The organism is Reyranella aquatilis (assembly GCF_020880995.1).
In the GTDB taxonomy this organism is placed as follows: domain Bacteria; phylum Pseudomonadota; class Alphaproteobacteria; order Reyranellales; family Reyranellaceae; genus Reyranella; species Reyranella aquatilis.
This window is the reverse complement of the sequence record NZ_JAJISD010000018.1, coordinates 1-54,635: the sequence shown is the minus strand read 5'-3', so window position 1 is coordinate 54,635 and position 54,635 is coordinate 1. Positions and strand designations below refer to the sequence as shown.

Here is a 54,635-nt window from a genome sequence, read left to right as displayed (position 1 = left end):
ATCGAGCGCCTGGACCGGCAGGTTGCGCGGCTTGTCGAGCGAGCCCTGCGTGGCGGCCAGGCCGGTGACGTTCTGCACGATCGAATCGAAGCCACGGCGCTGTGACCACGGGCCTTCGTGGCCGTAGGCGCAGAGGCTGACGCAGACGATGCCGGGCCGCAGCGCCGCCACCTGCTCGGGCGAGAAGCCGCGCGCGGCCAGCGTGCCGGGTCGATAGCCTTGCGTGAAAATGTCGGCGTCCTTCAGCAGCGCCTTCATCGTCTCGACGCCGGCGGGTTCGCGCAGGTCGATCCAGGCGCAGCGCTTGCCGTGGCCGGTGTCCATCAGCAGCTCGGCCTGATAGGGCAGGTGCGGCGCCGCGACGTGCAGCACGTCGGCGCCGTTCTCCGCCAGCACGCGGCCGCTTGTGGGACCGGCCAGCACGCGCGTGAGGTCGAAGGCGCGAATGCCCGAAAGAGGGCGGTCGCCCGTCGGCAATTGCTCGGCCGGCGCGTCGCCGATCTTCACGATGTCGATCAGCGGCAGCTTCGCGACAGCGACGCCATGCGGATGGGCGTTCCACTCCTCGCGGCTGCGCGTCAGGCCGCCGACGCAGCCGCCCGCGGCAATCGCCTCCTCGATCGCCAGTCCGTCCCACTTGGCGACCGCGGCGGCCAGCGCCTCGCGCGTGTCGCCCTCGGCGCCGGCGATGCGCAGTGCGCCGGCGCGATGGTGCGGATGGTTGGTGTGGATGAACATATGCCGCCCGTCGCGCGTCGGATAGTGGCCGGACAGCGGATCCCACGAGACCGGCCTCTCGCCGTTGCGCAGGACGTAGGTGTTGGAGCGCAGCGAGGCGGTCGCGGCGGCGAGGTCGACGGCGACCGACTGCGGTTTGCCGGTCCTGAGCCGCCACAGGTCTGAGACGGCGAGGCCGACGGCGCCCAGCGCCGCGGCACCGGCCGTGCCGACGCGCCATGGCGTCTGGAAGACCGGATCGCCGTCGCCGGTGATCGTGAGCCGGTCGTCCGCGCGCTTGGCACGGCCGAGTTGGCCCAGGATCGAGTAGACCAGGTCGTCGTTCACTTCCCGCCCGCCATGATCCTGGTCAGGAGAGCCATGAACTCCTTGGGGCAGGTGATGTGCGGGTTGTGGCTGCTGTCGAGCTCGTAGCAGGTCCAGCCGGCTTCGCTGCGGGCGCGATCGGCGAACTGGCGGAACACGTCGCCCGGACCGTTGCGCGTCGCATAGATGTAGTCGCGCGGCGGCAGCGGCTCCCTGGACTCGAGCTTGATGCGCTGCTCGAAGGTCTTGATCGGCTGCGGCCGGCGGCGCGGGCTGGCCCAGGCCACATCCTCCGGCGCCGTGTCCGGCGGCATCGGGTTGATCGGCAGTTTCCAGCCCTCGCCATCCTTCTCGGCGCCCTTGCGCATGTTGCCCTCGGCCTTCGGTCCGACGAGGTCGAACAGGCTCTGGCCGTCGCGCGGGGCGAAGGCGTCGATGTACACGATGCGTGCGAGACGGCTGCCGACGCGGTCGGCGACACCCGTCGCGACCATACCGCCATAGGAATGGCCCAGAAGGACCACGTCGTTCAGGTCCTCGAACTCGATCTCGGCTACGACATCCTCGATGTGGGTCGAGAGGTCGATGTTGGGGTTGGCGAGGTGGGCGCGGGCGCCGAGGCCGGTGTAGGTCGGGGCAAAGAATTGATGGCCGGCATCGCGCAACAAAGGTCGCATTTTCTTCCAAGCCCAGGCGGCCGACCATGCGCCATGCGCCAGAACGATATTCGCCATGCCCTTACCTCCCGCTGGCAAGCCAACAATTTCGATGCTACTACGAATTACTCTCAATGAGCAGCCAATCAACCATAGCACTTGGCAAGGCCCGCGTGGGCTTCCGCGGCCGCATACAGGCCATCGTCGCGGGACGCGTCGCCGCGGGCATGCCGGCACCCGAACTGGAACGTCGCCTGATCGAGCTCGGCTTCGTCGAAGGGGCCGATGTCGAGGTCCTGCACGAGGGCCTGTTCGGCAGGGATCCCATCGCCGTGCGCGTCGCGCATACGACGATCGGGCTCCGCCGCCGCGAGGCGATGGCCGTCCTCGTCGAGGCGGGATCCTGACGTGACCGCTTCGTCCCCGACCGCCGTGCCCGTCGTCGCGCTGGTCGGCAATCCCAATTGCGGCAAGACCGCGCTGTTCAATTCCCTGACAGGCAGCCGGCAGAAGGTCGCCAACTATCCCGGCGTCACGGTCGAGAAGAAGGTGGGCCCGTTGACCACGCCGGCCGGCCGCGCCGTACGCATCGTCGACCTGCCGGGCACCTATTCGCTGCGTGCGCGTTCGCCCGACGAGGAGGTGACGCGCGACGTCGTCCTGGGGCGGACCCAGAACGACGTGATCCCCGACCTCATCGTGTGCGTCGCCGACGCCTCGAACCTGCGCCTGGCGCTTCGGCTCGTCCTCGAACTCAAGCAGGTCGGGCGGCCGGTCATGCTGTCGCTCAACATGATGGACATCGCGCGCCGACGCGGCATCGAGATCGACACCGACAAGCTGGCCGAGCAGCTGGGCCTGCCGGTGGTGACATCCGTCGCCGTGCGCCGCGGCGGCACGGATGCGCTGCTGGCTGAGGTCGATCGTCGCCTCGTCGCCGCGGAAGGCGCCACCCGGACTGTCTGGACCGCGCCCGACGCAGCCGCGCTGCGCAGCGCCCAGCGCGAGGCCGATCGCATCCTCGCCGCCGTCGTGAAGGGCCAGGGCGGCCGCGACAGCCTCACCGCGCGGGCCGATGCCGTGCTGCTGCACCCGGTCGCCGGCTTGGTCATCCTGCTCGCCATCCTGTTCGTGATGTTCCAGGCGGTCTTCGCCTGGGCGCAGCCAGGCATGGATGCGATCGAGGCCTGCTTCCATTTCCTCGGCGGTCTCGTCGAGCGGCTGCCGCTCCCCGATCTCCTGAAGAGCTTTCTCAAGGACGGGCTGATCGGCGGCGTCGGCAGCGTGATCGTGTTCCTGCCGCAGATCGTCATCCTGTTCTTCTTCATCCTCCTGCTGGAGGATCTGGGCTACATGGCGCGCGCGGCGTTCCTGATGGATCGCATCATGGGCGGCGCGGGGCTGCACGGCCGCGCCTTCATCCCACTGCTTTCGTCCTTCGCCTGCGCCATCCCGGGCATCATGTCGACGCGCGTGATCGACGACCGGCGCGACCGGCTCACCACCATCCTGGTGGCGCCGCTGATGACCTGCTCGGCGCGTATCCCGGTCTATACGCTGATCATCGGCGCTTTCATTCCCGACCGCGAGGTCTGGGGCTTCGTCGGCCTGCAGGGGCTGGTGATGTTCGGCCTCTATACGGTGGGCATCGCGAGCGCACTCGCCGTGTCGTTCGTGGTCAAGCGGCTGATCTGGCGCGGCCAGCCCGGCGAGCCGTTCATGCTCGAACTGCCCGACTACAAGCTGCCGCAGCCGAAGAGCCTGGCCATCGGCCTGTGGACGCGCGCCACGATCTTCCTGAAGCGCGCCGGCACCACGATCCTGTCGATGATGATCCTGATCTGGGCGCTGGCCTCGTTCCCGCAGCCGCCCGAGGGCGCGACAGAGCCGGCGATCAACTACAGCCTCGCCGCCCGGATCGGCACCGCCATCCAGCCGCTGACCGAGCCGCTGGGCTTCAACTGGCAGATCAACGTCGCGCTGATCCCCGGCATGGCGGCCCGCGAAGTCGCGGTCGGGTCGCTGGGGACGATCTACGCGATCAGCGGCGGCGAGGAAGCGACCGACAAGATCGCCCAGGCCCTGAGTTCCCAATGGAGCCTCGCCACGGCGCTGGCCTTCCTTGCCTGGTACGTGTTCGCGCCGCAGTGCGCGTCGACCCTCGCCGTCATCCGCCGCGAGACCGGCGGCTGGCGTTGGCTCTGGGTCACGTTCTTCTACATGTTGGCGCTGGCGTACGTGGCGGCCTTCCTCACGTACCGGATCGCCGTGGCGTTCGGGGGAGGGTAGCGATGTCCGAGGGTCCGAAACCGCAGCGGCGCACCTTCCGCTACTGGCTGCAGCAGCTCCATCTCTGGGTCGGTCTCATCCTCCTTCTGCCGCTGGTGATGATGGGGATCACGGGTGCAGTGCTGGTCTACGCCCACGACATCGAGCACCTGCTGGGGCAGGGCGAACCGGAAGTGAAGACGGCCGGCGCATGGCAGTCGGCCGGTAAACTCATCGAGGCCGCGAAGGCTGCGAACGCCGAGCCCGGCCGTGTCCCGATTGCGGTGCGGTGGCCCATCGAGGTCGGCGAGCCGGCAGCCGTACGACTGTCACGGCCCGGCATGGCGGGCGAGCGGCCCCAGTTCCGCGGTGGCGGCCAAGGCAGTCAAGGTGGCCAGGTGGCAGCACCCGGGGCCGCGCCGCAGCCGGGCCCCTCCGGTTCACCGGCCCAAGGCCGAGTGCCGACGCAGAGCCCGTTCGCCGGCAGCCTCCAGATCCTGATCGATCCCGTGTCGCTGCAAGTCCTCCAGACGCAGCAGGCGATGACCGGCTGGGTGCGCTTCTTCCACGACCTGCACGGCCATATCTTCATCCCGGGCGGCGTCGGCCGCGAGATCGTCGGCTGGCTCGGCGTGGCGATGCTCGTGCTGGGTTGCTCCGGCCTCTATCTCTGGTGGCCCAGGGCCGGCCAGTGGAAAGCGGCCTTCATGGTGCGCCGCAAGGCCAAGGGCCTGCGCCTGAACCGCGAGCTGCATGGCGCGGTTGGCATCTGGAGCCTCGTGATCTTCATGTTGGTGAACTTCACCGGCGTCTATCTCGCCTTCCCGCAGCAGATTTCGGCAGCGGTGAACACGGTCTGGCCGGGTCGCGACATGCGCGCGGCGATGTTCCAGGCACGCGTCGAGCCGATGCGCGGGGCCACTCCGATGGAAGTCGACGAAGCCATCGAACTCGCGCGGTCGCGCGTTCCCGGCACTCGCTTCCTCAACGCCTTCCTGTCGGTCCGTCCCGACCAGGCGATGCGTGTCGGTCTCATCCGGCCCGGCCACGAGGAGGGTGCGCCGGTGATCACGGTGATCATCGATCCCTACCGCCGGACCGTGGTCGACGTGTTCGATCCGCAGGCCATGTCGACCGGCGAGAAGATCATCGCGTGGCAGCGCGCGCTGCACTACGGCATCGGTCTGGGGGGCGTGTACAAGTTCCTGGTGTTCGTATCCGGCGTGATTATTCCGGTCTTTGCCGTCACCGGGTTCCTGATGTGGTGGATCAAGCGCCGCAACCGCCGCGCCGGCGAGCGGGCCAAGCAGGCAATCCTGCAGAGAGCCGGCCAGCCGGCCGAGTAGATCAGCGACTGCCGGGCGCGAGATCGTAGAGTGCGATCGCGCGACGCGGCTCGGCTTGCAGGGAGCGCCACAGTGCCGGATCGACGGCCGTTCCGCGCCCTCGCACCCAGGCATCGAAGTCAGCCGGCCGGCGTCCCGGCCACAGCAGAACGTATCGTACCTCACCGCGCTTCACCCGCTCGGCGAAGGCATCGAGGCTCATGATCGGGTCGTTGCCCAGATAGCCGCCGAAGGGCAGCACGGGCTGGCCGCTGTGGATGATGAGCGGAGAGGCCAGCAGCGCATTGGATGTGGCGGCCAGGAACTTCGCGGTGCCGCGCTGGGCTTCGAGGAATGATCGCAGCTTGGGATCATGGGCCTGCGAGCGGTGCGTGCGGGACAGGATGGGACCGCGCCCGTCGTCCAAGCCCAGCCAGCGCGGCAGACTGGCCGAGGGCAGCGTGAGATTGCCGGGCGAGAAGACCGGGCTGAGCGCCCAGGCCGTCGGCAGGACGATGAGCGCGACCACCCCGATCAGCGCCGTCAGCCGACGGTCGCGCCACGCCGCCGCCGCCGCCGCGAGCAGCGCGACCGCGGGGAAACCGATCCAGGTCGCGGTCCAGCCGAGCGTCGTCCCCGTGAGGTAGGCTTGCCAGAGAGCCGTCGCGGCTACGCCGAGGGCGAGGGCAGCCGCGCCGCGCCGCCAGAGTTCGACGCCGCCGATGGCTGCCAGCGCGGCCAGGGGCGGGGCGAGCGTCGCGAGATAGTAGATGTGGAAGATACCGCCGGCGGCGCTGTAGACGATGCCGTAGGTCAGGGCCCATCCGGCCCACAGCGCGACAGGGGCGCGACGCCGCCGCCAGGCCAGAACGGCGCCGAGCAGCGCGAAGGGCAGCGCCCAGGCGAACTGTGCCGCCAGCATCGGCGTGGCGAGACGCAACGGCCCGACGGGCACGGCGTCGTAGGCCATCGGGCCGGAGGTCTGCTGCGGTGTCTGCGCCGGGGGCGCTGTCCGCGCGGGCTGTCGATCGCGTACGAAGCGCTCGATTCCGTTGTGTCCGACGATCAGCTCGAGCATCGAGCCGCTCCTGCTGCTGCCGGCCTGCGGTCGCAGCCGTTCCGGAGTCAGGTCGAACACGACCGCCCATGACAGGGCGACGATCGCCAGCGCCAGTCCGGCAATGAACATCCACCCGAGGCGGCGAGGCCAGTCGAGCGGGCTGGAAAGCCACCAGCCCGCCAGCAGTGCCGGCCCGCAGACAAGGGCGGCCAGCATCTTGACGTTGAAGGCGAAGCCCAGGGCCACCATCGCGAACACCAGTGACAGGCCACGTCCCCTGAGCGCGAGCCAGGCCGCGATCAGCAGGAACAGGACCAGCCAGGCATCGGTGTTGTTGGAGCGGTCGACCGCGACGGCGATGGGCGACAAGGCCAGCAGGAAAGCCGCGATCGACGCCACTGTCCGGCCGAACGGCTTGCGCAGCAGGAAGTAAAGCAGGGCCACCGAGGTCGTGCCGGCCAACGCCTGCGGCAGGTGGATCGACCAGCCGCTGTAGCCCAGCACGGCCGCGAAGGCCGTCTGGATCCAGAAGGCGAGCGGTGGTTTGTCGAGCGAGACCAGCCCGGCCGGATCGAATGCATTGTAGAAGAATAGACCGGGCCCCTGCAGCATGCTGCGCACGCCGGCGGCGTAGTATTCGTTGCCGAAGCCGTTGGCGGAAAGATCCCAGAGGCGCAGCCCGGACGCGAGGACGAGGACTGCTGCGAGCAGCCCGAATTCCAGTCGTCGTCCGGGTCGGATCTGGTTCAGTCGTCGTTCTCCCTGAAGAGGCTACGCAGCGACGCGCCGTTCCATCCCGCCGCAGGACCCTGATTTCACCAGGAAGGCAGCGGACCCTTGAAGATGAAGAAGGCGCCGCCGCAGATCAGGGCGAAGCCGACCAGATGGTTCGAGGTGATGCGTTCGCCGAGGTAAAGCACCGAGAAGGCGGCGAAGACGGTGAGCGTGATCACCTCCTGCATGGTCTTGAGTTCCGCGGCTGAGTAGATCGCATGGCCGTACCGGTTGGCCGGGACGGCGAAGCAGTATTCGACGAAGGCGATGCCCCAGCTCGCCACCACCACCAGCCACAACGGCTTGTCGGTGAACTTCAGGTGCCCGTACCAGGCGAATGTCATGAAGACGTTCGAGATCAGCAACAGTACGATCGGCGTGACGGCGGCGGGCATGAAGGACATCGAACGGGTTACTCCGGTTTGATCTGCAGCTTCTTGATGAGGGGGACGACCATCTTGTCCTCGGCGTCGAACATCGCCGCGGTTTCCTGCGGCGTGGTCGGATAGGCCTCGGCGGTGAGTTCGGCGAAGCGCGCGACGACGGCGGGATCCTTGAGCACCTTGACCATCGCCTCGTTGAGTTTCGCCACGATCTCCGGCGGCATCTTGGCCGGGCCGAACAGGCCGGTGAAGGTCGCGAAGGTGAAGTTCTCGAGGCCCTTAACACCGCTTTCCTTGAAGGTCGGAACGTCGGGAAGCTGCGGCACGCGCTTGTCTGAGGTGATGGCGATGGCGCGCAGCTTGCCCGACTTTATGTTGCCGATGGCGGCGTTAAGCTGGTCGACCTGGGCCGGCACCTGGCCCGCCATGACGTCGATCATGGCCGCGCCCGATCCCTTGTAGTGGACCAGGGTGTACTTGGTGCCGGTGGCCTCGCCGATCAGTTCGATGGCGAGATGGTTGGTGGTGCCGACGCCGGAATCGGCGACGGCGAACTTGCCGTCCTTGCCCAGGGCGATGAAGTCGGCCAGCGTCTTGATCGGCGAGCTGGGCGGCACGACGAGGACGGCCGGTACGCGCTGGATGTGCGTGATAGGCGTGAAGGCGGTGCGCCAGTCGTAGGGCGCGTTGCCGTAGATGGCGGGCACCGCGACCAGCGAGTTGGCCGAGACCAGCAGGCTGGTCCCGTCGGGCGCCGAGCGGGCGACGATGTCGCTGCCGATCATGCCGCTGGCACCGGCCTTGTTCTCGACGATGACGGTGGTGCCCGTCACCTCTCGCAGCTTGTCGGCAATGATGCGGGCGGTGACGTCGATGTTCCCGCCCGGCGCATAGGGCGCCATGATCTTGATGGGCTTGTCGAAGGCCGGGGCCTGCGCCTGGCCTGTTCCCGCCCCTAGGGCAATGCCCAAAAGGGCGCCGGCAATCGCTATCGGACGCATGAGGTTCCTCCCGTTTGATTTGCCGCGAGCCTAGAAGAACGGCCATTGCGGCGCAAAGGCTCGGTGAATACGATGCGTGCAAATTCCAAGGGGGAGGGATAACCGATGGTGAAGACGGGAATTGCGGCTGCCCTGGCCGCAGCACTGATGATGGTCGCCGGTACAGGCGTGCAGGCGCAGGATCTGCCCAAGCAGAGCTTCAAGGTCGTTGGCAGCTTCGGCAATCTCAGCAACTGGATCAAGGTCGAGAAGCCCTTCTGGTCCGAGCAGGTCGTCAAGGATTCGAAGGGACAGATCACCGCCACGGCGCAGTCGACCACGGAGCTCAATCTCAAGGGCACCGAGGTGATGCGGCTGCTGAAGCTCGGCCTGTTCGACTTCGCGCACGCGCTGCCGATTTACGTCGCCGAGGACGCCATGCTCGAGGGAGTGGATATCGCGGGTGTCGCCAAGGACATGGCGACGGCGCGCAAGATCACCGAGGTCTGGGGACCGCAAATCGACAAGATTATGGGCCCGAAATACGGCGCCAAGATCCTGAACTGGTACACCTTCCCGACGCAGATGATCTGGTGCGCCCCGCAGATCAAGAGCGTCGCCGACCTCAAGGGCAAGAAGATCCGCGTGCAGGGCGTCAGTCAGGGCGACCTGGTGGAAGGGCTCGGCGCCACCGCCGTCACCATCCCGTTCGGCGAGGTCGTGCCGGCGTTGCAGCGTGGCACCGTCGATTGCGGCATTACCGGCACGATGCCGGCCTACAAGGCGGGCTGGCACGAGGTCGTCACCAGCGTGCTCGAGATGCCGGTCGGCTTCACCATCATCTACACCGCGGTAAGCGAAGCCTCGTGGAACAAGATGAGCGCGCCCACCAAGGAGTTCTTCACCAAGGAGATGAAGGCCTTCGAGGACGGCGCTTGGAAGACCATCGGCGACGAGGTCGAGATGGGTCTGATCTGCGTCAGCGGCGAGGGCGGTACCTGCAGCGAGGGCAAGCCTGGCAAGGTCGTGCGCATCAAGCCCAGCGATGCCGACGTGAAGGCGCGTGAGGCGGCGCTCAACGACGTGGCGCTGAAGCGCTGGGCCAAGCGCTGCGGCGCGGAATGCGCCAAGACGTGGACGGATACGGTCGGCAAGATGACCGGCCTGGTCGCGGCGCCGTAGACCGTACTCCGCGTGTTCAATCCCGTCGCGGCGGTCACGCCGCTCGCACGATCGGCCGCGATCATCTGCGGCTGGATCCTGATGGCGATCTCGTTCCTCACGGTGTTCGAGATCGTCGCCCGCCGCTGGTTTGGCTTCTCGCTGCGCGGCGTCGACGAGATCAGCGGCTATGTGCTGGCTATCACCAGCGCCGGCGGCTTTTGCTGGGCCTTCGTGACGCGCTCGCACATGCGCATCACGCTGCTCTTTCCCTACGTGCCGCCGCTGGCGCGGACGCTCCTCAACCTGCTGGCCATGCTGACGCTCGCCAGCATGGCGCTGTTCTGCGCGTGGCGCGGCTGGAGCGAACTCGCCGCGAACTTCGAGAGCGGCAAGCCGGCCAACACGCCGCTGCAGACGCCGCTCTGGATTCCGCAGGCCTTCTGGTTCGCGGGGCTGGCGCTGTTCGCGCTGACGACGGGCATCGCCGCGGCGCACGCTGTCGGTCTGCTGTTCCGTGACCGCGGCCTGCTCGACCAGCTCTACGGGCCCGCCTCGCTCGAGGAGGAGGTGCGCACGGAGGTGAGTCAGCTCGAGACACGTCTTTCCGAAGAAGGACCGGAGGTCCGGCCATGATGGACGCGGGCGGCGTTGCCCTGGGCTTCATCCTGATGCTGGGCCTGATGGCGCTCGGGCTGCACATCGCCACGGTGATGTTCGCCGTGGGGGCGATCGGCGCCGGGCTCTATTTCGGCATGCCGGCCATCAATGCGCTGGGCGTCGTCTACTTCGAATCGATGAACGATTCGCTGCTGCTGGCGCTGCCGCTGTTCATCCTGCTGGGCGAGATCCTGGTGCGCTGCGGTTCCACCGACCAAATGTACCGCTCCCTGTCGGACTGGCTCAATCCGCTGCCGGGCGGCCTGCTGCACACCAATGTCGCCTCCTCGGCGCTGTTCTCGGCCGTGTCGGGCTCCTCGGTTGCGACCGCAGCGACTATCGCCACCGTGGCGCTGCCGTCGTTCAAGACGCGCAAGTACAGCACGCCGATGGTACTGGGATCGATCGCCGCCGGCGGGTCGCTCGGCAACCTGATCCCGCCCGGCATCGGCTTCATCATCTACGGCGTGCTGACCAATACCTCGGTCGCCCGGCTCTATGCCGCCGGCGTGGTGCCCGGCGCGATCCTCACTCTGATGTTCATGCTGTGCATCGTCGTGCTGGCGATCCGCAATCCCGCGATCGCGCCGCGTGAGCCGGTCGTCGACCCACTCCCGGTCCGCCTCGCGCGGCTGAGCGGCCTCGTCGCACCGTCGCTGATCTTCATCGTCATCATGGGTTCGATCTATCTCGGCTGGGCGACACCGACGGAGGCGGCAGCCCTGGCCGTGGTAGCGGCCCTGCCGATCGCCGCATTCTACCGCCGGCTGACGATCAGGATGCTGCACGACGCCTTCCTCTCGACGGTGAACCTGACCGCGCTCTCGATGCTGATCCTGGCCGGTGCTTTCGCCATGAATTTCGTGCTGGGCCTGCTCGGCGCAACCGGAGCCCTGACGACCTATGTGGCGGGGATGAAGCTCGATGCCATCACCCTGATCTGGGTACTGTTCGCCTTCTACGTCATCCTCGGCACCTTCTTCGAGACGCTGCCGATGATGGTCGGTACGCTGCCGCTAGTGTTCCCCCTGATCAAGGCGGCCGGCATCGATCCGGTCTGGTTCGGCGTGTTTCTCGTGCTGATGTGCGAGATCAGCCTGATCAGCCCGCCCGTTGGCATGACGCTCTACGTCATCCAAGCGGTGCGCGGCGAGGGCTCGATCGCCGAGGTGTTCCGCGGCACCGTGCCCTTCTTCATCACCATGCTGCTGATGACCGTCCTGCTGATCTACTGGCAGGACATGGCGCTGTGGTTGCCGCGGCTCGCCTTCGACTGATCAGGCCGCTGGCGGGCGATGTTGCGCCCACGGACGTGCGCCTTCGAGCAGGGCGCCCATGCGCAGCACGTCGGTCTCCGCTCCCCACTTGCCGACGACCTGTACCGAAGTCGGCAGCCCGTCCGTGCCGAAGCCGGACGGGTAGGCGCAGGCGGGGTGGCCGGTCAGGTTGAAGGGATACTGGTAGGAGGTCCATCCCTGCCGGGTGATGCCGCACTTCACGCCGTCGATCATGACCTCGTCGTTGGCCGCGTCGTGCGTCACGTCGAGCGCGGTGCGGGCGTTGGTCGGCATCACCAGGAAGTCGTAACGATCGAACAGCGACTGGATCTTGCGGAACAAGGCCGTGCGGGCGAACTGCGCATTGCGGAAGTCCGCCAGTGTGAATTTGGCGCCACGCTCCATGAAGGCGAGCGTCACCGGGTCCATCTGGTTCTGCCACTTTGGCAGATACTGCGCGCAGAAGACGGCGAAGTTCGCCTGGTAGAGCACCCGGCCTTCGTATTCGATCCAGTCGATCTTCTCGGTGACCTCCTCGATCTCGACGCCCATCGCCTCCCAGGCCGCGAGCGAGGCGCGGGTGTTGTCGCGCACGTCGGCGGCCACGCGGGGGTTGGCCGTGCGCTCGATGTAGCCGATGCGGACGCCGGCCAGGTCGCTGCCCGCCAGCTTCGGGGAGAGCGGCTTCTGTGAAGGACCCGACAGGGTCCACGGATCCTTGTCGCTGGGGCCGACCAGCACCGAATGCATGATCGCGGCGTCGGTGACGGAGCGCGCCAGGGGGCCGGCATAGATGTTGTTGCCGTAGGCGTCGCGCGTCGTGTCGTAGGGCACTGCGCCCAGGGTCGGCTTGAGGCCGACCAGGCCCGAGCAGGAGGCGGGGCCGCGTACCGAGCCCGCACCGTCGGTGCCGAGCGACAGGGGGCCGAGGCCCGCGGCCACCGCCGCCGCGCCGCCGCCGCTGGATCCGCCCGGCGTACGTTCGAGGTTCCACGGGTTGCGGGTCACGCCGAACGGGCCGTCGGTCAGGCCCTTGACGCCGAACTCAGGCGTGGTCGCCTTGGCGAAGATGACCGCGCCGGCGGCCCGCAGGCGCTGCACCAGCAGATCGTCAGCGGCGGCCGGGCCGTTGCCTTCGAAGATCGCCGAGCCGTGGCGGGTCGGCGCGCCTTCGACATCGACCAGATCCTTCACGCTGATCGGGATTCCGTGCAGCGGCCCTAGGCGTTCACCGCGTGTGACGGCCTCCTCCGCCTTCTTCGCGTCGCGTCGCGCCCGGTCGACCATGACCTCGCGGAAGCAGTTGATGCGAGGATTGGCCCGCTCGGCGGCTTTCAGCACAGCATCGAGATATTCGACGGGCGAAAGCTTCTTACGGCGTATGAGGGCGGCGGCCTGCACGGCCGGGGTGAAGAGAAGATCTGTGTCGGTCATGGCCGGCACCCTAGCCCATCCTCGACACGGTCTGCACGCTGCGCTACGCCCACTGCCGATGTTCTCGCTTCCCGTCCTGGCGGCGCTCGCGGTCGTTGCCGTCGTGACCTCGTTCGTCTCCGGCATCTTCGGCATGGCGGGCGGGATGCTTCTGATCGGCTTCCTGCTGCTCCTGCTGCCGGTGCCGGTCGCCATGGTGTTCCATGGCGTCATCCAGATCGCGGCCAACGGCTGGCGCGCCTGGCTGTGGCGCCATCACGTCAACTGGAACGTCGTGCTGCAGTTCGGCGCCGGCGCCATGGCCTCGCTGGTCGTGTTCTCCTTCTTCGATTTCGTACCCGACAAGGCGCTGGTGTTGATGGCGGTCGGCGCGACGCCGTTCATTGCGCTCGCGGTGCCGCAGCGCATCGCCCCCAACATCGAGCGCGGCGGCCAGGCCTTTCTCGCGGGCGCGATCGGGGGAGCCATCCAGCTTGTCTCGGGCGTGACCGGCCCGCTGCTCGATATCTTCTACGTCCGGACGGGCATGACGCGGCAGGTCAACGTGGCCACCAAGGCCGCTGCGCAGGTGCTGGGCCATCTCACGAAGGTGCTCTACTTCGCCATGGTGATCGAAGGACCGGCCGGCCGCGAACTGGAACAGTGGCTGGTCATGGGCTACGCCGCCGTCTTCGCGGTGATCGGGACCACCTTGTCGCGCAGCTTCCTCGACCGTATGTCGGACAAGCAGTTCTACCACTGGACCCGACGGGTGATCCTGGCGCTCGGCGCGGTCTACATAGGGCAGGGCATCTGGCTGATGGTGACGCGATGAGCACTGTGAAGGATCAGGTCCGGGCGCTGCTCGACCGGCTGCCGGACGATTGCAGCTTTGCCGATGTGCAGCGCGGCATCGCGGTGATGATGTGGCCCAAGAGCGCCGACGGCAGCCTCGAGCCGCCCCGACGCGTGGACCCCGAGGAAGTGAAGCGTCGTCTGCGCGAATGGATGAAATCGGAGGGTGAAAAATGAAGGACCGCGTCTCGATCGATCTGAAGGACGGCGTGGCCGACGTCCGCCTGATCCGCGCCGACAAGATGAACGCGCTCGATCCCGCGATGTTCGAGGGCATCATCGAGGCGGGCGCGAAGCTCGCAGCCATGCCGGGGCTGCGCTGCGTCGTGCTCTCGGGCGAGGGCAAGGCCTTCTGCGCCGGCCTCGACATGGGCAGCTTCGCGGCCATGAAGGCAGAAGGCGACGCGGTGCCGGGCGTGCGCGATCTCACTACGCGCACCCACGGCATTGCCAACCGGCCGCAGCAATGCGCCTGGCTGTGGCGCGAGCTGCCGGTGCCGGTGATCGCCGCCGTGCATGGCGTGGCCTTCGGCGGCGGCTTCCAGATCGCCCTGGGACCGGACATCCGCTACGCCACGCCGGACGCGCGCTTCTCGGTAATGGAGATCAAGTGGGGCCTCGTGCCCGACCTCGCCGGCACGCAGCTGATGCGCCATCTGGCGCGCGAGGACGTTGTGCGCGAACTCACCTACACGGGCCGCATCTTCAACGGCACCGAGGCGCGCGAGATGGGGTTCGTGACTCGCGTGGTCGACGACCCGCGGGCGGCGGCGCTGGAAACGGCGCGCGAGATCGCCTCCAAGAGCCCCGATGCCATCCGCGCCAACAAGCGCCTCCTGAACGCAGCCGTCGCGACCGATGCCGCCTCCGGCCTGATGATGGAATCGGTCGAGCAGCAGACGCTGATCGGCTCGCCCAACCAGCTCGAAGCCATCATGTCCAACCTGCAGAAGCGGGCCGCGAACTACCGGGATTGATGCACCACCTCATCCTGAGAGCCTGGCCGGAAATGAATTGAAGCCATCCAAGCACTTACCTCATCCTGAGGAGCGCGCACCGGCGCGCGTCTCGAAGGATGGGCAACAGCGAGGTGCTCGTGCCCACCCTTCGAGACGCGCTCCTGCGGAGCGCTCCTCAGGGTGGTTGTTTCTTGAAGCTGGAGTGAGCGGTCTTACCGCCCCTTGAACACCGGCTTGCGCTTCTCGACGAAGGACGCCACCGCTTCCTTGTGATCCTCGGTGCGCGACGACTGGACCAGGCGCTCGGCCTCGCGATGGTGCGCCAGCGAGTAGTCGATGTGCAGCGCTTCGTCGAGATTGTCCTTCATGTGGCGCAGCGCGACGCGAGGTCCTTCGGCCAGCGACTTGGCGAAGGCGAAGGCCTCCTCCTGCAGCTTGGCGTCGTCGACCACGCGGTTGACGAGGCCGATCTGCTCGCAGCGCTCGGCGCCGACCTTCTCGGAGGTGAACATCAGCTCGCGCGCCCGCATCGGGCCGATGGTGCGCGTCAGCAGCCAGGAGATTCCGTAGTCTCCCGAAAGGCCGATCTTGGCGTAGCCGGTGGTGCAGAAGGCCGATTTCGCCGCGATGCGGATGTCGCAGGCAAGCGCGATCGCGAGGCCCGCGCCGGCCGCGGCGCCGGGCAGCGCCGCAATGGTCGGCTTGCGCACCGCGACCAGCGCGCCGGTGAGATGCGTCTGCCGCCAGCGCAGGTCGGCCAGCCGCTCCTCGTAGCTCATCTGGCCGCGCGGGCCGCGGCCGCCCATGCCCTTCACGTCGCCGCCGCTGCAGAAGGCGGTGCCGGCGCCGGTGATCAGAAGGGCGCCCACGGCATCGTCGTCGCCGCGGGCCTTGATCTGGTTGCGCAGCGCCTCGGTGAGGTCGGGCGACATCGCGTTGCGCGCCTCGGGGCGGTTCAGCGTGATCAGCGCGACGCCGTCGCGGACGCTGCACAAGAGTTCTGTTGTGCCGGTATCGATTTCCATGTGACCTTCTCCTTGCCATGACATTCCCGGTCACCGAACACACCGTCAAGACCGCCCGCCACACGACGGGCTATCTCGCCTGCGGAGCGAAAGACGCCCCTTTGATCGTCTTCGTGCACGGCTGGCCCGAGCTGTCGCTCTCGTGGCGGCACCAGCTTCCGGCCTTCGCGGCGCTGGGCTTCCGCTGCATCGCCCCCGACATGCGCGGCTACGGCCGCTCCAGCACCTACGCGCGTCACGAGGATTTCGCGCAGGAGGAGATCGTGGCCGACATGGTCGAACTGCTGGCGGCGCTCGGCAGGGACAGGGCGGTCTGGGTCGGTCACGACTGGGGCAGCCCGGTCGTCTGGAACATGGCGGCGCACCATCCCGAGAAGGTGGTGGGCGTGGCGAGCCTCTGCGTGCCCTATCTCCCGACTGGCTTCACGCTCGAGACGGTCGTGCCGCTGGTCGATCGCTCGATCTATCCGGAAGCGAAGTTCCCGGCGGGGCAGTGGGACTACCAGTTCTTCTACGAGGAGAGCTTCGACAAGGCCTGCGCGAGCTTCGACGCCAACCCGCGCAACGTGGTGAAGGCGTTGTTCCGCAAGGGCGATCCGTCGCGCGTCGGCAAGCCGGCGCCGACATCGATGGTTCGCATGGCCGGAGGCTGGTTCGGCGGCGGCGCCTGCCCCGACCTGCCGCGCGATCCCGATGTGCTGACAGAGGCGGACGTGGAGGCCTATGCCGCGGCCCTGACCCGGAACGGCTTCTTCGGTCCCGACTCCTGGTACATGAACCACAAGGCCAACGCCGCCTATTCGAAGCGGGCGAAGAACGATGGCAGGCTCGCGATGCCGGTCCTCTTCCTGCATGGCGCCTACGACACGACCTGCGAGACGATGACCTCGAAGCTCGCGGAGCCGATGCGCCGCCACTGCGCTGACCTCACCGAAGGGATCGTGCAATCCGGCCACTGGATGGCGCAGGAACAGCCCGTCGCCGTCAACGCCGCCCTGGCGAAATGGCTGGCGACGAAACTGGCGGGCTATTGGTCCTAGTTCAGGACGCGTTCTTCGCCTTGTGTGCGGCGAAACGGTCGAGGCTCTCGCTCGGCCATAGTTCGTTGCGGTCGTAATACTCAGCGACCGCAGGAACCCCGGTTGGCAGGGCGACCCAGGGTTGCTTGCTCATCGTGAAGATATGGACGTCGGGCGGCAGCCGATCGGGCTCGTCGAGCGTGCCGACCCGTACGAAATGGATGGTCGGTCCGGCGCCGGAATAGTTGCTCCACAGCGCGATGCGGCATCTCGGGCAACGCGCGATCCTCTGACCATTGCCACTGAGCGTCGGCGTGTCGATCACCTCGACCTCGCCGCCCAGTCGCTCGACCCTGTCCGCCTCGATCATCGCGTTCATTGCGAAGGCCGTACCTGTATCCCGCTGGCACCAGCGGCAGTGGCAGCAATGGACGAACAGCGGCTTCGATGTGAGGCGATAGCGCACGTGCCGGCAGGTGCACCCGCCTTCGAACATGTCTGTCCTGCTGGTCATTCCGTTCTTCTCCCGGCTAAGGTCCGCGCCTGAAATCATCTGGGCGGAGAGTAGACATGGCCGGACGGCTGCAGGGCAAGGTGGCGGTGGTGACGGGCGCGGCGCCGCGCGGCGAGGGCGTCGGCAACGGCATGGCGACGGCGCTGCTGTTCGCGAAGGAGGGCGCAAAGGTCGTCCTCGTGAATCGCGGTGCCGAACGGGCCGAGGCGCTGGCCAGGCAGATCAAGGACGAGGGCGGAGAGGCATCGGTCTTCGCGGCCGACGTGGCCAAGATCGACGAAGCCGAGGCGATGGCCGACTTCACCATGAAGAAGTATGGCCGGCTCGACATCCTGCACAACAATGTCGGCATCGGCGGGCCAGGAACGCCCGAGACGGTGACGCTCGAGACCTGGAACAAGGTTCTCGAAGCCAATCTCACGACGACGATGCTCTGCACCAAGTCGTGCCTGCCGCGCATGAAGGAGGGCGGTGGCGGCTCGATCATCATGGTCTCGTCGATCGCCGGCGCCGTGGGGCTGATGGGCAGCGCGGGTGCCGTGGCCTACGCCACCGCCAAGGCGGGTCTGCATGGTTTCACCATGTCCGTCGCGGCCGACTATGCGACGCAGAACATCCGCGCAAACTGCATCATCGTGGGTTCGGTGCACACGCCGATGGTGGCGCATCTCGGCGCCGAGGCACGCGAACGGCGCAAGAAGATGGTGCCGATGCAGGTCGAGGGGACCGCCTGGGACATCGCGCACGGCGCCGTCTATCTCGCCTCGGACGAATCGCGCTGGGTGACCGGAATTCTGCTCCCGATCGACGGCGGGCTGGTGTCGCTCCGGGCCTGGCCGCGATGATCGGCCGGGTCGCTGCGCTCCTCGCGTCCGTCGTGGCGCTGCAGGCGTTGGCGCCGCCCGTTCATGCCCAGAGCCAGATGGAACTCAACCGGGAGGTCGGCACGACCCTTCAGGACGCCGACAGGCAGTTGAACGCCGCCTATACGAAGCTGCGGGCGCGCCTCGGGCCCGAGAGCCGTGCGCGGCTGCAGGCCGCGGAGGAGGCGTGGATCCGGTTCCGCGACAAGGAGTGCGACTTCATCGGCGCGCCGACCACTGGCGGCTCGATCCACGGGATGATCGTCGCCTCCTGCCAGGCCCGCCTGACTCTCGTGCGCGTGAAGGATCTCGAGACCCAGCTCGACTGCCAGGAAGGCGATCTGTCCTGCGTGAGGAACTAGTGATGGTTCCAATGACGTTCTATCGGCCCGCCTGCCGCTCGTGGTGCCATGTATAGAGGCCTGACGCCACGATCACCGCCGCGCCAGCGAGCGTCCAGTGGTCGGGAATGTCGCCGAACACGATGATGCCGAGGATCGTGACGAACACCAGCAGCGTGTAGCTGTAGGGCTGCACCGCGCCCGCCTCGGCATAGTCGAGCGCCTTGATCAGCGCATAGTGCGCAAGCGCACCCAGCAAGGCGATGGCGACCAGAAGAGCCCATCCCGTGGCGTCCGGCCATCGCCATTGCAGCGGCCCGACGAGGGTGGTCGCGCCAAAGGCCACGAAGGCCGACCAGACGAGCGTCGTTTCGGGCGTGTCGGTGCGCGAGCAGAGGCGAATGAGGATCTGGTAGCCTCCCCACAGGACCGCACCGACCACGGGGATCAGAAGCGGCCAGTCGAGTTCGCGGAATCCCGGTCGTACGATCAGCAGCACGCCGACGAAACCCGCGGCGACGGCGGCCCAGCGCGCCGGCCCGGCCTTCTCGCCGAGGAACAGCACGCCGAGCGCGATCACGATCAGCGGCGAGGTGGCGGCGACGGCGTGTGTGTCGGCCAGCGGCAGGTAACGGAAGGCGAGCACGAATACCGCGCTTTCGACCACCGCCAGCAACGCCCGGCCGAGCTGCAGCCCGGGCCGGTTCGAGCGCAAGGCCGCGCGCAGGCCGCGGTGGCGTACGACGAACCAGGCGAACAGGCAGAAGATCCCGTAGCGCACCCACATCATCTGGCCGATCGGATAGTCGGCCACCATCCACTTGGTGATGGTGTCCATGCTGGCGAATCCCAGCATGGCGAGCATGGTGAAGATCGCGCCGCGCGATGTGTTGTTGCGGCCCGCAACGGCCGCGGGCGGCGTCATTCCGCGGCGGCGACGCGATGCGCCGGAGGCCGGAAGGCCGGGATCACGCGTTCGGCGAAGAGCCTCAGGCTCTTCATCGTCTTCTCGCGCCCGTAGTAGGGAGGATAATGCAGCAGCAGCGAGGTCATCCCGGTGCGCGCCTGCATCTCGCGCAGGCGTGCGATCACCGTCTCCGCCGATCCGTGCAGCAGCGTGGTGTTGAGCAGCTCGTCGTAGCTGAGCTGGCTGCCCTTCTCCGAGACGGAGCCGAGATAGCCTGCCGTGCCGGTGCCGCCGAAATGCGCGATGTGGCGGACGATCGCCTCCTCGGTCTCGGCCCGCGCCTGCGCATCGGTGTCGGCAATGTAGACCCAGCGCGCGATGTCGATCTGGCCGGCCGCGGGGTTCTTCGCGCGCTCGGCCGAAGCCTTTGCCAGTTCTCGCTTGTAGAGCGAAGTCTGGGCCGCCAGCGTCTCGATGCCCGGGAGGGTCGACAGCATCAGGCCGAACCCGTTCCTGCCGCAGTAGCCGATCGAGCGGTCGGTGCCGCCCGCCATGTAGAGCGGCGGATGAGGCATCTGCACGGGCTGCGGCAGCAGCTCGTACGGCTCCGCGACGGTGCCGCTGAAATATCTGCCCTTGTGGTCGTAGCGATGCCGATGGAAGGCGTCGAACATGAGGCCGACCGCCTCTTCCACCATGTCCCGGCGGCCCTCGAAATCCTTGCCGAGCCCTGTGAACTCATAGGGTCGATAACCCGAGCCGATGCCCAGCATGACCCGGCCGTTCGACAGGATGTCGACGAAGTTGGCGTTCTCGACGACGCGGATCGGATCGTAGAGCGGCAGGGTGATCACGCCCGAGGCGAGCTTGATGCGGCTGGTCTTGGCGGCGAGATAGGCCATGTAGGCGAAGCAGTCCGGCATGATGCCGTAGCTCGTCGAGAAATGATGCTCGGCGATCCAGGCCGTGTCGTAGCCCAGCCGCTCGGCTTCCACGATCTCGTCCGTGGTGCGCGCGTGCACCGCGCGGTGCGGATAGGGCTCTTCCTTCGGATTGGCGTGGGACGTGAAGAGGATGCCGAATTCCATTGCTGTCTCCCGCAGCTATTCGAGCTTGATGCCGGTATCCTTCACCACCTTGGCCCAGTTTTCGACCTCGCGGCCGCGCCATGTATCGCTCTGCGCGGGCTTGTAGAGGACAGGCTCGGCGCCCAGCTCCTTCAGGCGCGCGGCGACTTCGGGGATCTTTGTCGTCTTTTCGATCTCGACATAGAGCCGCTCGAGGATCTCCGGCGGTGTGCCCTTGGCCGCCAGGAAGCCCTGCCAGCTGCCGGTGACGAAGTCCTTGATCCCGGCGGCCTCGATCACGGTCGGAAGATCGGGCACCAGCTCGTTGCGCGTGGCGCTCGAGACGGCCAGCCCGCGCAGCTTGCCGCTCTTCACGTGCGGCAGCGTGGCGATCATGCCGTTGAACAGGGCATCGGCGTGGCCGCCGGCGACCTGCTGTATCGCCTCGGCGCCGCCCTTCATGGGGATGAAGGTGATCTTCAGACCGAGCGAATGCGCGAACAGGGCGCCGGCCAGGTGCGGTGCGCTTCCGAGGCCGGCGGTCGCGTAGTTCAGCTTGTCGGGATTGGCCTTGGCGAAGGCAATCAGTTCGGCCGCCGTCGTGTAGGGGCGATCCGGTGCCGCGGCGAGCAGGTGTGGCGTGTAGGCCAGCACCGTAACCGCGCTGAAGTCCCGGATGACATCGAACGGCAGCTTCATCACCGACGGCGAGATGGTGAGGTTGCCGAGGTCGGTGAGGACCAACGTGTAGCCGTCGGGTGCGGACTTCGCGATCATGTCGACGGCGATGTTGCCGTTGGCGCCGGTGCGGTTCTCGACGACGACCGACTGGCCGAGTGCCGCCTGCAGGTGCGGCTGCATCAGGCGCGCCAGGATGTCCGACGTGCCGCCGGGCGCGAACGGAATGACGATGCGGACGGGCTTGTTGGGAAAGCCCTGAGCCAAGGCGCTGGTCACGATCGCCGGAGCCGCTAGCGTCGCGGCAGTCCAACTTATGAGGTGTCGACGGCGCAAGTTTCACTCCCGTAAGTACTTGTTTTGCCGGCACTTTAAGCAGCAGATCGATTGAAGGCCAGTAATCGGCTTGACTTCGCTGCGCTGCAGCATCATATACGCGCCAACCCGCAGATTCGCGGGCCCACAAAGATTTCTCGCGATCGCGCGACGCGCCCCATTTACTTGTGACGGCGCCTCATCCCGAGACAATCCCCCAAGACAAGAGCCGTCCCAGCCGCGCGCGGGAACGGGCCTAACGCCGCCACAGATGCGCGTGCCCGGGATGGCATGCCGGGCGGCAAGTAAGGATTTTCAGTGAGTGAAGTTACGTTTGCGGATCTCGGTCTGGCCGAGCCGCTGCTGCGTGCGTTGAACGCGGCGAACTACACGGTGCCGACGCCCATCCAGGCGCGCACCATTCCCGCCCTGCTGCAGGGACGGGACGTGCTGGGCATTGCCCAGACCGGTACCGGCAAGACGGCGGCGTTCGCGCTGCCCGTGCTGCAGCTTCTGTCCGAGTCCAAGGAACGCGCCCAGCCCAAGAGCCCGCGCGCCCTCGTGCTGGCGCCGACCCGCGAACTCGCGGTCCAGATCGCCCGCAGCTTCGACACCTACGGTCGCGGCCTTGGCCTGCGCCTCTGCACCGTCGTCGGCGGCCTGGGCTACGGCCGCCAGATCGAGACGCTGGCGCGCGGCGTCGACATCCTGATCGCCACGCCCGGCCGCCTGCTCGACCTGGTCGAGCGCGGCAACGTGAAGCTCGGACAGGTCAGCTTCTTCGTCCTCGACGAAGCCGATCGCATGTTCGACATGGGCTTCATCCGTGACGTCCGCCGCATCGCCGCGTCGGTTTCGAAGAACCGGCAGACCCTGCTGTTCTCCGCGACGATGCCCAACGACATCGCCAAGCTTTCCTCGGAAATTCTCAAGAACCCCGAGAAGGTCGAAATCGCGCCGCAGGGCCGCACCGTCGAGAAGATCGATCAGCGCGTCTATTTCGTGAACGCCGGCCTCAAGCGCACCCTGCTCAACCATCTCCTCACCGACGAGAGCCTCGAGCGGGTCATCATCTTCACGCGCACCAAGCGCGGCGCCAATCGCGTCGCCGAAGCGCTGGAAGACCGCGGCGTGCGCTCCGAGGCGATCCACGGCAACAAGTCGCAGAACGCCCGCCAGAAGGCGCTCGACAACTTCGCCCGTGGCAAGGCCCGCGTCCTGGTCGCGACCGATCTCGCCTCGCGCGGCATCGACGTGCAGGGCGTGACCCACGTCATCAACTTCGAGCTGCCGGCCGATGCCGAGAGCTATGTCCATCGTATCGGCCGCACCGCGCGCGCCGGAGCCTCGGGCATCGCGATCTCGTTCTGCGACGGCAGCGAGCGCGGCCAGCTCAAGGGCATCGAGCGGCTGACCAACCAGCGTATTCCGGTCGTTCCGATGCCGGCCAACGAGGACATGCCGCCGGCTCCGCCGCCGCGTGCCCGCACCGAAGACGACGATCGCGAGCGCGACGAGCGTCCCCGCGAGGGCCGTGGTGGCCCGCGTGGCGCCGGCCGTCCGGGTGGCGGTGGTCGTCCTGGCGGCGGTGGCCGTCCCGGCGGTCATCGCTCGTTCGGCGACCGTGCCAATCACGATCGTTCGCGCGGCGACCGTCCGCCGGCGCATGCCGACAGCCAGTTCCGCGGCGGCGACTTCCGGGATGCCCCGCAGGGTGACCGTCCGCACGGTGAGCGGCCTCAGGCCGACCGTCCCTATGGCGACCGTCCGCGTGGTCCGCGCCCGCAGGGTGATCGCCCGTTCGGCGACCGCCCCCGTGGTGACCGTCCTCATGGCGATCGTCCCTATGGTGATCGTCCGCAGGGCGACCGCTTCGATCGCGCGCAGGCGGATCGTCCCCAAGGTGATCGTCCGCACGGTGATCGTCCGCAGGGTGACCGCCCGCGGTCGTTCGGCGATCGTCCGAACCACAATGGTGGCGGCCAGTATGCGCCCCGCCCGCACGGTGATCGCCCGCACGGCGATCGCCCGGCCGGCGATCGTCCGCAGGGTCCGCGTCCCCAGTGGAAGGGGCGCCGCTTCGGCGGTGGAGGCGGCGGCGGTGGTGGCCGCGGCCGGGGCCGTGCAGCCTAGCTAGAGAATTCCTTCCTCGCGGAAGATTTCCAGACATTTAGAAAGAGCGCGCTCATATCGGGCGCGCTCTTTCGCTATCGAGGCATCGTCCCAGTCGAAGAAGCCGCCCTTGGTCTTGAAGCCGATGCGGCCCCGGTCGACGTTGCGCTGCAGGACCGGGGGCGGGCCATCCGCGTTGGAGAGGTCGGGCCAGATGATCTTGGCCACGGCACAGGTCGTATCCCAGCCTGAATGCTCCTTCTGGGTGATCGGCCCGGCCGCGGCGTAGCGGAAGCCGAAGGAGAGGCGGACAGTGGCGTCGATGTCCTCGGGCGAGGCCACGCCTTCCTCGATCAGCCACAGCGCCTCACGCATCAGCGCGCCCTGGATGCGGTTGCCCAGGAAGCCGATCACGTCCTTCTTCACCTGGACAGGCCGCTTGCCCAGATCCCTCATGATCGTGCCGACCTTCTCGGCCAACGCGATGTCGGTGTGGACGGAGCGCACGACCTCAACCAGGGGGATCAGGTGCGCCGGCATGAAGAAGTGCAGGCCCATCATCCGGTCCTGGGTCTTCAGTCCCTTGCCGATCTCGCTGATCGGGAAGCTCGAGGAGTTCGACGTCAGCGGCACGCCGGGGCGGGAAAGCCGCTCCATGTCGGCAAAGATCCTCTGCTTGAGCGCCAGGTCCTCGGTCACGGTTTCGACGGCGATGTCGATCTTCGGCCAGGGCGCCTCTTCGAGAGTCGCGTAGGTCGCCAGACCCGATACGTCTTCGGACTTGCCCATCGCCTTGAGTGCCCGGGCCGTTGCCGCGGGCAGGCCATCCCGGGTCGAGGCGGAGCGAGACACGACGTCCACCTTCCAGCCGCCTCCCAGGAACATGGCGATGATCCCCACGCCCATCGTGCCTCCGCCCAGCACCAGGGCGTGTCGTTCGCTTTGCGGCATTCCTTGTCCTCCCGTATCGACGCGTGCCCCTTGCCGGGGCAGTATCCGGCCCAAGTTAACCGGATTTTCAACGCGGGAGAAAACAGATGAGCGCCACCTTCAAGGATCTCGGCATCAGCACCGAAGGCGCGGTCGGAATCGTGGAGATTCAGCGGCCGCCGCACAATTTCTTCGACAACTCGCTGATCAACCAGATCGCCGATGCCTTCGAGGCGTTCGACCGCGACGACAAGATCCGCGCCTACGTGCTGTGCGCGCAGGGCAAGTCGTTCTGCGCCGGCGCCGATTTCGCCAACCGTCCGCAGACCGGCGCAAATGAGACCGGCAAGCATCTCTACAAGGAAGCGACCCGCATCTTCCGGGCGAAGAAGCCCAGCGTCGGTGCCATCCAGGGACCGGCGATCGGCGGTGGCCTCGGTCTCGCGCTGGCCACCGATTTCCGTGTGGCCGCTCCCGAAGCGCGCTTCGCCGCGAACTTCACGCGGCTGGGCTTCCATCCTGGTTTCTCGCTCACGTTCACGCTGCCGCGCCTGATCGGCCAGCAGAAGGCCAACCTGATGTTCTATACGGGTCGTCGCATTGGCGGCGAGGAGGCGGTGCAGTGGGGGCTGGCCGATGCGCTGGCGCCGCTCGCCGACGTGCGCAAGGAGGCGCTCAAGCTGGCTCAGGAAATCGCCGAGTCGGCTCCGCTTGCGTTGATGTCGACCCGTGAGACGATGCGCCGTGGCTTCGCCGATGCGGCGGAAGCGGCCACCGAGCGCGAACTGACCGAGCAGGAGTGGACCCGCAAGACCGAGGACTTCAAGGAGGGCGTCAAGTCCTACGCCGAGAAGCGCCCCGGCAACTGGAAGAACCGCTAGCACCACGTCCTCGGCTTTCCCCTCCTTGCCTCCCCCGTCTGACGGGGGAGCTGCCGGAAGGGCGGAGGGGAAGGCCACAGTGACGTTTTTGGCATCAAGGAACGCTTCATGGCTCAGGTCTCGGGTAAGGTCGCCATCGTCACCGGGGGTGCCTCGGGCATCGGCGAGGCCTGTGCGGAAACGCTGGCGCGCGAAGGCGCGTCGGTTCTCATCACCGACATCGACGACACGCTGGGCAAGGGTGTGGTCGACCGCATCACCAAGGCGGGCGGCAAGGCGCACTACATGCGCCACGACGTGCGCGACGAGGCGGTCTGGCCCGGCATCGTCGCCGAGGCCGAGAAGCGCTACGGCCGGCTCGACATCATGGTGGCCAATGCCGGCATCGGCATCATGTCGCCGATCGCGACCATGACGCTCGCCGACTGGCAGCGTCAGCAGGCTATCAACCTCGACGGCGTGTTCCTCTCGATCAAGCATTCGATCCCGGCGATGAAGCGCGCGGGCGGCGGATCGATCGTGCTGATGTCGTCGGTGGCGGGCCTGCGCGGTGCGCCGGGCCTTGCGGCCTATTCGGCGACCAAGGGCGGCGTGCGCCTGCTCGCCAAGTCGGTGGCGCTCGAGCACGCGGCCGACAACATCCGCTGCAACTCGGTGCATCCCGGCATCATCGCCACGCCGATCTGGGAAAAGATCCCGACCGGCGCCGAGGGCAATCGCCGCAACGCCCCGATCGATCCGCGCGAACGCGCTGCGGCCACGGTGCCGCTGCCACGCGTCGGCGAGGCGCAGGACATCGCCAATGGCGTGCTGTTTCTCTGCACCGACGCGGGCAACTACATCACCGGCCAGGAACTGGTGATCGACGGCGGCATGACCGCCGGCGGGCGCCCGACCCGGCCGCTGCAATAGCCATGGGTGAAGCCGCGAGGATCTGGATCGTCGTTGCCGCCGCGAGCGGCGCGATCTCGGTCATCGTCGGCGCCTTCGCCGCGCACGGACTCGACCTGCGCACGGAAGCCGGGCTCAAGGCGAAGGACTGGCTGCAGACCGGCAGCCACTATCAGATGGTTCATGCGCTCGCGATGCTCGGCGTCTGCGCCCTGGCGGGTGCTGGCCTGCTCAACGCGCGCCTCGCCCTGCTTGCGCTGTGGCTGTTCCTCGCGGGCAGCGTCCTGTTCCCCGGCGCGCTCTATTCCCTGTCGTTCGGCGGCCCGCGATGGTTCGGCGCCGTGGCGCCGATCGGCGGTCTCGCCTTCATCGCGGGCTGGGTGTTGGTCGCGATCGCGGCGCTGAAGCGCCCGATCGGCTGATCAGGAAAGCTGTTCGTCCAGGAGCTTGAGCGCTTCGGCGGCGAAGGCGCGCATGTTGGCGACGCGGTCGTTGGAGCCGGTGCGCAGGGTGCGCGCGACGCTGCCGTGGGGACCGACGATCGCCACGCACGTGTGTCCCGCGGGATCGCCGTAGGAATTGCCGGTCGGACCTGAGGCGCCGGTCTCGGCGAGGCCCCAGGTCGTCTTCAGCCGGCCGCGGACATGCTCGGCCGCCAGCAGCGCCCAGGGCTCGGAGGAGGAGCGGACGCCGGCGCGCTTCTCGCGCGGCACCGCGAGGAAAGCGTCGCCGGCGGGGCGCGTGTAGACCACGGCGCCGCCCATGAAATAGGCCGAGGCCCCCGGAACGGCGAGCAGCGCCGCGGAGATCAGGCCACCCGCGGACGATTCGGAAATGCCGACGGTTTCCTTGCGGGCCTTGAGTTTTTCGCCGACGCGCTGGGCAAGCGGGAGCAGGGAGTCCATCGGGTCAATCCTTCCTGGTGAAGATGTCGAGGACCAGCGGCACCTGCTGGCCCATCCAGATCGCGCGATCGCGATGATCTTCGAGATCGTGCCCGGTGTTGGGATGGATGAACACCGTTAGATCGCCGCGGTTCAGGGTCAGCCACGACAGCAGCGGCTCGAACTGTTCGTTCTTCAGCGCGACCTGGTAGCTAAAGCGCGGATGCGGGCCGACCGGCTTCTCGTGGAAGCGGCCCATCTCGATGGCAAAGCTCTTCTCAATGCGCTCGCGCAGCGCCCACGCCGCGTCGCGCGAGGCCGCGTCGAAGTAGACGTGGGCGTGCCAGTCTTTGATCTGATCGGTTTTCATGTCGCTCACAATATCACAGCGCACAACCCGCCTGTCGAAACCTAGAACCGTTCCCCGAGCCGAGCGGGCTTGCTAGGGTCGGGCATCATGAACTTCGATTTCTCCGACGACCAGAAGCTGCTCAAGGAGCAGGTTCGCAAATTCCTCGCCGACAAGTGCCCCACCAAAGTGGTGCGGCGCGTGCTCGACGGCACCGAAACCCATGCGGAAGATGTCTGGAAAGGCCTCGTCGATCTCGGCGTGCCGGCCCTCGGCATCCCCGAGACCTATGGCGGCATGGGCCTGTCGCCGCTGGAGGTATGCGTCGTCGCCGAAGAAATCGGCCGCGCTGCCGCGCCGGTGCCGTTCGACTCTTCGGTCGTGCTGGCGACCGAAGCGCTGAAACTAGCGGGCTCCGACGCGCAGAAGAAGAAGTGGCTGCCCGAACTCGCGTCGGGCAAGGCGATCGGCACGGTGGCCATCGCCGAGGGCGCGCAGCCCCCGAAGCCGCGCAACACCCGCACCACGTTCGGCGGCGGCCGCCTCAACGGCAAGAAGCTGCCGGTGACCGACGGCGAGGCCGCGACCTTCGCCATCGTGCTCGCCAATACCGGCGGTTCGGGCGAGCGCGCGGTGTCGCTCGTCATCGTCGACCTTACGCAGAAGGCCGTCGCGAAGAAGCGCATCGAGACGATCGATCCGGCGCGCAAGCATGCCGAACTCGCGTTCGACGATGCAGCGGCGGAGCTGCTGGGCGCCGAGGGCGAAGGCTGGAGCCTGCTCGAACGGCTCTACGATGCGGCGGCGGTCTACTTCGCCTTCGCCCAGGTGGGCGGCGCCGAGTCGGCGATGTGGATGGCGCGGGACTATGCGTTGCAGCGCAACGCCTTCGGCCGTGCCATCGGCTCGTATCAGGCGATCAAGCACAAGCTGGCCGACTGCTACGTGAAGCTCGAGCTCGCGCGCTCGAACGCCTATTACGGCGCGATGATGCTGACCGAAGGCGGCGCCGACCTGCCGCTGGCCGCCGCGGCGGCACGCATCGCGGCGACCGACGCCTACGACTTCGCGGCCAAGGAGAACATCCAGACGCATGGTGGCATCGGCTTCACCTGGGAGGCCGACACGCAATTCCACTATCGCCGGTCGCGTCTGCTCGCGCTGTCGCTCGGCGGCCCGATGGCGTGGAAGGACAAGCTGGTCACGCGCCTCGAACAGAAGAACGCGGCCTGAGGAGGGAACGATGGATTTCAACGATACTCCCGAAGAAGCCGCCTTCCGCAAGGAAGTGCGCGCCTGGCTCGACGCCAACGCCACCCGCAAGAGCGACGACACGCAGAGCAACCGGGCGCGCAACGACGATCCCGGGCTGCTGCAGAAGGCCAAGGAGTGGCAGGACAAGAAGGCCAAGGCCGGCTACGCCCGCATCACCTGGCCGAAGGAATTCGGCGGCCGTGGCGGCTCGCCGATCCTGCAGGTGATCTACCAGCAGGAAGAGTCGAACTACCTGGTGCCGCTGGGTTTCTTCGACATCGGGCTGGGCATGTGCATCCCTACCATGATGGCCTATGCCACGCCCGAACAGCTCAAGCGCTACGTGAAGCCGGCGCTGCATGGTCAGGAAATCTGGTGCCAGCTCTTCTCCGAGCCGGCGGCCGGCTCCGATGTGGCCGGCATCCGCACCAAGGCCGAACGCGACGGTGACGACTGGATCATCAACGGCCAGAAGGTCTGGACGTCCGGCGCGCACTATTGCGACTTCGGCATCGTCATCACCCGCACCGATCCGAACGTGCCGAAGCATGCCGGCCTCACCATGTTCTTCCTGGACATGAAGAGCCCCGGCGTCGAGGTCCGTCCGATCAAGCAGATGTCGGGCGGTGCCAACTTCAACGAGGTGTTCTTCACCAACGTGCGCATCCCCGACAGCCAGCGGCTCGGCAAGGTCGGCGAGGGCTGGAAGGCCGCGCTTACCACCCTGATGAACGAGCGCCTCGCCGTCGGCCTGCCTTCGGGCGGCCTCGACATCGACGAGCTGATGGAACTGGCGCGCGAGACCGAGCTGGAAGACGGCGCGGCGATCCGCAACCAGCAGGTCCGCTCGAAGATCGCCGACTGGTACGTCCAGCAGCAGGGCCTGAAGCTGACGCGCTACCGCACGCTCACGGCGCTGTCGAAGGGCCAGACGCCGGGACCGGAATCCTCGATCATCAAGATCGTGGCGGCGCCCAAGATGCAGGACATGGGCGCCTTCGCCATGGAGCTGATGGGCCATGCCGGCATCATGAAGGAAGACGTGCCCTTCGCGGCCGGCTTCCAGGCGCAATGGATCGGCGGCGCGGGTTTCCGGATCGCCGGCGGCACCGACGAGATTCTGCGCAACATCGTGGCCGAGCGCGTGCTGGGACTGCCGGCCGACATTCGTGTTGATAAGGATATCCCGTTCAACAAGCTGACGCGCTCATAGTGCGTCGGCTTGCTGAACGGGGCGAGCGGCAGCGCTTGTAATCAAGCGCGGGAGCTCGCGCGGTGCAGAATAGACAAGGATCTTGATCCATATCCATTCTGCGCGGTGTGGGCTCTCGCGCCTCAGAAGGCGCTGCCGCCCACTAGGGCTTTCTGCGAAAGCCCTAGCCCTGCCGCCCGCTGCACTTAAGCAGCACTAGCGCTGCTTAAGCGCCCACTCCGTGTACTTCTTCGCCTGCGCCTGCGTGTCGGCGTAGTACTTCGCGTACTCCGCACCCACCATCGGCTTCAACGCAAGCCCGACCGCGTCCATCTTCTGCAGCATCTCCGGCGACTGGATCGCCTTCAGGAAGGCCGTCTCGACCACCTTCACGACGTCGGCCGGCGTTCCCTTGGGGGCACCCACCCCACGCGTCGAGGAGGAGATCACCGTGGGCATGCCCAGTTCCTTGGTGCAGGGCACCTGGGGCAAGAACTTGGATCGCTCGACGTCGGTCACGGCGAGGCCGCGCACCTCGCCCGACTGCACGCGCTTGAAGACGCCGCCGACATTGTCGAAGGCGCAGTCGACATGCCCGCCGAGCACGCCGGTGATCTGCTGCGCCCCGCCGTCGAAGTGAACGATTCGGAACTCGCACTTCGCGACTTCCTGGACCATCAGGATGGCGAGATGGTCGTCGCTCAGGATGCCGGTGGTGCAGGCGCTGATCTTGCCGGGCGCCTTCTTCGCCGCATCGACGAGGTCGGCCAGGGTCTTGTAGGGGCTGTCGCCCTTCACCCAGATCAGGCCGGGATCGAGCACCTGGTTCACGATGGGAATGAAGCTGTCGACGTTGAACGCCGCCTTGCGCTCCGGATCGAGGATGATGGTGTTGACCGCCGGCAGGTTGAGGAAACCCAGTGTGTAGCCGTCGGGACGGGCCCGGGCGACCTCGGTGAAGCCGATCTGGCCGCCGGCGCCGGCCTTGTTGACGACGGTGATCGTCTGGCCGAGGTCCTTCTCAGCGGCTGCGGCGAGGATGCGGGCACCGACGTCTGTGCTGCCGCCTGCGGGAAAGGCCACGACGAGCTGAACCGCGCGGCGCGGATAGTTCTGGGCCATCGCCGGGCTGGCGACGGTGGCCGCCGCCGTGGCGGCGAGCAGGGTGCGGCGACGCATGAGCATTCTCATTCCTCCCTTTGTTTGACGACTGGAACGCGCGCTACTCGATATCGCTCTCCCTGAGGGGCGCCAGCGAGCGCGGCTTGAAGATCAGAAAGGCGATCACGATCACCGGAATGGTGAGCAGGGCGAGGGCGACCGGGCGATCGAGGAAGATGCCAAAGCTGCCGCCCGAGATCTCGAGCGTCGTTCGCAGCGACTTTTCCATCATCGGACCCAGGATCAGCGCCAGGATCGCGGGCGCGATTGGAAAGTCGAGCTTGCGCAGCAGATAACCCAGGATGCCGAAGCCCAGCATGACCCAGACGTCGAACAGGCTCTGCTTCAGGCCGTAGGCGCCGATCACGCAGAAGATCAGCACGCCTGCGCACATGTAGCTGAACGGAATCTTCAGCAGCTTGGCCCACAGGCCGACCAGCGGAAGATTGAGGATCAGCAGCAGCGCATTGCCGACGAAGAAGCTGGCGATCACCGTCCACACCAGCGCCGGCTGTTCCTTGAACAGGAATGGGCCCGGGGTGATGCCGTTCACGATGAAGGCGCCCATCAGCACCGCGATGGTCGGCGAGCTGGGAATGCCCAGCGCCAGAAGCGGCACCATCGAGGCATTGGCGTAGGCGTTGTTGGCCGTCTCGGCCGAGGCCACGCCCTCGATCGCCCCCTTGCCGAAGCGCTCGGGCGTCTTCGAAACACGCTTCTCTAGGACGTAGGCCATGAAGGTCGGCACGATGGCGCCGACGCCGGGAATCAGCCCCAGGACGAACCCCACGACCGTGCCGCGGCTGATCGCACCCACGGACTGCCGGCACTCCTGGCGGGTCGGCATCCAGCTCTTGAGCTCCGCCTCGACCATGTGGGTCTGGCGCTTCTCGGCGGCCAGAAGCAGCTCGGCGACGCCGAACAGCCCCATGACCACGGGCACGAAGCCGATCCCGTCGTAGAGTTCCTCGACGCCGAAGGTGAAGCGTGGCGCGCCGCGTACCGGATCGACGCCGATCATCGCGAACAGGAGCCCGATCACCGTCATGAGCAGGGCCGCGAGCATGTTGTTGCCCGCGAGGCCGACCACGAGACAGAGGCCGGCCACCATAAGGGCGAAGAATTCCGCCGGCCCGAACTTCAGGGCCAGCGAGGCGAGCGGCATGGCGACCGCGACCAGCGCCACGGTAGCCAGCGTGCCGCCGACGAACGAGCCGATGGCGGCGATGCCCAGCGCCGACCCCGCACGGCCCTGCTTGGCCATCTGATGCCCGTCGATGCAGGTCACGACAGAGGCGGCTTCGCCCGGCACGTTGATCAGAACCGAGGTGATGGTGCCGCCGTACATCGCGCCGTAGTAGATGGCGCACAGCATGATGATGGCGCCGGTGGCGTCGAGGCTGAATGTGAGCGGGATCAGGATCGCCGTTCCAGCCGCCGGTCCCAGCCCGGGTAGCACGCCGATCAGTGTGCCCAGCATGCAGCCCGTGAAGGCGTAGAGGAGATAGCCGGGCGTCAGCGCCGCCGCGAATCCCTGAAGCAGATGACCGAGGGCTTCCATGCGCTAGATCCCGAACTGGCCGGTCGGCAGGAGGACGTCCAGCCACGTCGTGAAGACGTAGTAGACACCGAAGCTGCCAAGTGTCGCGAAGAGGGCGATGAGCCACCAGCGGCGCTCGCCCAGCGCGATCACCAGCGCCGCGTTGAAAACCAGCATGGCAATGCGAAAGCCCACGAATTCCATGGCGACCGTGACCGCCGCCAGCAGGCCGATGATGGCGAAGCACCGGATTGCGCCCCAGCCGTGCGGCAGGATGCGGGCCTCTTCGGCCGGGCCGTCGGCGGCCGGGGGCGATTCCCGCCAGATCGACACGAACAGGGCGAGCGACAGGACGATACCGATCAGCGCCAGCCAGAACGGAAAGAAGCCCGGGCCGGGGCCCAGGCGGTCGGTCAGCGACAGCAACAATGATTGCCAGAGTGCAAACAGGCAAAAGGCCAGCATCGCACCCGTCGCGACAAGCCGTCCCTGGCGCATGCCTGGCGGCCCTCCCTATTTTCTTTCCTTGTTCTGGGAGGCAGCATAGCCGCAAACAGCACGGGCGCAACACGCGACCCGCGAGGAGGAAACGAATGAACAGGCTCGATGGCAAGGTGGCGTTCCTGTCCGGCGCCGCGCGCGGCATCGGCGGCGAGGCCGCGAAGCTGATGGCGAGCGTCGGCGCCAGAGTGGCTATCGGCGACGTGCTCGAGGAACGGGGCCGGCAGACGGTGAAGGAGATCGAGGCGGCGGGCGGTCAGGCGCTGTTCGTGCCCCTCGACGTGACGCAGGAGGCGAGCTGGGCCGCGGCCATCGAGGCCACAGTCAGGAAGTTCGGCGGCATCGACATCCTGGTGAACAATGCCGGCATCTTCGTCGGCAAGGGCGTCGAGGACGCCTCGATGGAGGAGTGGCACAAACTCGTTGCCGTCAATCTGACGGGCGTCGTGCTGGGCACACGCATCGCGCTGCCACACCTCAAGACCAGCGGCGCGAAAAGTGCGCACGGTTCGGCGATCGTCAATCTCGCATCGGTGGCGGGCCTGGTCGGCTCGCAGCTCGATCCGCTCTATTCGCTGACCAAGGGCGGAGTCACGCTGTTCACCAAGTCGACGGCGCTGGAGTTCGGCCGCAAGGGCTACCGCATCCGCGTGAATTCGATCCATCCCGGCGTCATCGACACCGACATGGGCCAGCAGACCTTCACGATGAGGGCCCGGGCGCTCGGCAGCAACGACACCGAGGCGACGCGCAAGACCTCGCTGACCATGCATCCGATCGGGCGGCTGGGCGTCGCCGAGGACATCGCCAAGGGCATCGTGTTCCTCGCGTCCGACGACGCCGGCTTCATGACCGGCTCGGGCCTCGTGGTCGACGGCGGCTATACGGCTCAGTAGTTCAGAAGATGCCGGCGGCGAGGCCCGCCGCCATGGCCGCGCCCAACTCCTCGCATTGCGCCACGAAGGCGGGTTGCCAGGGACCCTTGCACAGCAGGGGTTCCTGCACCGCCCGCCAGCGCAGGCCGGTGAGGATCGTGTCGATGCCGCGGCGCGTGCCGGTGCCGTCGCTGCCGGCCCGGATGTAGAGGGCGCAAGGCAGGCCTTGTGTCTTCTCCAGACAGGCATTGTAGCTGCGGTCGAAGAAGTCCTTCAGCGCGCCGCTCATGTAGCCCAGGTTCTCAGGTGTGCCGAGGATCACGGCCTGCGCGGCCAGCACGTCGTCCGGGCCGGCCTGCAGCGGAGCCAGGACGCGGACGTCGATCCCCGTTTCGCTGCGCGCGCCGCGTTCCACGGCGTCCCGCAGGGAGAGGGTGTTCTCCGACGGGGCGTGCGCCACAATGAGCAGCCTTTTAGACATGGAGGGGGTTCTACCCCACGCCGACATGCTCAAGAAACTCCTGATCGCCAATCGCGGCGAGATCGCCATCCGCATCGCCCAGGCCGCCGCCGAACTCGGCATTGCCACGGTGGGCGTCCATTCTGAAGACGACACGACCTCGCTGCATGTCCGCCGCGTTGACGAGGTGCGGCCGCTCAAGGGCCGGGGTGCTGCCGCCTATCTCGACATTGCGGGCGTGATCGCGGCCGCGAAAGAAGCAGGCTGCGATGCCGTGCATCCGGGATACGGCTTCCTGTCGGAGAACGCTGCCTTCGCCAAGGCCTGCGCCGCGGCGGGAGTCGCCTTCGTCGGCCCCACGCCCGAGCAACTCGACCTGTTCGGCGACAAGGCGCGGGCCCGCGCCCATGCCGGGAAGAACAAGGCGCCGGTTCTGTCGGGCACCGAGGGCGCGGTCGACGTCGCGGGCGTGAAGGCCTTCTTCGCCAAGCATCGCAAGGCCGGCATCGTCATCAAGGCAATCGCGGGCGGGGGCGGTCGCGGCATGCGGATCGTCACGCGGGAGGACGACATCGAGGAGGCCTTCGCGCGGGCCTCGGCCGAGGCGCAGGCGGCGTTCGGCAACGGCTCGCTCTATGCCGAGCGCCTGATCGCGCGCGCGCGGCACATCGAAGTGCAGATCGTGGGCGACGGACAGGGCGGCATCGTGGCCCTCGGCGAACGCGAATGCACGATCCAGCGCCGCAGCCAGAAGATCGTCGAGCTGGCGCCGAGCCCGCACCTGGCGGAGGCGATGCGTCGGCAGATCGTCGAATCGGCGGTGACGATGGCCATCGCCGTGAACTATCGCAGCCTCGGCACCTTCGAGTTCCTGGTCGACGACGCGACGCCGGACTTCTTCTGTTTCATCGAGGCCAATCCGCGGCTCCAGGTCGAGCATACGGTCACCGAGGAAGTGTGGGGCGTCGATCTCGTGAAAACGCAGTTGCGGCTCGCCGGCGGGGCCTCGCTCGATGAGACCGGCATCCGGAAGGCCGCACCGCGCGGTCACGCCATCCAGCTGCGCGTGAACATGGAAACCATGACCGCCGACGGATCGGCAAAGCCGGGCGGCGGCACGCTCACGGCCTTCGAACCGCCCTCGGGGCCGGGCATCCGCGTCGACACCTATGGCTATGCGGGTTATCGCACCAATCCGAATTTCGATTCCCTGCTGGCCAAGGTGATCGTGCATTCGGCCTCGGCCGAGTTCGCCGATGTGCTGCAACGTGCCGAGCGCGCGCTTGCCGCTTTCCGTCTGGAAGGCGCGCCGTCGAACATCGCCTTCCTGCGGGCGCTGATCGCCCACCCCGATTTCCGCGGCGACAAGGTCCATACGCGCTTCGTCGACCAGCAGGCCGCATCGCTGATCGAGACGGCGGGCAAGCTGAAGGCCGGCCTGTACTTCGAGGGCGCGGCGCCCGTGGCCGGAGGCGTGCGGCAGGCCGGCGCGCGTGTCGACAGCGTCGATCCGCTGGCGGTGCTGGCCTTCGGCAAAGCGAAAGCCGAGACCGCGTCGGCCGGCGTCGCCAACGATGCGCCCGAGGGGACGGTCGCGGTGCCGGCGCCGATGCAGGGCACGATCGTCAGCCTCTCCGTGGCCGAGGGCGACGCGGTGGCGGCGGGCCAGGCACTACTGGTCATGGATGCGATGAAGATGCAGCACGAGATCCGCAGCCCGGCGCGCGGCTATGTGCGGCGCGTCGCCGTCGAGGCCGGCGAGACGGTTTATGAGGGGCATTCCCTGCTGTTTGTTGAGGAGGCCGATGTCGAAGTGAAGGGTGCGGCGGTCGAGGAAGCGATCGACCTCGATCATGTCCGGCCCGACCTCGCCGAGTATTTCGAGCGCCGGGCGATGACGCTCGACGAGCGCCGTCCGGATTCGGTGGCGCGGCGGCGCAAGACCAACCAGCGCACCGCGCGCGAGAATCTGGACGATCTGGTCGATCCCAACAGCTTCGTCGAGTACGGCGCCTTCGCGATCGCCAGCCAGCGCACGCGCCGCACCGTCGAGGACCTGATCGAGAAGACGCCAGCCGACGGCCTGATCACCGGCATCGGGCGGGTGAACGGCTCGCTGTTCGGGCCGGAGCGCAGCCGGGTCGCGGTCGCGCACTACGATTACACGGTGCTGGCCGGCACGCAGGGCAAGAACAACCATCACAAGAAGGACCGGCTGTTCGAGATCGTCGAGCAGCAGCGCATCCCACTGGTCTTCTTCACCGAGGGCGGCGGCGGCCGGCCGGGTGACATCGACGTGCAGTCGGTGGCCGGCCTCAACACCATGGCCTTCCACATCTTCGGCCGGCTGAGCGGCGTGGCGCCGCTGGTCGGCATCAACTCGGGCCGCTGCTTCGCGGGCAATGCCGCGATCCTGGGCTGCTGCGACGTCGTCATTGCCACGAAGAACTCGACGATCGGCATGGGCGGCCCGGCGATGATCGAGGGCGGCAATCTCGGCGTCTTCTCACCCGAGGAAGTCGGGCCGATGGAGGTGCAGGTTCCCAACGGCGTGGTCGATATCGCCGTGGAGGACGAGGCCGAGGCGGTGGCGGTGGCCAAGAAGTACCTCTCGTACTTCCAGGGCGCGCTGCCGGAATGGCGGGCGGCCGATCAGCGCCTGCTGCGGCGTGCGATCCCGGAGAACCGGCTGCGCGTCTACGACGTGCGCGACGTCATCGCGACCCTGTGCGACGAGGACTCTGTGCTGGAAGTGCGCCGTGCCTTCGGCCCCGGCATGGTGACGGCCTTCGGCAGGGTCGAGGGCAAGCCCTTCGGCATCGTGGCCAACAACCCGGTCCATCTGGCGGGTGCCATCGACAGCGACGGCTCGGACAAGGCCGCGCGCTTCCTGCAGCTCTGCGACGCCTTCGACATGCCGATCCTCTTCCTGTGCGACACGCCGGGCATGATGGTCGGGCCGGAGATCGAGAAGACGGCCCTGGTGCGTCACTGCTCGCGCCTGTTCGTGACCGGCGCCAACCTCACCGTGCCCTTCGGCACCATCGTCCTGCGCAAGGCCTATGGGCTCGGTGCGCAGGCGATGGCCGGCGGCTCCTTCCACGCGCCGGCCTTCACGGTCTCGTGGCCGACCGGCGAGTTCGGCGGCATGGGCCTCGAAGGCGCGGTGAAGCTCGGCTTCCGCAAGGAACTGGAAGCAGTCACCGATCCCAACGAGCGCCGTGCGCTGTTCGACAAGATGGTCGCGGCGGCCTATGCGCGCGGCAAGGCGCTCAGTACGGCGACCTACTTCGAGGTCGACGAGGTGATCGATCCCGCTGACTCACGGCGTTGGATCGCGACCGCGCTGCTGGGCGCCAAGTCGCGGCCCGCGCACACCCACAAGAAGCGGCCGAACATCGATACGTGGTGAAAGGAAGCGAAGGGTCCCTCACGTGGTTCGGGATGACACCGTTCTGTCGTCGGCGCAGCTGCGTCAAAGCCAACGACAATGTCATCCCGAGCGTAGCGAGGGACCTTTCCTTGTCCCGGCTTGCCTATTGGGCGATCCAGAACGTGTCGGGCTGGTAGAGGCCGATGTATCCGCCCGGATCCCAGGCGTAGTAGCCTTCCTTGGGCACGTTGCGGATCTTCGGGCCGACCACCACCGGCTGGCGAATGCCGTTCACCGTGCCGATCGAGAAGACCTCGTCGGCATTCGAGGCGAGGATCTTGTGCCAGGCCTTGCGACGGTCCTCGACCGTGGTGCCGCTCTCCCATTCCTTCACGTAGTCGAGCAGCTTGCAGGCCGAATCGAGATCGCATTTCTCGCCCTGCTTGCCCTTCGACTCGACGAACATGCCCCAGCGCGACCATTGCAGCCCGCCCAGCATGGTCGGCGCGAACTCCTTGGGGCTGGTGTTGGGCGTCGGCGCTGCCGTCACTGCGCCCGCGAACGCCGTCATGATGGCTTCACCCGAGGCGGTGCGTAGTCGGAAGTTGTCGCGCGTCTGCGGCTTGGTCAGCATCTTGATGCCGATCTTCTTCCAGTTGTCGGCGATCAGCGCGAGCGCGTCGTTGTCCTCGGTCTCCTCGCTGGCATGCTCGACTACGATGGTTGCCGGACGGCCGTCGGGCAGCAGGCGGAAGCCCTGGCTGTCCTTCCTGGTCAGGCCGACCTCGTCCAGCAGCTTGTTGGCGAGCTTCGGATCGTACTGGGCCCACTTGTCCGCGTACTCCTGCTTGAAGAGCTCGGAGCGCGGCATGATCGTGTTGTTGGAGGGGGTCGAGAGGCCGATATAGACGACCTGGTTCAGCTCCTCGCGATCGATGCCCAGCGACAGTGCGCGGCGGAAGCGTACGTCGCGCATCAGCTTGCGCCATTCCGGATCGCTGGCCGTCAGGTTGGGATAGAGCGCAAGCTGCGAGCCCGAGCCCGCCTCCCACAGGCGCACGTTGACACCCGAGGTCTGGGCGCTCTTCTGCAGGAAAGTGTAGTCGCGCATGTTGAGGTAGCGTGGCTGCAGATCGGCCTCGCCGAGGCCCGCCTTGGCCGGCACGAGGTTGGTCGCCGCCACGGTGAAGATGATGCGGTCGACATAGGGGAGCTGCTGTCCCTTCTCGTCGATGCGGTGGTAGTACGGGTTGCGCACATAGACGAAGCGCTGCGCCGGGGACGGGGTCGTTCCAACCCACGGATTGAGCGTCGGCAGGTCGATGTTGTCGTTGGTGTACATCACGTCGTTGCGGCGGAAGATCGCCACCCAGCTCTGCTGGCCACCCCGGCTGGACTTCAGGATCTCGGCCTCGGGCGTGTACTTGGCGTGGAACTTCTTCAGGTAGTGCGCGGGACGGAACAGGAAGAGCGGGGCGGCGCGCGCCTGGCTCTCGATGAAGTAGGGGTTGGGCTTCTCCCAGGTGTATTTGATCGTGAGCGGGTCGATGATCTCGACCTTGGGCGGCTGGCCGTCGACCAGGAGCTCGACGTTCGGGCCGCCGCTCGAGAGATCCTTGTTGCTGGCGACGTCTTCCCAGAAGAAGCGGAAGTCCTCGGTTGTGAAGGGCTGGCCGTCCGACCATTTGTGGCCGGCGCGCAGCCTGAAGGTGAACTCGCGGCCGTCCTTCTCCTCGTAACTCTCCAGGATGTCGGGCTTCAGCTTGAACTTGTCGTCGTACACGATGAGGCGGGTGTAGCTGTACACGGTCATGAGGCGGGTATCGCGCGCGCTGGCGATGAGCGTGTTGATCTGGCCGCCCTGCTGACCCGGGCCGTCGCCGCCCGCGAACTCCTTCACCACCCAGGGCTGCTGTGGAATGCGCTTCTCGACCGGCGGAAGGGCGCCCGACTTCACCTGGTCGGCGAACATGGGCGTTTCCTTCATCGCGGGCAGCGGATCGGCGGCGAGGGCCGGCCCCGCGATCAACCCGAGAACCAATGCCGTCGTCAAAGCCCGTCTCTTCATCTCACGTCCTCATCGGAGACCCTCGAGGGGTCTGCCATCCTGCAGGTTCCGCCGAGCGAATGTACGGCGGCGATCACATCGTCTGAAGCCGTCAACGTAGAGGTCAGCCGCCCGTGACGCCACGTTGACGTGGCGTCTTGGGACGCGCAAGAAACCGCCACCACTGCGAGAGTCGAGGGAACAATGGCGAGCGGTCTGGAAAACGACTTCGTGACGCTACACGAAATCGTAAAAGCGGCGAAAATCCGGCTCAATCCCAACATCTGGGACTATTTGATCGGCGGAACCGAAACCGAAACCACGCTGCGCCGCAACAGGCTGGCGCTCGACACCATCGCCTTCAAGCCGCGCGTGCTGCGGGATGTGTCCAAGATCGATCCGTCCTCCGAAATTCTCGGCCGCAAGATCCGCCTGCCGGTGATGCTGGCCCCCGTGGGATCGCTCGAATCCTTCGAGCCGGGCGGCGGGATCACGGTCGCCCAGGGCGCCGGCGCGGCCAACGTGCCGATGCTCATCAGCTCGGTGACCACGCTCAAGCTGCAGGATATCGTAAAGGGCGGAGCGGCCCCCAAGATCTATCAACTCTACGTGCGTGGCGACGATACCTGGGTGGCCGATCGCGTGAAGGAGGCGATGGACGCCGGATACGACGCCTTCTGCATCACCGTCGACACCCAGGTCTATAGCCGCCGCGAACGCGACATCGCCAAGCGCTTCGTGAAGTCGTGGCGCTCCTCGGCCACCGGTCAGGATCACCAGGCCGCCTTTTCGTGGAAGAATTTCATCGCCGTCCGCGAGAAGTTCCCCGACGTGAAGTTCATGCTCAAGGGCATCGGCACCGGCGAGGATGCGGAGCTGGCCTGCCAGCAGGGCGTCTGGGGCGTCTACTGCTCCAACCATGGCGGCCGCCAGCTCGACCATGGTCGCGGTTCGGCCGAAGTTCTGCCCGAGATCGTCGAGGCGGTCGCGGGTCGCGCCAAGGTGGCGGTCGACGGCAGCTTCAGCCGCGGCAGCGACATCGTGAAGGCGATCTGCATGGGCGCCGACTGGGTTGGCCTCGGCCGTCTCTACTGTTATGGCCTCGCCGCGGCCGGTGCGGCCGGCATCGAGCGCGTGATCGAACTGCTCGAGGAAGAGATGAAGGAGGTGATGGGCCTGCTCGGCGTCACCTCGCTCTCGCAACTCGACAAGAGCTATATCGCGAGGAGCTGGCCCACCAACCTGACCGGCGTGCACAGCGCCTTCCCGCTGCTCAACCTGCAGGACGAGGGCTACTAGCCCTCGTCACTCTCTCATTGGAGCGCGCCACTCCAGTGGCGCTCATGCCCTTGAGCGCAACTGGAGTTGCGCGCTCCGTTGAAAGATCTCAAGCCTTAGCCGCGGCCTACAAACGGCATCTTGGTCGCCATCACCGTCATGAACTGGACGTTGGCGTCGAGCGGCAGGCTGTCCATGTAGAGGATGGCGTTTGCCACCGCCGACACGTCCATGCGCGGCTCGGCCATGGTCGTGCCGTTGGGCTGCAGCACGCCCCTGGTCATGCGGTCGGTCATCGGCGAGACGGCGTTGCCGATGTCGATCTGGCCGCAGGCAATGTCGTAGGCGCGGCCGTCGAGCGAAGTCGACTTGGTGAGGCCGGTGATCGCGTGCTTGGTCGCGGTATAGGCGACCGAGAAGGGCCGCGGCGCATGCGCCGAGATCGAGCCGTTGTTGATGATCCGGCCGCCCCGCGGCTTCTGGTCCTTCATGATCTTGATGGCTTCCTGCGTGCACAGGAACGGGCCGGTCAGGTTCGCGGCCACGACACTGAGCCACGTCTCGTAGGGCAGTTCCTCGAGCGGCACCGGCGGGGCGCCGCCGCCGGCATTGTTGAACACGAGGTCGAGGCGGCCCCAGGTTTCCTTCACCTTGGCGAACAGGGCCACGATGTCGTCGCGCTTGGTGACGTCGGTCGGCACGGCAAGCGCGTTCGGCGCATTGTTGCCCGCCATCGACGCCGTCTCGTCCAGAGCGTCCTTGCGACGGCCTGCCAGCGCGACCTTGTAGCCGTTGTTCAGCAGGGCGAGCGCCGAGGCGCGGCCGATGCCGCTGCCCGCGCCGGTGACGACGGCGATTTTTCCACTCATGGATTTCGTTTCCTCTCCTCGAAGGAGCGGACCCTAGCAGACCGGTACGCCGCAGTTGAAGGGCCGTGGATCAGCCGAGGGTCTTGACGTAGGCCCGCCAGCCGCCCAGCGAGGTGATGTCCTTCGCGGCCGTGGTCGCGTGGGCTTCGCACAGGAAGCCCGGCACTGACGTGCCGTCGGCCAGGCTGACGCTTCCCAGCCCGAGCGGCGCGGGGATCTGGCGCAGCAGGGCGCCGATCTTCTCGGCGGGCAGGCTCCACACTTCGAGTTCGATCTCGCCGCCGCCCTCGGCCACCCGCACCAGCCCCGGCCGATGCGGCGGACCGCCCGGCAGGGCATAGAAGCGATAGACCGGCGCGGTCCTGGCTGCCTTCTCCAGCCGGCCGCCCAATGCGAGGAGCTGGCCGTTCAGCGGGAGACCGCTCATATGCGCGCCCACCACCGCGACCGGCACGCGATCCTCCACGACCACCGGATCGCGCTCGGGCGGCGGCAGTTGGCTCGTCGTCTTGCCCAGCGGCAGCGGCACCGCGCGTTGCCAGCGTGCCCCGAAGGCGAGCAGGGCGCGCTCGGCATTGGCGTTCGCGATCAAGGTGATGCCGAAGGGCATGCCGTCGGGCCGGAAGCCGGCCGGCACGGCAAGCGCCGACAGGCCGAAGAAGTTCACGAAGTTCGTATAGTGGCCGAGATGCGAGTTGTAGAGCACCGGCTCGCGTTCGAGATCGCTCAGCTTGTAGATGGTGCCGGCGGTTGGCACCGCCAGGAAATCGAGGCCCTTCATCTCGGCGAAGGCGCGCGCCTTCAGCTCGGCCAACCTGTACTGACCCTCGAAGGCATCGACGGCGCTGTACTTGCGTCCGCCCAGCACGATCTGCTGCGTCGTCGGCCAGACGCCCGACTTGTCGTCGGCGCTCTCCATGAAGGCGCCGACCGCCGCCGTGCGCTCGGCGACCCAGGGGCCGCTGTAGAGAAGCTGCGCGGCATCGCGGAACGGCGCGTAGTCGATCTCGACCGGCGTGCCGCCGAGCGCCTTCAGCCGCTCGATCGACTGCGCATAGAGCGTCGCATAGGCCGCATCGCCGAAGAACTCGGCGTCCTTCGTGCCGAGGATGCCGAAGCGGAAGCTCTTGCCGATGGCCGGCGTCGTGTGCGGCTCGGCGGCGACGGCCAGGACCGCATCGGCGTCGGCGCAGGACAGAGCGAACACCGATGTGCAGTCGAGCGAGCGGCAGGCCGGGACCATGCCTTCGTTGCTGAGCAGGCCGGGCGTCGGTTTGAGGCCCACGATGTTGTTGAAGCCGGCCGGCACGCGTCCCGAGCCCGCGGTGTCGGTGCCCAGCGAGAAGCTCACGAGTCCCGACGATACCGCGACCGCCGAACCGGAGCTGGAGCCACCGGGCACATACGACGCGTCGAAGGGATTGCGCGGCACGCCGTAGGGGGAGCGCACGCCGACGAGGCCGGTGGCGAACTGGTCGAGATTGGTCTTGCCGATCACGATTGCACCGGCGTCGACCAGACGCTGCACGACCTCGGCGGAAGTCTTCGCCTCATAGGCGAAGCCGGGGCACGCGGCGGTCGTCACCATGCCGGCGACGTCGAGATTGTCCTTGGCCGCGAAGGGCACGCCGAAAAGGGGAAGCCGCCCGATCTCGCCACGACGCGCATCGAGCGCGTCTGCCTGGGCCAGCAGGTCTGCATCGGGAGCGCGCGAGATCCAGACCTTGTCATCACCGGCCTGGGCAATGCGCTTCAGCACCTCTTCTATGGTCTGCCGCACCGTAAGCGTGCCGTCGCGATAGGCGCCGAGCAGCGCGTGAACACCGAGGTCGAGAGGGGCTGTCATACAAAGGTTTTAGACAAGCGCCGGGCCGAATGCAGCCGCAAGATGCGCGCAGCGATTGGCACGGTCCTTGCCTTTGCGATCAAACGGGAAACGGCAAGGCGAGGGCCAGGACATGATGCGTCGCGCATCCGGGAACAAGCGGGCCGGATTGGCGATCTTGCAGCTTCTCCGGCAACTCAAGCATGATCTCGGCAGGAGCTACCGGCTGATGCGCCGCGATCTCCATGTCGTCTGAAGGCCGGCTCCGCTGCCGGCGATTCCAAGGGAAGAAAGGCTCCGATGGCCGAAGACAAGCGTGACGTCGCGCGCATGGTCGAGGAGGGCGCGAAGACCGCGGGCCTCGCGATCGCGCCGGAATACCTGCCCAACGTGATCCTGAACGTCGAGCGCTCGCTCGCCATCGCGCGGCCGCTGCTGGAGCTGGAGTTGGAGGACGACCTCATGTCGGCCCCGGTGTACCGGCCATGAGCGATCCCCTGTCGAAGAGTGCGACCGCGACGGAAATCGCCGGCGCGGTGATGAGCGGCAAGGTCAAGGCCGCTGCCGTGATCGACGCCACGCTGAAGCGCATCGAGGCGGCCGAACCGGCGGTCAATGCCTTCACCGACGTGGTCGCCGACCGTGCACGCAGGCGCGCGGCGGAGATCGACGCCGGCCTGCATCGCGGGCCGCTGCTCGGTGTGCCCTTCGCGGTGAAGAACCTGTTCGACATCGCGGGCCTGCCGACCCGCGCCGGCTCGAAGATCAATGTCGATGGTCCGAAGGCCGAGCGGGACGGCGCGCTGGTGCGCAAGCTCGAGGCGGCCGGCGCAATCCTGGTCGGCGGCCTCAACATGGGCGAGTACGCCTACGACTTCACCGGCGAGAACGCCCATTACGGTCCGTCGCGCAACCCGCACGATCCGACGCGCATGTCGGGTGGTTCGTCCGGCGGCTCGGGCGCGGCGGTGGCGGCGGGCGAAGTGCCCCTGGCGCTGGGCTCCGACACCAACGGCTCGATCCGTGTGCCGTCCTCGCTGTGCGGCCTGTTCGGCCTGAAGCCGACCTATGGACGGCTGAGCCGTGCCGGGTCCTTCCCGTTCGTCGATTCCTTCGACCATCTCGGTCCAATCGCCCGCTCGGCCGAGGATCTCGCTTTGTCCTTCGACGCGATGCAGGGCTGGGACTCGGATGATCCGGTCTGCACGGACCGTCCGGCGGATCCAACCCTGCCGAGGCTGGTCGAAGGCGTCGGCGGGCTTCGCATCGGAATTGCCGGCGATTACTTTGCCAAGGGTGGCGAGCCCGAGGCGTTCGAGGCGGTGGCCACCGTCGCCAAGGCGCTGGGCGCGACGAAGACCGTGGTCCTGCCGCAGGCCGCCGCCGCGCGCGCCGCTGCCTATGTCATCACTGCCATCGAGGGCGCACAGCTCCATTTGCCGCGTCTGCGCACGCGGCCGCAGGATTTCGACCCCGACACGCGGGAGCGTTTCATGGCCGGCGCCCTGCTGCCCGGCGCCTGGTACGTGAAGGCTCAACGCTTCCGCCGCCAGTACCGCGCCCAGGTGCTGAAACTGTTCGAAGAGGTCGACGTGATTCTGGCGCCGGCCACGCCCTGCACTGCGCCCAAGCTCGGCCAGACCATGATGACCCTGGACGGCGTCTCACTGGCGGTGCGCGCCAATCTCGGCATCTACACCCAGCCGATCTCCTTCATCGGCCTGCCGGTCGCCGTGGCGCCGCTGCAGCGGCCGGGTGGACTGCCCATCGGGGTGCAGCTTATCGCCAAGCCCTACAACGAACAGGCGGCGCTGCGCGTGGCCGCCCATCTGCAGAAGCTCGGCGTCGCCGCCGCGCCGCCCGCCTGAGGAGTCCGTATGGAAATCAACATTCCGGAAGTCGTCGCCGAAGTGACGGCCGCATTCAATCGCTACGAGGCGGCGCTGAACAGCAACGACGTCGCGGTACTGGACGAGCTCTTCTGGAAGAGCCCGCACACGCTGCGCTACGGCGTCGGCGAGCAGCTCTACGGTTACGACCAGATCGCCGCCTTCCGCTCGGGCCGCAATCCGCAGTTCGTGCCGAATCGCGACCTGCTGAAGCTCTGGGTCGTCACCTACGGCCGCGACTTCGGGACGGCCAACTGCGAGTTCCAGCGCCACGGCGCGAGCAAGCCCGGCCGGCAGAGCCACACCTGGATGCGCACACCCGACGGCTGGCGCATCGTCGCCGCCCACGTCTCCCTGCTGGGCGAGGCGACGCCGATGAAGAGCTAGTTTCCGCGCGACCGGTACCGCGCCGCCATCCTACACTCGGCGGCATGAAGAAGCTCCTACTCACCCACGTCCCTCTCGCGCGGCGCCAGTACTACGGTGCCCTTGCACTCGCACGCCTGCAGGAGCTGGTCGAGGTCGTGCTGCACGAAGGCGAGGCGCCGCTCGATCCTCAGGGCGTGATCGGGATGGCGCGCGGTGTAGACTTAATCGTCGCCGACCGCGCGACGGCGATACCGGCGCTCGTGTTCGAGAGCCTGCCGGGTCTACGCGCGGTGATGCGCAGCGCGATCGACATCCGCAACATCGACGTGGCCGCCGCTTCGAAGGCTGGCGTGCTGGTGACGCATGCCGAAGCCGGCTTCGTCCCGTCCGTAGTCGAACTCACGCTTGGATTTCTGGTCGATCTCTCGCGTGGCATTACGCGGGCGGCGACCGCCTATCACGCCGGCCAGAAGCCCGAGATCAGGGTCGGCCGGCAACTGGGCGGCGCGACCGTCGGTATCATCGGCTACGGCCGCATCTCGCGCGAACTGGCACCGGTGCTGGCCCAGCTCGGCATGACCGTGCTGGTGTCCGATCCCTATGCCCAGGTCGACGACCGGCGTTTCGTGAAATTGCCGCTAGAGGAGATGCTGCCGAAGGCCGACTACGTGGTCTGCCTCGCGATCGCCAACGAGGAGACCGAGAACCTGCTCGATGCCGAGGCTTTCGCCCGCATGAAGCCGGACGCCTTCTTCATCAACATGTCGCGGGGCAATCTGGTCGACGAAGCTGCGCTCGCGAAGGTCCTGACCGAGGGCCGCATCGCCGGCGCGGCGATGGATGTCGGCCGTGCGCCGGACCAGATGCCGTCGCCCGAGCTGGCACGCCTGCCCAACGTGATCGCCACGCCGCATATCGGCGGCCTGACGCCGCCCGCCAGCGAAAGCCAGGCAATGGATACGGTCAGCCAGGTCGAGGCGCTGATGAAGGGCGAGGTGCCGCCCGGCGCGGTCAATCTTTTGAGCTGGACCCGTCGGGGTTGAAAAGCCTCGCTGGCGGGCGCATGTGCAATCCATGCGCACCCCGAAGGACCTGATCGCCGTGCACGTCCCGAAGGACGATCTCGGCGACTACAACCTCACCCAGACCGGGTGGTACGCAATGGACGACGGCAATCACGTCATCCTCGGACCCTTCGAAAGTCTCGCGCAGTGCGACCGGGCAATCCGCGACCGGCTGCAGCAACAGAAGTCGTGAGCCGGCGCGGTTGAGTTCGGCCCGGGTCAGTTGCCGGGGCCGCGCTCCATCGAAAAGGGCTGCCAGCGCTGCAGCTTGGACTTCTCGAGCACCATCGGATTGACGCAGGCACGCGGCCACTTGCCGCCCAGGACCAGCGCCAGCTCGGCGCCGACACGACGCTTGCGGGCGGGGTCGAAGCGGCTCGAGGCCGAGGCGACGTGCGCGGTCAGGATCACGTTGTCCATCGCGAGCAGCGGATTGTTGTGGCCGACCGGCTCGGTCTCCAGCACGTCGAGGCCGGCCCCGGCGATCCAGCCTTCCTGCAGCGCCTTGATCATCGCCGGCTCGTCGACCGTCGAGCCGCGGCCAGTGTTCACGAACAGGGCCGTCTTCTTCATCTGGCGGAAGTGCTGCTCCTTCATCAGGTGATGCGCATCCTTGGTGCCGGGCGCATGCATGCTCACGATGTCGGAGCGCTGCAGCAGCTCGTCGTAGCCGACCGGCTGCACGCCGTAGTCGGACATGACCAGCTCCTCGATGTAGGGATCGTAGGCCAGCATCTGGAAGCCGAAGGGCGCGGCGCGCTTGGCGACCGCACGGGCGACATGGCCGAAGGAGATGAAGCCCAGCGTCATGCCCATGAGGCGCGGGAACTGGTAGAGGTGCGGCCGCGCCTTGGTCCATTCGCCCTTGCGCACCATCTGGTCCTGCACCACCAGGCGCCGCCAACTCGCGAGGATAAGCGTCATGGCATGGTCGGCGACTTCCTCGATGAAGGTGTCGGGGACGTTGGTTACCGGGATGCCGAGCTGGGTTGCGGCATCGACATCGACCGAATCGACGCCGACGCTGCCCAGCGAAACGACCTTCAGCTTCTTCGCCGCCTCGATCACTTTCGCGGTGATGCGCGGGCGGCCCTTGCCGTAGATGGCGTCGGCGTCGGCGACCGCCCTGATGAGCTCGTTCTCGTCGCCCGAAATCTCGACGATTTCCGCGCCGATCGGCCCGAGCGTCTCCATTTCCAGCGAATGGTCGGTCTTGCCCGGCCCGGTCGTCACGATCTTGAAACGCGCCACGTGTTGTCTCCTCCTCCAATTTGGCGGCACTCTAGCGCAATCCTGCGGCCGTCCAACCTCGGTGAGTGAACATGCCTGCGCCCAAGAATGTCCTGTTGATCGTCGTCGACCAGTGGCGCGGGCTGATGCTGCCCAAGCTGGGCGCGGACTATCTGAAGCTGCCGAATCTCGACCGGCTGTGCGCCGAGGGCGTGACCTTCCGCAATCATTTCACCCAGGCCGTGCCCTGCGGACCGGCGCGTGCCAGCCTGCTGACGGGCCAGTACCTGATGAACCATCGCGCGGTGCAGAACACGATTCCGCTGTCCTCGCGCTTCACCAACCTGGCGCATGAACTCAGGCGCGGCGGCTACGATCCCGCGCTGGTGGGCTACACGACCACGACGCCCGATCCGCGCCACACCGCGCCCAACGACCCGCGCTTCTTCGTGCTGGGCGACATCATGGAGGGCTTCCATTCGGTTGGCGCCTTCGAGAACCGCGATGCCTATTTCGGCTGGGTCGCCAGCCAGGGCTTCGAGATGCCGAAGACGCGCGAGGATATCTGGCTGCCGAAAGGCGCGCCGGGCGCCGGCGCCACGGGCCGGCCGGCCGTCATTCCGAAGGAACTTTCGGACACGGCCTGGTTTACCGAGCGTGGGCTCGACTATCTGCGCGGCCGGGGCGGCAAGCCTTGGTTCCTGCATCTCGGCTACTACCGGCCGCATCCGCCGTTCATCGCGCCAGAGCCCTACAATTCCATGTACCGGCCCGAGGACATGCCGAAGCCGGTGCGCGCGGCGTCGCCGGCGGAAGAGGGCAGGCAGAACGCGTTGCTCGACTACTATGTGCGCAACGTGAAGCAGGCGAGCTTCTTCCAGGACGGCAAGGATCTCGGTTCGGACATGAGCGAGGCCGAGGTGGCGCAGATGCGCGCGACCTATTGCGGCCTGATGAGCGAGATCGACGATCACCTGGGCCGCGTCTTCGACTATCTGAAGGAGACCGGCCAGTGGGACGACACGCTGATCGTCTTCACCTGCGACCACGGCGAGCAGGGCGGGGATCATTACCTGCTGGGCAAGATCGGCTACTTCGACGAATCCTACCGCATCCCGATGATCATCCGCGATCCGCGCGCCCAGGCCGACAGCACGCGCGGCAGCATCGTCGACCGATTCACCGAAACCGTCGACACGATGCCGACCATCCTCGAATGGATGGGCCTGCCTGTGCCGCGCCAATGCGACGGGCGTTCGCTGCTGCCCTTCTGCGAAGGCGAGGTTCCGGCCGACTGGCGCACCGAGGTCCACTACGAATTCGACTTCCGCGACCTGCATTACAGCAAGCCTGAATCGGCGCTGGGCGTGCCGATGGACAGGTGCTCGCTGGCGGTCGTGCAGGACGAGAAGTTCAAGTACGTGCACTTCGCCGCCCTGCCGCCCTTGCTGTTCGATCTCGCGAAGGACCCGGGCCAGTTCATCAATTGCGCCGCCGATCCCGCCTATGCCGCCACGGTCGGCGAATATGCCCGCAAGATGCTCGACTGGCGGCTGGGCTTCGCCGAGCGAACGCTGACGGGCTATCGCGCCACGCCGCAGGGGCTGGAGGTGCGCGCGGCCTGAGCCGGCGCTAAGCTTGGCGGCATGAACGAAGAAACGTACCGTCGGCCCGCGGCCGGACAACACCATCCGGCGAACCGCTCGCCCGACTACAAGTCGACTGTCAGCCGCTCGCCGTCGAAGCCGGCGATCGTGCTGCCGCATACGCTGTCGGAAATCACCGGCCCGCTGTTGCGCGCGGAACGGCTCGATGCCGGCGAGAACGATCTGACGCGCCGGCGCATGGGCGAGCCGCTGGGCGAGCGCATCGTCGTGCACGGCCGCGTGCTGGACGAGGACGGCAAACCCGTCCCGGAGGCGCTGGTCGAGATCTGGCAGTGCAATGCCGCCGGCCGCTACCACCATCCCGGCGACCAGCACGATGCGCCGCTCGATCCCAACTTCTACGGCGGCGGTCGCGCACGCGCCGGCACCGACGGTACGTACAGGTTTATCACCATCAAGCCTGGCGCCTATCCCTGGAAGAACCACTACAATGCCTGGCGGCCGGCGCACATCCACTTCTCGCTGTTCGGTCCCGCTTTCGCCACGCGCCTGATCACGCAGATGTATTTTCCCCAGGATCCGCTGCTGGCCTTCGATCCGATCTACAACTCCGTGCCGGAAGGGGCGCGGCCGCGGCTGCAGGCGGCGTTCGACATGGACGCGACACAGCCGGAATGGGCGCTGGCCTATCGCTTCGACATCGTGCTGCGCGGCCGCAATGCCACGCCGATGGAGAACACATGAGCCGCGCGCTGACCCCGTCGCAGACGATCGGGCCGTTCTATTTCGGCACCGTCGTCAATGCTTACCGGCACGATCTCGCGCCGGCGGGCGTCGCGGGCGAGCGGATCGAGATCGCGCTCACCCTTCACGATGCCGACGGCGCCATCGTGCCGGACGGGCTGCTCGAAATCTGGCAGGCCAACAGTCACGGCCGCTACAATCATCCGGAAGATCGTCGCAACCTGCCGCTCGATGCGGGCTTCGAGGGCTACGGCCGCGCCTCCACCGACACGCGGGGTTGCGCACGCTTCGGCACCGTGAAGCCCGGCCGCGTGCCCTGGCCGGGCGGCGGCCTGCAGGCGGCCCACGTCAACGTCTCGGTGTTCGCTCGAGGCGTCCTCAACCGTCTCGCGACGCGCCTCTATTTCGACGGAGACCCGGCGCTGGCCGAGGATCCGGCCCTCAATCTGGTCGAGCCGGAGCGCCGTGCCACGCTGATCGCGAAGCGTGATGCAACGGGCGTCTGGCGGCTGCCTCTTTATCTGGGCGGTCCGAACGAAACCGTCTTCTTCGACTGCTGAACGCATGACCGTTCGTCTCGTCTCCGCATTGGGCTCTTCGGCCGCGACCGCCGACTGCTTCTCCGACCTCGCGACCTTGCGCCATATGCTGCGCTTCGAGGCGGCGCTGGCCGAAGCCACCGCGGCAGCGGGACTCATTCCGAAGCGCGCCGCATCGGTGATCATCAAGGCCTGCGATCCGTCGCTCTACGATCCCGCCCCATTGGTGGCCGGGGCGCGCCGCACGGCGACGCTCACCGTACCGGTGGTGAAGGCGTTGACCGATCAGGTGCGCGGGCGCGATGCCAGGGCCGCCGACTATGTCCATTGGGGCGCCACCAGCCAGGACGTGATCGACACGGCTATGGTGCTTCAGCTTGGCGAGGCGCTGCCGCCGCTGCTGAAGGCGCTCGATGGGATCGTGCAGGCCTTGGCGCGCCTCGCGAAGAAGCACCGCGCGACACCGATGCTGGGCCGGACGCTGCTGCAGCCGGCGACGCCGCTGGCGCTCGGCCAGAAGATCGCAGGCTGGGCCTCCGACATCGACCGCGCGAAGCGTCGTCTCGCGGCGAGCTTTGCGGAAACGCAGATCGTGCAGTTCGGTGGCGCCTCGGGCAGCCTGACGGCGCTGGGCCCGGCGGCCGAGCGCGTGATGAAGGGGCTGGCCAGGCAGCTGAAGCTCACTTTGCCGCCTGGACCGTGGTTCGCGCAGCGCGTCCGCGTCGCGGCCCTGGCCCAGGATTGTGCGCTGGTCGTCGGCGCGCTCGCCAAGGCGTCGCGCGACATATCTTTGATGATGCAGGTCGAAGTGGGCGAGGCAGCCGAGCCGTCGGGCCCCGGCCGTGGCAGCTCCTCGACCATGCCGCACAAGCGCAATCCGGTCAGCGCGGCGCTCATCCTGTCGGCGGCAGCGCGAGCGCCGATGCTGGCGGCCACCATCGTGGCGGCGATGCCGCAGGAGCACGAGCGCGCGCTGGGCGGCTGGCAGGCGGAGTGGCCGACCCTCTCGGCCTTGGTGGAATGCCTCGGATCGGCAGTGGAGGCGATGGCCGAAGTCGCCGGAGGCCTCGTCATCGAGCCCGACGCGCTCCAGGCCAACATGGACGCGGCGGAGGCGGCGGTCCTGGCGGAGCGCGCGACATTCCTGCTGGCCGCGAAGATCGGCAAGCACGAGGCCCACGCGCTGGTCGAGAAGGCGCTGGCCAAAGGCGGCTCCTTTGTCGAAGCGCTCGGCCGGCTCGAGGAAGAGCTGGCCGACGAGGCAGCGCTCCTCGGCTATTCGCCGAAATTCGTGGATCGCCTGCTGGCCGATCTCAAACGTAGGTGACCGGACAGGTTTAGGCCGACTCTGGCACGGGAGTCGCATCTCACAGACAGCAATTTCCCTGTCTGGAGGCGACCATGAAGCTCTCGCGCCGCACGCTGTTGGCTGGAACCACAGCCCTTTCCCTGCCGCGCACTGCGTGGGCGCAGGAAAAGACGGTCCGCTACGGTATCCCGATGACCGACATCCCGCTCACCACGGGACAGCCTGATCGCGGCGCCAATGCCTATCAATATACCGGGCTCACGATCTACGATCCGCTGATCGCGTGGGAACTCGACGTGTCGGACCGCCCCGGCAAGATGATCCCGGGCCTGGCGACCGAGTGGAAGGTCGGCGAGACCGACAAGACGCTGTGGACCTTCAAGCTGCGCGACGGAGTGAAGTTCCATGACGGATCGGCGTTCGACGCCGATGCCGTGATCTGGAACTTCGAAAAGATCTTCAACAAGGATGCCGCGCAGTTCGACCAGCGTCAGGCCGCGCAAGTGCGGCCGCGCCTGCCGAGCATGGTCTCCTACAGGAAGACCGGCCCGATGGAGATCGAGATCAAGACCAAGTCGGTCGATTCTCTCTTTCCCTATCAATTGCTGTGGTTCCTGGTCTCGAGCCCCGCCCAATGGGAGAAGGTCGGCCGCGACTGGGGCAAGTTCGCCCTGGCGCCTTCCGGCACCGGCCCGTTCAAGCTCGCCCGGCTGGTGCCGCGCGAGCGCGCCGAGCTGGTGAAGAACGAGGATCACTGGAACCCCAAGCGCATGCCGCGGGTCGATCGCATCGCGCTCATCTGCGCGCCGGAGGATTCCGGCCGCAGCGCCGCGCTGCTGTCCGGCGCCTTCGACATGATCGACGCGCCGGGCCCCGACATGGTCGACCGGCTGAAGCAGAGTGGCGCGCGCATCAGCAGCAACATCACGCCGCACGTCTTCAATTATCATCCGTCACTGCTCGAAGGCTCGCCGTGGACCGACATCCGGGTGCGCAAGGCGGCGAACCTCGCGGTCGATCGCGACGCGATCGTCAAGCTGCTGAACGGGATGGTGCAGCCGGCCTATGGCGAGGTCGACAGGACCAGCCCGTGGTTCGGCAAGCCCGCCTTCGAGATCAAGTACTCGCCCGACGCGGCGCGCAAGCTGATGGCCGAGGCGGGCTACAGCAAGGCCAACCCGATGAAGGCCCGCATCTCCATCCAGGCGGGTGGCACCAACCAGATGGTCAACGAGGCCATCCAGGAGATGATGAAGGAGAGCTTCATCGCCATCGACTTCAAGCCGGTCGAACTCGAGGCCCTGATGACGGGCTGGCGGGGCGGCGCCAAGGCTGACATGAACAAGGACGTGACGGCGACCAACGTCACGCACGTGACGTCGGATCCTTTTTATGCCGTGAACCGCTTCTTCGCGTCGGACCAGGTGGCGCCGGTCGGCGTGAACTGGAGCAACTACAAGAACGCCGACGTCGACCGGCTGGTCGCCGAACTGCAGAACACCTTCGATCCGGCCAAGCAGGACGCGCTCGCTGCCCAGATTCACGCCAAGGCCGTCGATGACGCCGTCATGATCTGGATCTATCACGATCGCACGCCGCGCGCTTTGTCGTCCCGGATCAAGGCCTACACGCAGGCGCAGAGCTGGTTCCAGGACCTCGCGCTGGTCGAGATGTAGACGGTGCGTCTTGTGACTTCAAAAGACACCTCATCCTGAGGAGGTCGCGCAGCGACCGTCTCGAAGGATGGGAACGCGCACCTTGCTTGTTGCCCATCCTTCGAGACGCGGCCTGAGGCCGCTCCTTGTATCAAGAGACGGCCGCGTCGGCGTAGAGTTGCGGGCGCGGTCTCGGTGGAGAGCCCGGAGTCTCCTGGGGCCTACAAGCCCGTTCCTGAGCTCGGTGCCTCCACCGTTGATTT

At 67.1% G+C, this 54,635-nt stretch carries 53 protein-coding genes (1 of these 53 running past the window's edge); 31 read left to right on the top strand and 22 right to left on the bottom strand.

The window, feature by feature from the left end:
- Together LJ725_RS27765 and LJ725_RS27760 are read right to left on the bottom strand one after the other, a co-directional pair.
- A protein-coding gene (locus LJ725_RS27765; protein ID WP_230554215.1) for a CoA transferase crosses the window boundary here: on the bottom strand, positions 1–1,065 show its 5' portion. It extends 312 nt beyond the left edge of the window; the window shows 1,065 of its 1,377 coding nt (coding positions 1–1,065); its start codon is at positions 1,063–1,065; the stop codon falls past the left edge of the window.
- Positions 1,062–1,778 (bottom strand): alpha/beta hydrolase, encoded by a 717-nt coding sequence (locus LJ725_RS27760; protein WP_230554214.1) that lies wholly within the window; start codon positions 1,776–1,778, stop codon positions 1,062–1,064. Before LJ725_RS27760 ends, LJ725_RS27765 begins: the two co-directional genes overlap by 4 nt.
- Positions 1,779–1,834: 56 nt before the next feature.
- Between LJ725_RS27760 and LJ725_RS27755 the strand changes: the two genes are divergently transcribed.
- The 3 genes from LJ725_RS27755 to LJ725_RS27745 are packed head-to-tail and all read left to right on the top strand — an operon-like array spanning position 1,835 to position 5,314.
- Complete coding sequence (locus LJ725_RS27755; RefSeq protein WP_230554213.1) at positions 1,835–2,107, top strand: FeoA family protein; 273 nt, start codon at positions 1,835–1,837, stop codon at positions 2,105–2,107.
- 1 nt (position 2,108) lies between these two features.
- Positions 2,109–3,989 carry a ferrous iron transport protein B gene (feoB, locus tag LJ725_RS27750; RefSeq protein WP_230554212.1) on the top strand — a complete coding sequence of 627 codons (1,881 nt, stop codon included), beginning with the start codon at positions 2,109–2,111 and terminating at the stop codon, positions 3,987–3,989.
- A 2-nt stretch (positions 3,990–3,991) separates the two neighbouring features.
- A complete protein-coding gene (locus LJ725_RS27745) occupies positions 3,992–5,314 on the top strand; it encodes a PepSY-associated TM helix domain-containing protein (RefSeq protein ID WP_230554211.1) in 1,323 nt (440 codons plus the stop codon).
- A 1-nt stretch (position 5,315) separates the two neighbouring features.
- On the opposite strand, the gene LJ725_RS27740 is transcribed toward LJ725_RS27745, so the two are convergent.
- The 3 genes from LJ725_RS27740 to LJ725_RS27730 all read right to left on the bottom strand — a co-directional run bounded on the left by LJ725_RS27740 (position 5,316) and on the right by LJ725_RS27730 (position 8,511).
- On the bottom strand, positions 5,316–7,031 hold the full coding sequence (locus tag LJ725_RS27740; protein WP_329958403.1) for a glycosyltransferase family 39 protein: 1,716 nt from the start codon (positions 7,029–7,031) through the stop codon (positions 5,316–5,318).
- 137 nt (positions 7,032–7,168) lie between these two features.
- Positions 7,169–7,531, bottom strand: a complete 363-nt coding sequence (locus LJ725_RS27735; protein WP_408015778.1) for a DMT family protein — start codon at positions 7,529–7,531, stop codon at positions 7,169–7,171.
- A gap of 8 nt (positions 7,532–7,539) precedes the next feature.
- Entirely contained in the window at positions 7,540–8,511 is a 972-nt protein-coding gene (locus tag LJ725_RS27730; RefSeq protein ID WP_230554209.1) for a Bug family tripartite tricarboxylate transporter substrate binding protein, read from the bottom strand.
- 105 nt (positions 8,512–8,616) lie between these two features.
- Here LJ725_RS27730 and LJ725_RS27725 point away from each other — a divergent pair, with 105 nt between their 5' ends.
- The 3 genes from LJ725_RS27725 to LJ725_RS27715 are packed head-to-tail and all read left to right on the top strand — an operon-like array spanning position 8,617 to position 11,588.
- Positions 8,617–9,672: a TRAP transporter substrate-binding protein gene (locus tag LJ725_RS27725; protein ID WP_230554208.1), complete on the top strand. Its 1,056-nt coding sequence runs from the start codon at positions 8,617–8,619 to the stop codon at positions 9,670–9,672.
- Between the two features lie 12 nt (positions 9,673–9,684).
- Positions 9,685–10,287, top strand: coding sequence for a TRAP transporter small permease subunit (locus tag LJ725_RS27720; RefSeq protein ID WP_230554207.1), 603 nt, complete (start codon positions 9,685–9,687; stop codon positions 10,285–10,287).
- Entirely contained in the window at positions 10,284–11,588 is a 1,305-nt protein-coding gene (locus LJ725_RS27715; RefSeq protein ID WP_230554206.1) for a TRAP transporter large permease, read from the top strand. Before LJ725_RS27720 ends, LJ725_RS27715 begins: the two co-directional genes overlap by 4 nt.
- Here LJ725_RS27715 and LJ725_RS27710 read toward each other — a convergent pair whose 3' ends face one another.
- Positions 11,589–13,022, bottom strand: coding sequence for an amidase (locus LJ725_RS27710; protein WP_230554205.1), 1,434 nt, complete (start codon positions 13,020–13,022; stop codon positions 11,589–11,591).
- Between the two features lie 58 nt (positions 13,023–13,080).
- Between LJ725_RS27710 and LJ725_RS27705 the strand changes: the two genes are divergently transcribed.
- From LJ725_RS27705 to LJ725_RS27695, 3 genes are read left to right on the top strand one after another with little or no spacing between them, the layout of a single operon-like run.
- On the top strand, positions 13,081–13,836 hold the full coding sequence (locus LJ725_RS27705; RefSeq protein ID WP_230554204.1) for a TSUP family transporter: 756 nt from the start codon (positions 13,081–13,083) through the stop codon (positions 13,834–13,836).
- Positions 13,833–14,033, top strand: a complete 201-nt coding sequence (locus tag LJ725_RS27700) for a hypothetical protein (protein WP_230554203.1) — start codon at positions 13,833–13,835, stop codon at positions 14,031–14,033. The genes LJ725_RS27705 and LJ725_RS27700 overlap by 4 nt, the downstream gene beginning before the upstream one ends.
- A complete protein-coding gene (locus LJ725_RS27695; protein WP_230554202.1) occupies positions 14,030–14,833 on the top strand; it encodes a crotonase/enoyl-CoA hydratase family protein in 804 nt (267 codons plus the stop codon). Before LJ725_RS27700 ends, LJ725_RS27695 begins: the two co-directional genes overlap by 4 nt.
- A 194-nt stretch (positions 14,834–15,027) precedes the next feature.
- Here the strand turns inward: LJ725_RS27695 and LJ725_RS27690 are convergent, their stop codons facing one another.
- Positions 15,028–15,840, bottom strand: a complete 813-nt coding sequence (locus tag LJ725_RS27690; protein ID WP_230554201.1) for an enoyl-CoA hydratase-related protein — start codon at positions 15,838–15,840, stop codon at positions 15,028–15,030.
- A 17-nt stretch (positions 15,841–15,857) separates the two neighbouring features.
- On the opposite strand from LJ725_RS27690, the gene LJ725_RS27685 reads away from it, so the two are divergent.
- Positions 15,858–16,880 (top strand): alpha/beta fold hydrolase, encoded by a 1,023-nt coding sequence (locus LJ725_RS27685; RefSeq protein WP_230554200.1) that lies wholly within the window; start codon positions 15,858–15,860, stop codon positions 16,878–16,880.
- A 1-nt stretch (position 16,881) separates the two neighbouring features.
- Here LJ725_RS27685 and LJ725_RS27680 read toward each other — a convergent pair whose 3' ends face one another.
- The gene (locus LJ725_RS27680; RefSeq protein WP_230554199.1) at positions 16,882–17,373 is read right to left on the bottom strand and encodes a GFA family protein; all 492 of its coding nucleotides are present in this window, start codon (positions 17,371–17,373) and stop codon (positions 16,882–16,884) included.
- A 56-nt stretch (positions 17,374–17,429) separates the two neighbouring features.
- Between LJ725_RS27680 and LJ725_RS27675 the strand changes: the two genes are divergently transcribed.
- Together LJ725_RS27675 and LJ725_RS27670 are read left to right on the top strand one after the other, a co-directional pair.
- Complete coding sequence (locus LJ725_RS27675; RefSeq protein ID WP_230554198.1) at positions 17,430–18,218, top strand: SDR family NAD(P)-dependent oxidoreductase; 789 nt, start codon at positions 17,430–17,432, stop codon at positions 18,216–18,218.
- The gene (locus LJ725_RS27670; RefSeq protein WP_230554197.1) at positions 18,215–18,598 is read left to right on the top strand and encodes a lysozyme inhibitor LprI family protein; all 384 of its coding nucleotides are present in this window, start codon (positions 18,215–18,217) and stop codon (positions 18,596–18,598) included. Before LJ725_RS27675 ends, LJ725_RS27670 begins: the two co-directional genes overlap by 4 nt.
- A 19-nt stretch (positions 18,599–18,617) precedes the next feature.
- Here LJ725_RS27670 and LJ725_RS27665 read toward each other — a convergent pair whose 3' ends face one another.
- The 3 genes from LJ725_RS27665 to LJ725_RS27655 are packed head-to-tail and all read right to left on the bottom strand — an operon-like array spanning position 18,618 to position 21,508.
- Positions 18,618–19,502, bottom strand: a complete 885-nt coding sequence (locus LJ725_RS27665; RefSeq protein ID WP_230554196.1) for a DMT family transporter — start codon at positions 19,500–19,502, stop codon at positions 18,618–18,620.
- Positions 19,499–20,572: an LLM class flavin-dependent oxidoreductase gene (locus LJ725_RS27660; protein WP_230554195.1), complete on the bottom strand. Its 1,074-nt coding sequence runs from the start codon at positions 20,570–20,572 to the stop codon at positions 19,499–19,501. Before LJ725_RS27660 ends, LJ725_RS27665 begins: the two co-directional genes overlap by 4 nt.
- Positions 20,573–20,587: 15 nt before the next feature.
- Positions 20,588–21,508 carry a Bug family tripartite tricarboxylate transporter substrate binding protein gene (locus LJ725_RS27655; protein ID WP_230554194.1) on the bottom strand — a complete coding sequence of 307 codons (921 nt, stop codon included), beginning with the start codon at positions 21,506–21,508 and terminating at the stop codon, positions 20,588–20,590.
- Positions 21,509–21,862: 354 nt separating this feature from the next.
- Between LJ725_RS27655 and LJ725_RS27650 the strand changes: the two genes are divergently transcribed.
- Entirely contained in the window at positions 21,863–23,677 is a 1,815-nt protein-coding gene (locus LJ725_RS27650) for a DEAD/DEAH box helicase (RefSeq protein WP_230554193.1), read from the top strand.
- On the opposite strand, the gene LJ725_RS27645 is transcribed toward LJ725_RS27650, so the two are convergent.
- Positions 23,678–24,607 (bottom strand): 3-hydroxyacyl-CoA dehydrogenase family protein, encoded by a 930-nt coding sequence (locus LJ725_RS27645; protein WP_230554192.1) that lies wholly within the window; start codon positions 24,605–24,607, stop codon positions 23,678–23,680.
- A gap of 86 nt (positions 24,608–24,693) precedes the next feature.
- Here LJ725_RS27645 and LJ725_RS27640 point away from each other — a divergent pair, with 86 nt between their 5' ends.
- The 3 genes from LJ725_RS27640 (at position 24,694) to LJ725_RS27630 (ending at position 26,780) form a co-directional block, all read left to right on the top strand.
- Positions 24,694–25,467 (top strand): enoyl-CoA hydratase/isomerase family protein, encoded by a 774-nt coding sequence (locus tag LJ725_RS27640; RefSeq protein WP_230554191.1) that lies wholly within the window; start codon positions 24,694–24,696, stop codon positions 25,465–25,467.
- Between the two features lie 108 nt (positions 25,468–25,575).
- Positions 25,576–26,379 (top strand): SDR family NAD(P)-dependent oxidoreductase, encoded by an 804-nt coding sequence (locus tag LJ725_RS27635; RefSeq protein WP_230554190.1) that lies wholly within the window; start codon positions 25,576–25,578, stop codon positions 26,377–26,379.
- 2 nt (positions 26,380–26,381) lie between these two features.
- Positions 26,382–26,780, top strand: a complete 399-nt coding sequence (locus tag LJ725_RS27630; protein WP_230554189.1) for a DUF423 domain-containing protein — start codon at positions 26,382–26,384, stop codon at positions 26,778–26,780.
- Here the strand turns inward: LJ725_RS27630 and LJ725_RS27625 are convergent, their stop codons facing one another.
- Both LJ725_RS27625 and LJ725_RS27620 read right to left on the bottom strand, forming a co-directional pair.
- The gene (locus LJ725_RS27625) at positions 26,781–27,263 is read right to left on the bottom strand and encodes a CinA family protein (protein ID WP_230554188.1); all 483 of its coding nucleotides are present in this window, start codon (positions 27,261–27,263) and stop codon (positions 26,781–26,783) included. It abuts the gene before it with no gap.
- 4 nt (positions 27,264–27,267) lie between these two features.
- Positions 27,268–27,612, bottom strand: coding sequence for a DOPA 4,5-dioxygenase family protein (locus LJ725_RS27620; RefSeq protein ID WP_230554187.1), 345 nt, complete (start codon positions 27,610–27,612; stop codon positions 27,268–27,270).
- Positions 27,613–27,699: 87 nt separating this feature from the next.
- Between LJ725_RS27620 and LJ725_RS27615 the strand changes: the two genes are divergently transcribed.
- Positions 27,700–28,824, top strand: a complete 1,125-nt coding sequence (locus LJ725_RS27615; protein ID WP_230554186.1) for an acyl-CoA dehydrogenase family protein — start codon at positions 27,700–27,702, stop codon at positions 28,822–28,824.
- Between the two features lie 10 nt (positions 28,825–28,834).
- Positions 28,835–30,058, top strand: coding sequence for an acyl-CoA dehydrogenase family protein (locus LJ725_RS27610; protein WP_230554185.1), 1,224 nt, complete (start codon positions 28,835–28,837; stop codon positions 30,056–30,058).
- Positions 30,059–30,253: 195 nt separating this feature from the next.
- On the opposite strand, the gene LJ725_RS27605 is transcribed toward LJ725_RS27610, so the two are convergent.
- From LJ725_RS27605 to LJ725_RS27595, 3 genes are read right to left on the bottom strand one after another with little or no spacing between them, the layout of a single operon-like run.
- Positions 30,254–31,222 carry a tripartite tricarboxylate transporter substrate binding protein gene (locus LJ725_RS27605; protein ID WP_230554184.1) on the bottom strand — a complete coding sequence of 323 codons (969 nt, stop codon included), beginning with the start codon at positions 31,220–31,222 and terminating at the stop codon, positions 30,254–30,256.
- A 37-nt stretch (positions 31,223–31,259) separates the two neighbouring features.
- Positions 31,260–32,759 (bottom strand): tripartite tricarboxylate transporter permease, encoded by a 1,500-nt coding sequence (locus LJ725_RS27600; protein ID WP_230554183.1) that lies wholly within the window; start codon positions 32,757–32,759, stop codon positions 31,260–31,262.
- 3 nt (positions 32,760–32,762) lie between these two features.
- Positions 32,763–33,236, bottom strand: coding sequence for a tripartite tricarboxylate transporter TctB family protein (locus tag LJ725_RS27595; protein WP_230554182.1), 474 nt, complete (start codon positions 33,234–33,236; stop codon positions 32,763–32,765).
- Positions 33,237–33,331: 95 nt separating this feature from the next.
- On the opposite strand from LJ725_RS27595, the gene LJ725_RS27590 reads away from it, so the two are divergent.
- Positions 33,332–34,135, top strand: a complete 804-nt coding sequence (locus LJ725_RS27590; protein WP_230554181.1) for an SDR family NAD(P)-dependent oxidoreductase — start codon at positions 33,332–33,334, stop codon at positions 34,133–34,135.
- 1 nt (position 34,136) lies between these two features.
- Here the strand turns inward: LJ725_RS27590 and LJ725_RS27585 are convergent, their stop codons facing one another.
- Positions 34,137–34,595: a flavodoxin family protein gene (locus LJ725_RS27585; RefSeq protein ID WP_230554180.1), complete on the bottom strand. Its 459-nt coding sequence runs from the start codon at positions 34,593–34,595 to the stop codon at positions 34,137–34,139.
- A gap of 25 nt (positions 34,596–34,620) precedes the next feature.
- Between LJ725_RS27585 and LJ725_RS27580 the strand changes: the two genes are divergently transcribed.
- Positions 34,621–37,986: an acetyl-CoA carboxylase family protein gene (locus tag LJ725_RS27580; RefSeq protein ID WP_230554179.1), complete on the top strand. Its 3,366-nt coding sequence runs from the start codon at positions 34,621–34,623 to the stop codon at positions 37,984–37,986.
- A gap of 124 nt (positions 37,987–38,110) precedes the next feature.
- Here the strand turns inward: LJ725_RS27580 and LJ725_RS27575 are convergent, their stop codons facing one another.
- The gene (locus tag LJ725_RS27575; protein WP_230554178.1) at positions 38,111–40,015 is read right to left on the bottom strand and encodes an ABC transporter substrate-binding protein; all 1,905 of its coding nucleotides are present in this window, start codon (positions 40,013–40,015) and stop codon (positions 38,111–38,113) included.
- Between the two features lie 183 nt (positions 40,016–40,198).
- Here LJ725_RS27575 and LJ725_RS27570 point away from each other — a divergent pair, with 183 nt between their 5' ends.
- Positions 40,199–41,293: an alpha-hydroxy acid oxidase gene (locus LJ725_RS27570; RefSeq protein ID WP_230554177.1), complete on the top strand. Its 1,095-nt coding sequence runs from the start codon at positions 40,199–40,201 to the stop codon at positions 41,291–41,293.
- 95 nt (positions 41,294–41,388) lie between these two features.
- On the opposite strand, the gene LJ725_RS27565 is transcribed toward LJ725_RS27570, so the two are convergent.
- Both LJ725_RS27565 and atzF read right to left on the bottom strand, forming a co-directional pair.
- Positions 41,389–42,141: an SDR family oxidoreductase gene (locus LJ725_RS27565; RefSeq protein ID WP_230554176.1), complete on the bottom strand. Its 753-nt coding sequence runs from the start codon at positions 42,139–42,141 to the stop codon at positions 41,389–41,391.
- 70 nt (positions 42,142–42,211) lie between these two features.
- The gene (atzF, locus tag LJ725_RS27560) at positions 42,212–43,987 is read right to left on the bottom strand and encodes an allophanate hydrolase (protein WP_230554175.1); all 1,776 of its coding nucleotides are present in this window, start codon (positions 43,985–43,987) and stop codon (positions 42,212–42,214) included.
- A gap of 279 nt (positions 43,988–44,266) precedes the next feature.
- Between atzF and LJ725_RS27555 the strand changes: the two genes are divergently transcribed.
- Genes LJ725_RS27555 through LJ725_RS27535 form a run of 5 tightly spaced genes read left to right on the top strand, consistent with a single transcriptional unit; the run spans position 44,267 to position 47,481 of the window.
- A complete protein-coding gene (locus LJ725_RS27555) occupies positions 44,267–44,455 on the top strand; it encodes an AtzG-like protein (protein WP_230554174.1) in 189 nt (62 codons plus the stop codon).
- Positions 44,452–45,834 carry an AtzE family amidohydrolase gene (locus LJ725_RS27550; RefSeq protein WP_230554173.1) on the top strand — a complete coding sequence of 461 codons (1,383 nt, stop codon included), beginning with the start codon at positions 44,452–44,454 and terminating at the stop codon, positions 45,832–45,834. The genes LJ725_RS27555 and LJ725_RS27550 overlap by 4 nt, the downstream gene beginning before the upstream one ends.
- A 9-nt stretch (positions 45,835–45,843) precedes the next feature.
- Positions 45,844–46,242: an oxalurate catabolism protein HpxZ gene (hpxZ, locus tag LJ725_RS27545; RefSeq protein WP_230554172.1), complete on the top strand. Its 399-nt coding sequence runs from the start codon at positions 45,844–45,846 to the stop codon at positions 46,240–46,242.
- Between the two features lie 44 nt (positions 46,243–46,286).
- Positions 46,287–47,267 carry an NAD(P)-dependent oxidoreductase gene (locus LJ725_RS27540; RefSeq protein ID WP_230554171.1) on the top strand — a complete coding sequence of 327 codons (981 nt, stop codon included), beginning with the start codon at positions 46,287–46,289 and terminating at the stop codon, positions 47,265–47,267.
- Between the two features lie 31 nt (positions 47,268–47,298).
- Entirely contained in the window at positions 47,299–47,481 is a 183-nt protein-coding gene (locus LJ725_RS27535) for a hypothetical protein (RefSeq protein ID WP_230554170.1), read from the top strand.
- Between the two features lie 26 nt (positions 47,482–47,507).
- Here the strand turns inward: LJ725_RS27535 and LJ725_RS27530 are convergent, their stop codons facing one another.
- Positions 47,508–48,539: a C-terminal binding protein gene (locus LJ725_RS27530; protein WP_230554169.1), complete on the bottom strand. Its 1,032-nt coding sequence runs from the start codon at positions 48,537–48,539 to the stop codon at positions 47,508–47,510.
- Positions 48,540–48,610: 71 nt separating this feature from the next.
- Between LJ725_RS27530 and pehA the strand changes: the two genes are divergently transcribed.
- From pehA to LJ725_RS27505, 5 genes are all read left to right on the top strand, one after another.
- The gene (pehA, locus tag LJ725_RS27525; RefSeq protein ID WP_230554168.1) at positions 48,611–50,143 is read left to right on the top strand and encodes a phosphoric/sulfuric ester hydrolase PehA; all 1,533 of its coding nucleotides are present in this window, start codon (positions 48,611–48,613) and stop codon (positions 50,141–50,143) included.
- 21 nt (positions 50,144–50,164) lie between these two features.
- Complete coding sequence (gene pcaH, locus LJ725_RS27520) at positions 50,165–50,869, top strand: protocatechuate 3,4-dioxygenase subunit beta (RefSeq protein WP_230554167.1); 705 nt, start codon at positions 50,165–50,167, stop codon at positions 50,867–50,869.
- Positions 50,866–51,429, top strand: a complete 564-nt coding sequence (gene pcaG / locus LJ725_RS27515) for a protocatechuate 3,4-dioxygenase subunit alpha (protein ID WP_230554166.1) — start codon at positions 50,866–50,868, stop codon at positions 51,427–51,429. Before pcaH ends, pcaG begins: the two co-directional genes overlap by 4 nt.
- A gap of 4 nt (positions 51,430–51,433) precedes the next feature.
- Complete coding sequence (pcaB, locus tag LJ725_RS27510) at positions 51,434–52,735, top strand: 3-carboxy-cis,cis-muconate cycloisomerase (RefSeq protein ID WP_230554165.1); 1,302 nt, start codon at positions 51,434–51,436, stop codon at positions 52,733–52,735.
- A gap of 74 nt (positions 52,736–52,809) precedes the next feature.
- The gene (locus LJ725_RS27505; protein ID WP_230554164.1) at positions 52,810–54,393 is read left to right on the top strand and encodes an ABC transporter substrate-binding protein; all 1,584 of its coding nucleotides are present in this window, start codon (positions 52,810–52,812) and stop codon (positions 54,391–54,393) included.
- The last annotated feature ends 242 nt before the right edge of the window (positions 54,394–54,635 follow it).

What these genes read in the sequence shown, in the direction of transcription:
- pehA (WP_230554168.1), top strand. Translation starts at nt 48,611, where the DNA reads ATGCCTGCGCCCAAGAATGTCCTGTTGATCGTCGTCGACCAGTGGCGC.
- pcaG (WP_230554166.1), top strand. Translation starts at nt 50,866, where the DNA reads ATGAGCCGCGCGCTGACCCCGTCGCAGACGATCGGGCCGTTCTATTTC.
- LJ725_RS27610 (WP_230554185.1), top strand. Translation starts at nt 28,835, where the DNA reads ATGGATTTCAACGATACTCCCGAAGAAGCCGCCTTCCGCAAGGAAGTG.
- LJ725_RS27615 (WP_230554186.1), top strand. Translation starts at nt 27,700, where the DNA reads ATGAACTTCGATTTCTCCGACGACCAGAAGCTGCTCAAGGAGCAGGTT.
- LJ725_RS27600 (WP_230554183.1), bottom strand. Translation starts at nt 32,759, where the DNA reads ATGGAAGCCCTCGGTCATCTGCTTCAGGGATTCGCGGCGGCGCTGACG.
- LJ725_RS27665 (WP_230554196.1), bottom strand. Translation starts at nt 19,502, where the DNA reads ATGACGCCGCCCGCGGCCGTTGCGGGCCGCAACAACACATCGCGCGGC.
- LJ725_RS27715 (WP_230554206.1), top strand. Translation starts at nt 10,284, where the DNA reads ATGATGGACGCGGGCGGCGTTGCCCTGGGCTTCATCCTGATGCTGGGC.
- LJ725_RS27705 (WP_230554204.1), top strand. Translation starts at nt 13,081, where the DNA reads ATGTTCTCGCTTCCCGTCCTGGCGGCGCTCGCGGTCGTTGCCGTCGTG.
- LJ725_RS27595 (WP_230554182.1), bottom strand. Translation starts at nt 33,236, where the DNA reads ATGCGCCAGGGACGGCTTGTCGCGACGGGTGCGATGCTGGCCTTTTGC.
- LJ725_RS27505 (WP_230554164.1), top strand. Translation starts at nt 52,810, where the DNA reads ATGAAGCTCTCGCGCCGCACGCTGTTGGCTGGAACCACAGCCCTTTCC.
- LJ725_RS27635 (WP_230554190.1), top strand. Translation starts at nt 25,576, where the DNA reads ATGGCTCAGGTCTCGGGTAAGGTCGCCATCGTCACCGGGGGTGCCTCG.
- LJ725_RS27535 (WP_230554170.1), top strand. Translation starts at nt 47,299, where the DNA reads ATGCGCACCCCGAAGGACCTGATCGCCGTGCACGTCCCGAAGGACGAT.
- LJ725_RS27760 (WP_230554214.1), bottom strand. Translation starts at nt 1,778, where the DNA reads ATGGCGAATATCGTTCTGGCGCATGGCGCATGGTCGGCCGCCTGGGCT.
- LJ725_RS27575 (WP_230554178.1), bottom strand. Translation starts at nt 40,015, where the DNA reads ATGAAGAGACGGGCTTTGACGACGGCATTGGTTCTCGGGTTGATCGCG.
- LJ725_RS27700 (WP_230554203.1), top strand. Translation starts at nt 13,833, where the DNA reads ATGAGCACTGTGAAGGATCAGGTCCGGGCGCTGCTCGACCGGCTGCCG.
- LJ725_RS27590 (WP_230554181.1), top strand. Translation starts at nt 33,332, where the DNA reads ATGAACAGGCTCGATGGCAAGGTGGCGTTCCTGTCCGGCGCCGCGCGC.
- LJ725_RS27565 (WP_230554176.1), bottom strand. Translation starts at nt 42,141, where the DNA reads ATGAGTGGAAAAATCGCCGTCGTCACCGGCGCGGGCAGCGGCATCGGC.
- pcaB (WP_230554165.1), top strand. Translation starts at nt 51,434, where the DNA reads ATGACCGTTCGTCTCGTCTCCGCATTGGGCTCTTCGGCCGCGACCGCC.
- LJ725_RS27540 (WP_230554171.1), top strand. Translation starts at nt 46,287, where the DNA reads ATGAAGAAGCTCCTACTCACCCACGTCCCTCTCGCGCGGCGCCAGTAC.
- LJ725_RS27675 (WP_230554198.1), top strand. Translation starts at nt 17,430, where the DNA reads ATGGCCGGACGGCTGCAGGGCAAGGTGGCGGTGGTGACGGGCGCGGCG.
- LJ725_RS27620 (WP_230554187.1), bottom strand. Translation starts at nt 27,612, where the DNA reads ATGAAAACCGATCAGATCAAAGACTGGCACGCCCACGTCTACTTCGAC.
- LJ725_RS27585 (WP_230554180.1), bottom strand. Translation starts at nt 34,595, where the DNA reads ATGTCTAAAAGGCTGCTCATTGTGGCGCACGCCCCGTCGGAGAACACC.
- LJ725_RS27645 (WP_230554192.1), bottom strand. Translation starts at nt 24,607, where the DNA reads ATGCCGCAAAGCGAACGACACGCCCTGGTGCTGGGCGGAGGCACGATG.
- LJ725_RS27670 (WP_230554197.1), top strand. Translation starts at nt 18,215, where the DNA reads ATGATCGGCCGGGTCGCTGCGCTCCTCGCGTCCGTCGTGGCGCTGCAG.
- LJ725_RS27695 (WP_230554202.1), top strand. Translation starts at nt 14,030, where the DNA reads ATGAAGGACCGCGTCTCGATCGATCTGAAGGACGGCGTGGCCGACGTC.
- LJ725_RS27660 (WP_230554195.1), bottom strand. Translation starts at nt 20,572, where the DNA reads ATGGAATTCGGCATCCTCTTCACGTCCCACGCCAATCCGAAGGAAGAG.
- LJ725_RS27745 (WP_230554211.1), top strand. Translation starts at nt 3,992, where the DNA reads ATGTCCGAGGGTCCGAAACCGCAGCGGCGCACCTTCCGCTACTGGCTG.
- LJ725_RS27580 (WP_230554179.1), top strand. Translation starts at nt 34,621, where the DNA reads ATGCTCAAGAAACTCCTGATCGCCAATCGCGGCGAGATCGCCATCCGC.
- hpxZ (WP_230554172.1), top strand. Translation starts at nt 45,844, where the DNA reads ATGGAAATCAACATTCCGGAAGTCGTCGCCGAAGTGACGGCCGCATTC.
- LJ725_RS27555 (WP_230554174.1), top strand. Translation starts at nt 44,267, where the DNA reads ATGGCCGAAGACAAGCGTGACGTCGCGCGCATGGTCGAGGAGGGCGCG.
- LJ725_RS27605 (WP_230554184.1), bottom strand. Translation starts at nt 31,222, where the DNA reads ATGCTCATGCGTCGCCGCACCCTGCTCGCCGCCACGGCGGCGGCCACC.
- LJ725_RS27630 (WP_230554189.1), top strand. Translation starts at nt 26,382, where the DNA reads ATGGGTGAAGCCGCGAGGATCTGGATCGTCGTTGCCGCCGCGAGCGGC.
- LJ725_RS27730 (WP_230554209.1), bottom strand. Translation starts at nt 8,511, where the DNA reads ATGCGTCCGATAGCGATTGCCGGCGCCCTTTTGGGCATTGCCCTAGGG.
- LJ725_RS27685 (WP_230554200.1), top strand. Translation starts at nt 15,858, where the DNA reads ATGACATTCCCGGTCACCGAACACACCGTCAAGACCGCCCGCCACACG.
- LJ725_RS27680 (WP_230554199.1), bottom strand. Translation starts at nt 17,373, where the DNA reads ATGACCAGCAGGACAGACATGTTCGAAGGCGGGTGCACCTGCCGGCAC.
- LJ725_RS27755 (WP_230554213.1), top strand. Translation starts at nt 1,835, where the DNA reads ATGAGCAGCCAATCAACCATAGCACTTGGCAAGGCCCGCGTGGGCTTC.
- LJ725_RS27725 (WP_230554208.1), top strand. Translation starts at nt 8,617, where the DNA reads ATGGTGAAGACGGGAATTGCGGCTGCCCTGGCCGCAGCACTGATGATG.
- LJ725_RS27570 (WP_230554177.1), top strand. Translation starts at nt 40,199, where the DNA reads ATGGCGAGCGGTCTGGAAAACGACTTCGTGACGCTACACGAAATCGTA.
- pcaH (WP_230554167.1), top strand. Translation starts at nt 50,165, where the DNA reads ATGAACGAAGAAACGTACCGTCGGCCCGCGGCCGGACAACACCATCCG.
- LJ725_RS27625 (WP_230554188.1), bottom strand. Translation starts at nt 27,263, where the DNA reads ATGGACTCCCTGCTCCCGCTTGCCCAGCGCGTCGGCGAAAAACTCAAG.
- LJ725_RS27640 (WP_230554191.1), top strand. Translation starts at nt 24,694, where the DNA reads ATGAGCGCCACCTTCAAGGATCTCGGCATCAGCACCGAAGGCGCGGTC.
- LJ725_RS27710 (WP_230554205.1), bottom strand. Translation starts at nt 13,022, where the DNA reads ATGACCGACACAGATCTTCTCTTCACCCCGGCCGTGCAGGCCGCCGCC.
- LJ725_RS27690 (WP_230554201.1), bottom strand. Translation starts at nt 15,840, where the DNA reads ATGGAAATCGATACCGGCACAACAGAACTCTTGTGCAGCGTCCGCGAC.
- atzF (WP_230554175.1), bottom strand. Translation starts at nt 43,987, where the DNA reads ATGACAGCCCCTCTCGACCTCGGTGTTCACGCGCTGCTCGGCGCCTAT.
- LJ725_RS27550 (WP_230554173.1), top strand. Translation starts at nt 44,452, where the DNA reads ATGAGCGATCCCCTGTCGAAGAGTGCGACCGCGACGGAAATCGCCGGC.
- LJ725_RS27735 (WP_408015778.1), bottom strand. Translation starts at nt 7,531, where the DNA reads ATGTCCTTCATGCCCGCCGCCGTCACGCCGATCGTACTGTTGCTGATC.